The sequence below is a fragment of the Thiogranum sp. genome (genome assembly GCF_058323355.1).
The window spans coordinates 1-57,671 of the sequence record NZ_JBTTIO010000051.1 but is presented as its reverse complement, the minus strand read 5'-3'; the positions used below and the strand labels follow the sequence as shown (position 1 = coordinate 57,671).

The 57,671-nt window shown below is 57.5% G+C and carries 49 protein-coding genes; 21 read left to right on the top strand and 28 right to left on the bottom strand.

Annotated features, from left to right (window positions below):
- Positions 1-232 precede the first annotated feature (232 nt).
- The 10 genes from ACW81B_RS07260 (at position 233) to ACW81B_RS07215 (ending at position 15,707) form a co-directional block, all read left to right on the top strand.
- Positions 233-2,251: a methyl-accepting chemotaxis protein gene (locus ACW81B_RS07260; protein WP_491579550.1), complete on the top strand. Its 2,019-nt coding sequence runs from the start codon at positions 233-235 to the stop codon at positions 2,249-2,251.
- A 10-nt stretch (positions 2,252-2,261) separates the two neighbouring features.
- A complete protein-coding gene (locus ACW81B_RS07255) occupies positions 2,262-2,720 on the top strand; it encodes a chemotaxis protein CheW (RefSeq protein WP_491579549.1) in 459 nt (152 codons plus the stop codon).
- Position 2,721: 1 nt separating this feature from the next.
- The gene (locus ACW81B_RS07250; protein ID WP_491579548.1) at positions 2,722-3,996 is read left to right on the top strand and encodes a CheR family methyltransferase; all 1,275 of its coding nucleotides are present in this window, start codon (positions 2,722-2,724) and stop codon (positions 3,994-3,996) included.
- Complete coding sequence (locus ACW81B_RS07245) at positions 3,993-4,682, top strand: chemotaxis protein CheW (RefSeq protein ID WP_491579547.1); 690 nt, start codon at positions 3,993-3,995, stop codon at positions 4,680-4,682. Before ACW81B_RS07250 ends, ACW81B_RS07245 begins: the two co-directional genes overlap by 4 nt.
- Positions 4,679-6,967, top strand: coding sequence for a hybrid sensor histidine kinase/response regulator (locus ACW81B_RS07240; RefSeq protein ID WP_491579546.1), 2,289 nt, complete (start codon positions 4,679-4,681; stop codon positions 6,965-6,967). Before ACW81B_RS07245 ends, ACW81B_RS07240 begins: the two co-directional genes overlap by 4 nt.
- Positions 6,968-6,976: 9 nt before the next feature.
- Positions 6,977-8,035: a chemotaxis-specific protein-glutamate methyltransferase CheB gene (gene cheB, locus ACW81B_RS07235; RefSeq protein WP_491579545.1), complete on the top strand. Its 1,059-nt coding sequence runs from the start codon at positions 6,977-6,979 to the stop codon at positions 8,033-8,035.
- A complete protein-coding gene (locus tag ACW81B_RS07230) occupies positions 8,032-9,108 on the top strand; it encodes a GGDEF domain-containing response regulator (protein WP_491579544.1) in 1,077 nt (358 codons plus the stop codon). The genes cheB and ACW81B_RS07230 overlap by 4 nt, the downstream gene beginning before the upstream one ends.
- 62 nt (positions 9,109-9,170) lie before the next feature.
- Positions 9,171-9,494 carry a ferredoxin FdxA gene (fdxA, locus tag ACW81B_RS07225; RefSeq protein WP_491579543.1) on the top strand — a complete coding sequence of 108 codons (324 nt, stop codon included), beginning with the start codon at positions 9,171-9,173 and terminating at the stop codon, positions 9,492-9,494.
- Positions 9,491-12,385: a PD-(D/E)XK nuclease family protein gene (locus ACW81B_RS07220; protein WP_491579542.1), complete on the top strand. Its 2,895-nt coding sequence runs from the start codon at positions 9,491-9,493 to the stop codon at positions 12,383-12,385. Before fdxA ends, ACW81B_RS07220 begins: the two co-directional genes overlap by 4 nt.
- Entirely contained in the window at positions 12,378-15,707 is a 3,330-nt protein-coding gene (locus ACW81B_RS07215; protein WP_491579541.1) for a UvrD-helicase domain-containing protein, read from the top strand. The genes ACW81B_RS07220 and ACW81B_RS07215 overlap by 8 nt, the downstream gene beginning before the upstream one ends.
- A gap of 6 nt (positions 15,708-15,713) precedes the next feature.
- Here the strand turns inward: ACW81B_RS07215 and ACW81B_RS07210 are convergent, their stop codons facing one another.
- The 6 genes from ACW81B_RS07210 to xerD form a co-directional block, all read right to left on the bottom strand.
- On the bottom strand, positions 15,714-17,186 hold the full coding sequence (locus ACW81B_RS07210; protein ID WP_491579540.1) for a sensor histidine kinase: 1,473 nt from the start codon (positions 17,184-17,186) through the stop codon (positions 15,714-15,716).
- A complete protein-coding gene (locus ACW81B_RS07205; protein WP_491579539.1) occupies positions 17,186-17,890 on the bottom strand; it encodes a response regulator transcription factor in 705 nt (234 codons plus the stop codon). Before ACW81B_RS07205 ends, ACW81B_RS07210 begins: the two co-directional genes overlap by 1 nt.
- A gap of 115 nt (positions 17,891-18,005) precedes the next feature.
- Positions 18,006-18,704, bottom strand: coding sequence for a spondin domain-containing protein (locus tag ACW81B_RS07200; protein ID WP_491579538.1), 699 nt, complete (start codon positions 18,702-18,704; stop codon positions 18,006-18,008).
- A gap of 130 nt (positions 18,705-18,834) precedes the next feature.
- A complete protein-coding gene (locus ACW81B_RS07195; RefSeq protein ID WP_491579537.1) occupies positions 18,835-20,232 on the bottom strand; it encodes a hypothetical protein in 1,398 nt (465 codons plus the stop codon).
- A 31-nt stretch (positions 20,233-20,263) separates the two neighbouring features.
- Entirely contained in the window at positions 20,264-20,989 is a 726-nt protein-coding gene (locus tag ACW81B_RS07190; RefSeq protein WP_491579536.1) for a DsbC family protein, read from the bottom strand.
- Positions 20,990-21,071: 82 nt separating this feature from the next.
- Positions 21,072-22,007 carry a site-specific tyrosine recombinase XerD gene (gene xerD / locus ACW81B_RS07185; protein WP_491579535.1) on the bottom strand — a complete coding sequence of 312 codons (936 nt, stop codon included), beginning with the start codon at positions 22,005-22,007 and terminating at the stop codon, positions 21,072-21,074.
- Positions 22,008-22,104: 97 nt separating this feature from the next.
- Between xerD and mobA the strand changes: the two genes are divergently transcribed.
- The 3 genes from mobA to moeA are packed head-to-tail and all read left to right on the top strand — an operon-like array spanning position 22,105 to position 24,145.
- Positions 22,105-22,716, top strand: coding sequence for a molybdenum cofactor guanylyltransferase MobA (mobA, locus tag ACW81B_RS07180; RefSeq protein ID WP_491579534.1), 612 nt, complete (start codon positions 22,105-22,107; stop codon positions 22,714-22,716).
- A 14-nt stretch (positions 22,717-22,730) separates the two neighbouring features.
- Entirely contained in the window at positions 22,731-22,886 is a 156-nt protein-coding gene (locus ACW81B_RS07175; RefSeq protein ID WP_491579533.1) for a hypothetical protein, read from the top strand.
- The gene (gene moeA / locus ACW81B_RS07170) at positions 22,883-24,145 is read left to right on the top strand and encodes a molybdopterin molybdotransferase MoeA (protein ID WP_491579532.1); all 1,263 of its coding nucleotides are present in this window, start codon (positions 22,883-22,885) and stop codon (positions 24,143-24,145) included. Before ACW81B_RS07175 ends, moeA begins: the two co-directional genes overlap by 4 nt.
- A gap of 28 nt (positions 24,146-24,173) precedes the next feature.
- On the opposite strand, the gene trxA is transcribed toward moeA, so the two are convergent.
- The 5 genes from trxA to ACW81B_RS07145 form a co-directional block, all read right to left on the bottom strand.
- A complete protein-coding gene (gene trxA, locus ACW81B_RS07165; protein WP_491579531.1) occupies positions 24,174-24,554 on the bottom strand; it encodes a thioredoxin in 381 nt (126 codons plus the stop codon).
- Between the two features lie 101 nt (positions 24,555-24,655).
- A complete protein-coding gene (locus ACW81B_RS07160) occupies positions 24,656-26,293 on the bottom strand; it encodes a GGDEF domain-containing protein (RefSeq protein ID WP_491579530.1) in 1,638 nt (545 codons plus the stop codon).
- 492 nt (positions 26,294-26,785) lie between these two features.
- Positions 26,786-27,439 carry an adenylate kinase gene (gene adk, locus ACW81B_RS07155; protein WP_491579529.1) on the bottom strand — a complete coding sequence of 218 codons (654 nt, stop codon included), beginning with the start codon at positions 27,437-27,439 and terminating at the stop codon, positions 26,786-26,788.
- Between the two features lie 160 nt (positions 27,440-27,599).
- On the bottom strand, positions 27,600-28,808 hold the full coding sequence (locus ACW81B_RS07150; protein WP_491579528.1) for a vWA domain-containing protein: 1,209 nt from the start codon (positions 28,806-28,808) through the stop codon (positions 27,600-27,602).
- A 1-nt stretch (position 28,809) separates the two neighbouring features.
- Entirely contained in the window at positions 28,810-29,856 is a 1,047-nt protein-coding gene (locus ACW81B_RS07145) for an AAA family ATPase (RefSeq protein WP_491579527.1), read from the bottom strand.
- 220 nt (positions 29,857-30,076) lie between these two features.
- Between ACW81B_RS07145 and ACW81B_RS07140 the strand changes: the two genes are divergently transcribed.
- The gene (locus tag ACW81B_RS07140) at positions 30,077-30,757 is read left to right on the top strand and encodes a response regulator (RefSeq protein ID WP_491579526.1); all 681 of its coding nucleotides are present in this window, start codon (positions 30,077-30,079) and stop codon (positions 30,755-30,757) included.
- A gap of 24 nt (positions 30,758-30,781) precedes the next feature.
- Here ACW81B_RS07140 and ACW81B_RS07135 read toward each other — a convergent pair whose 3' ends face one another.
- From ACW81B_RS07135 to ACW81B_RS07085, 11 genes are all read right to left on the bottom strand, one after another.
- Positions 30,782-31,159, bottom strand: coding sequence for an RNA-binding S4 domain-containing protein (locus ACW81B_RS07135; RefSeq protein WP_491579525.1), 378 nt, complete (start codon positions 31,157-31,159; stop codon positions 30,782-30,784).
- Complete coding sequence (locus ACW81B_RS07130) at positions 31,156-31,809, bottom strand: DsbA family oxidoreductase (RefSeq protein WP_491579524.1); 654 nt, start codon at positions 31,807-31,809, stop codon at positions 31,156-31,158. Before ACW81B_RS07130 ends, ACW81B_RS07135 begins: the two co-directional genes overlap by 4 nt.
- A 2-nt stretch (positions 31,810-31,811) precedes the next feature.
- On the bottom strand, positions 31,812-33,698 hold the full coding sequence (gene htpG, locus ACW81B_RS07125; RefSeq protein WP_491579523.1) for a molecular chaperone HtpG: 1,887 nt from the start codon (positions 33,696-33,698) through the stop codon (positions 31,812-31,814).
- A gap of 107 nt (positions 33,699-33,805) precedes the next feature.
- Positions 33,806-34,291: a methylated-DNA--[protein]-cysteine S-methyltransferase gene (locus ACW81B_RS07120; RefSeq protein WP_491579522.1), complete on the bottom strand. Its 486-nt coding sequence runs from the start codon at positions 34,289-34,291 to the stop codon at positions 33,806-33,808.
- Entirely contained in the window at positions 34,288-36,027 is a 1,740-nt protein-coding gene (locus ACW81B_RS07115; RefSeq protein ID WP_491579521.1) for a hypothetical protein, read from the bottom strand. Before ACW81B_RS07115 ends, ACW81B_RS07120 begins: the two co-directional genes overlap by 4 nt.
- Positions 36,028-36,160: 133 nt before the next feature.
- On the bottom strand, positions 36,161-36,505 hold the full coding sequence (gene rplS / locus ACW81B_RS07110) for a 50S ribosomal protein L19 (protein WP_491579520.1): 345 nt from the start codon (positions 36,503-36,505) through the stop codon (positions 36,161-36,163).
- Positions 36,506-36,510: 5 nt separating this feature from the next.
- Positions 36,511-37,281 carry a tRNA (guanosine(37)-N1)-methyltransferase TrmD gene (gene trmD, locus ACW81B_RS07105; RefSeq protein ID WP_491579519.1) on the bottom strand — a complete coding sequence of 257 codons (771 nt, stop codon included), beginning with the start codon at positions 37,279-37,281 and terminating at the stop codon, positions 36,511-36,513.
- Position 37,282: 1 nt separating this feature from the next.
- Positions 37,283-37,843: a ribosome maturation factor RimM gene (rimM, locus tag ACW81B_RS07100; RefSeq protein ID WP_491579559.1), complete on the bottom strand. Its 561-nt coding sequence runs from the start codon at positions 37,841-37,843 to the stop codon at positions 37,283-37,285.
- Positions 37,801-38,043, bottom strand: coding sequence for a 30S ribosomal protein S16 (rpsP, locus tag ACW81B_RS07095; protein ID WP_491579518.1), 243 nt, complete (start codon positions 38,041-38,043; stop codon positions 37,801-37,803). Before rpsP ends, rimM begins: the two co-directional genes overlap by 43 nt.
- 630 nt (positions 38,044-38,673) lie before the next feature.
- Positions 38,674-40,035 carry a signal recognition particle protein gene (ffh, locus tag ACW81B_RS07090; protein WP_491579517.1) on the bottom strand — a complete coding sequence of 454 codons (1,362 nt, stop codon included), beginning with the start codon at positions 40,033-40,035 and terminating at the stop codon, positions 38,674-38,676.
- 30 nt (positions 40,036-40,065) lie between these two features.
- The gene (locus ACW81B_RS07085; RefSeq protein WP_491579516.1) at positions 40,066-40,830 is read right to left on the bottom strand and encodes an MBL fold metallo-hydrolase; all 765 of its coding nucleotides are present in this window, start codon (positions 40,828-40,830) and stop codon (positions 40,066-40,068) included.
- Positions 40,831-41,070: 240 nt separating this feature from the next.
- Here ACW81B_RS07085 and ACW81B_RS07080 point away from each other — a divergent pair, with 240 nt between their 5' ends.
- From ACW81B_RS07080 to ACW81B_RS07070, 3 genes are all read left to right on the top strand, one after another.
- Complete coding sequence (locus ACW81B_RS07080) at positions 41,071-41,883, top strand: cytochrome C assembly family protein (RefSeq protein WP_491579515.1); 813 nt, start codon at positions 41,071-41,073, stop codon at positions 41,881-41,883.
- 57 nt (positions 41,884-41,940) lie between these two features.
- A complete protein-coding gene (locus tag ACW81B_RS07075) occupies positions 41,941-43,221 on the top strand; it encodes an HlyC/CorC family transporter (protein WP_491579514.1) in 1,281 nt (426 codons plus the stop codon).
- A gap of 70 nt (positions 43,222-43,291) precedes the next feature.
- On the top strand, positions 43,292-44,308 hold the full coding sequence (locus tag ACW81B_RS07070; RefSeq protein WP_491579513.1) for a PilZ domain-containing protein: 1,017 nt from the start codon (positions 43,292-43,294) through the stop codon (positions 44,306-44,308).
- Positions 44,309-44,311: 3 nt separating this feature from the next.
- Here the strand turns inward: ACW81B_RS07070 and radA are convergent, their stop codons facing one another.
- Entirely contained in the window at positions 44,312-45,685 is a 1,374-nt protein-coding gene (radA, locus tag ACW81B_RS07065) for a DNA repair protein RadA (RefSeq protein WP_491579512.1), read from the bottom strand.
- A gap of 160 nt (positions 45,686-45,845) precedes the next feature.
- On the opposite strand from radA, the gene ACW81B_RS07060 reads away from it, so the two are divergent.
- Positions 45,846-46,751 carry a crotonase/enoyl-CoA hydratase family protein gene (locus ACW81B_RS07060; RefSeq protein WP_491579511.1) on the top strand — a complete coding sequence of 302 codons (906 nt, stop codon included), beginning with the start codon at positions 45,846-45,848 and terminating at the stop codon, positions 46,749-46,751.
- Between the two features lie 4 nt (positions 46,752-46,755).
- On the opposite strand, the gene ACW81B_RS07055 is transcribed toward ACW81B_RS07060, so the two are convergent.
- Complete coding sequence (locus ACW81B_RS07055; protein ID WP_491579510.1) at positions 46,756-48,855, bottom strand: ATP-binding protein; 2,100 nt, start codon at positions 48,853-48,855, stop codon at positions 46,756-46,758.
- A gap of 567 nt (positions 48,856-49,422) precedes the next feature.
- Here ACW81B_RS07055 and ACW81B_RS07050 point away from each other — a divergent pair.
- Positions 49,423-49,665 (top strand): acyl carrier protein, encoded by a 243-nt coding sequence (locus tag ACW81B_RS07050; RefSeq protein ID WP_491579509.1) that lies wholly within the window; start codon positions 49,423-49,425, stop codon positions 49,663-49,665.
- A 2-nt stretch (positions 49,666-49,667) separates the two neighbouring features.
- Complete coding sequence (locus tag ACW81B_RS07045; protein WP_491579508.1) at positions 49,668-50,882, top strand: beta-ketoacyl-[acyl-carrier-protein] synthase family protein; 1,215 nt, start codon at positions 49,668-49,670, stop codon at positions 50,880-50,882.
- Between the two features lie 3 nt (positions 50,883-50,885).
- Here ACW81B_RS07045 and ACW81B_RS07040 read toward each other — a convergent pair whose 3' ends face one another.
- Positions 50,886-51,956: an SAM-dependent methyltransferase gene (locus ACW81B_RS07040; RefSeq protein ID WP_491579507.1), complete on the bottom strand. Its 1,071-nt coding sequence runs from the start codon at positions 51,954-51,956 to the stop codon at positions 50,886-50,888.
- 249 nt (positions 51,957-52,205) lie between these two features.
- Here ACW81B_RS07040 and ACW81B_RS07035 point away from each other — a divergent pair, with 249 nt between their 5' ends.
- On the top strand, positions 52,206-53,270 hold the full coding sequence (locus ACW81B_RS07035; RefSeq protein ID WP_491579506.1) for an HD-GYP domain-containing protein: 1,065 nt from the start codon (positions 52,206-52,208) through the stop codon (positions 53,268-53,270).
- A gap of 7 nt (positions 53,271-53,277) precedes the next feature.
- Here the strand turns inward: ACW81B_RS07035 and alr are convergent, their stop codons facing one another.
- The 3 genes from alr to rplI all read right to left on the bottom strand — a co-directional run bounded on the left by alr (position 53,278) and on the right by rplI (position 57,669).
- A complete protein-coding gene (gene alr, locus ACW81B_RS07030) occupies positions 53,278-54,366 on the bottom strand; it encodes an alanine racemase (RefSeq protein WP_491579505.1) in 1,089 nt (362 codons plus the stop codon).
- Positions 54,363-57,032 (bottom strand): replicative DNA helicase, encoded by a 2,670-nt coding sequence (locus ACW81B_RS07025; RefSeq protein ID WP_491579504.1) that lies wholly within the window; start codon positions 57,030-57,032, stop codon positions 54,363-54,365. The genes alr and ACW81B_RS07025 overlap by 4 nt, the downstream gene beginning before the upstream one ends.
- 199 nt (positions 57,033-57,231) lie before the next feature.
- A complete protein-coding gene (gene rplI, locus ACW81B_RS07020) occupies positions 57,232-57,669 on the bottom strand; it encodes a 50S ribosomal protein L9 (RefSeq protein WP_491579503.1) in 438 nt (145 codons plus the stop codon).
- Positions 57,670-57,671 lie beyond the last annotated feature (2 nt).

Genomic DNA, 57,671 nt, shown 5'->3' with positions numbered 1-57,671 from the left:
CAACCCCGGGGAATTTATTTTTATTCAATTATTACAGTCTGTTAGGGTATTTTACCGGAGGAACGAATCGCCCTGGCTGGCAGATAACCCGGAAAACCGGGGCTGCTGGCGCAGTCACACACACAAGCTTCATCTGCGTCCCCCACGTCCCTTGACGTTTCTCAGGCGCTGGCAAGCAAATTGCAGTCCCCATGACATCCAGGGGACGGAATGACACAACGAGAAACACGCTATGCGAATCGAGAATTTTTCAATCAAGGCTCTGACCATCGGCGCCCTGCTGCTCATCGGGGCGATCGGCGTCAGCACTTCATTCATCGCCGAGAGCGAATACCGGAAAGCAGCAACCGATGTCCACCTCAGCACCGTGGCGCGCATGCTCAGTGCGACCAGCAACGCCGCACTGTCCGAAATGGAAACCCATGCGGCTCACCTGGCCAATGCCGCTGTCAAAACCTTTTCGCGTCAACCCGGACTCGCCAGCTACCTCGCCGAGGCCCCGGCTGGCACGGCAAACCCCGTGCTTGCGAAATTGCTGCACGCACCGCTCGACACCGACCTGCCCCGGTTAAGGCCTGTTTCCGTACACCTCTACAACAGCAACAAACAACGCCTCATGTCCAGCGGGGAAAACAGCGAACTCGACAGCCCGCTACTGCAACAGAGTGAAGCTGGCGAAACAGCACAGGGCTTCTGGCTGGACGGCGATCTGCCGCGTTATTCGGTGCTGCACCCTGTCGGGGAAAACGCCGGCAAGGGCTACCTGGAATTACGCTTTGACCCGGTCTATGCACTGCAATTCGTGGAGAACGTGACCGGCCTGCCTGTGCGTATCAACAGCCTGAATAACACGGCGCTTTACGAAAGCCGGAACTGGACATCACCAACCGGGATTATCCCTGAAGTCACTTACCTGGTTACGCCGGAAGACGGCCCGCCACTGGCAAAACTGGCCACGCTGGATGATCTCTCCGCGTTGTATCAGGCTACCCACAAAACGCGCAACGCCACTACCGGCACCTTTATCGCACTGCTCGCCATCGCATTGCTCGTTGTCATTCTGTTGCTCGAACGGCTCCTGTTCCGCCCGCTCGGCGCCATGCTCAGTGACATGCACCGTGTCGCCAAAGGCGATACCAGTGTCCAGGTGGACAACCACGCCCTGAAAGAACTGAAACACCTGGCAGACGCATTCAACGCCACCAACCGCAAGGTGGAGAGCATTATTGAACGCGAGCGTCAGGCCTCGGAAGACATCAAGGGCAAGGTGGAATTGATCCAGGAAGTGGTTGCCATGGCCGCTGAGGGCGACCTGACCGGACAGATTATGGTGTACCGGGACCAGGACATCATCTCCGAGCTGGCCGCCGGTATCCAGCAAATGCTCGACAGCCTGAACTCGCTGGTTGCACGTATCCAGCAGTCGGGTGTGCAGGTCACCTCCTCGGCAACCGAAATAGCTGCAACGGCAAAACAGCAGGAGGCCACTGTGACGGAACAGGCGGCCACGACCAATGAGATCAAGACAACGGTGACAGAAATCACCGCAACCTCGAAGGAACTGGTCAACACCATGAGCGAGGTCACGGAGGTAGCATGGAAGACTTCTGAAAGCGCCAATGCCGGACGCTCATCGTTGCAGCGCATGGAGTCAACCATGCACCAGATGATGGACGCCACAGAATCGATTGGCTCCAAACTGGCCGTTCTGAGTGAGAAAGCCGGCAACATCAACACCGTGGTCACCACCATCAACCGTGTTGCGGACCAGACCAACTTGTTGTCGCTGAATGCAGCTATCGAGGCGGAAAAGGCCGGTGAATACGGTGTGGGATTTGCTGTTGTCGCCACTGAAATCCGCCGCCTGGCGGACCAGACCGCAGTTGCCACCTGGGACATCGAGCAGATGGTCAAGGAAATGCAATCCGCGGTTTCCGCCGGCGTCATGGGTATGGAGAAGTTTTCCGAAGAAGTCCGCCGCGGTGTCGACGATGTCCGCCAGGTCGGCTCACAGCTGGCAAGCATTATCGAACAGGTCGAAACCCTGATACCCCGTTTCGAGGAAGTCAACGAAGGCATGATTTCGCAGTCACAGGGTGGCAACCAGATCCGTGACGCCATCGTTCAGCTGAGCGAGTCCGCGCAACAGACCGCCGATTCACTGCGCCAGTCCAATGGCGCCATCATGCAGCTCAACGAGGCCGCCCAGCGTCTCCAGGAAGGCGCCTCCCATTTCCGGGTAAGTTCCTGAGGCCACGTCGATGCTGATGCTGTTATTCCAGCTGGGTAACAGTCGTTACGCGATACCGGCACGCGAGGTGGTGGAAATCGCGTCAATGGTTGAGCTGGAGCCCTTGCCGAAAACACCGGACTACATCGCCGGGCTGTTCAACTACCATGGACAACACGTTCCGGTGCTGGACCTGTGCAGGCTGGCGAACAACCAGTCCTGCAGCAACCTTATTACCACACGCATGATCCTGGTCGAGTTCCCGCTGGCCACAGGCGGCACTCGCACACTGGGCCTGCTGGCTGAACGCGTGACAGAAACCCTGCAACTCGACGAACAGGACTTCAGCGACACCGGTATCGATATCCCCGACGCCCCTTTCATCGGGCGCGCCGCACACACCGAACAGGGACTGGTGCAGCAGTTATCCATCACCGAACTGGTGCCGGCAGACGTGCAGGCACAATTGTACCCGGCCGAGGCAGGCTGACATGCCCCTCGCTGCCATTGAACTGTTACTGAAGAAGCGCATGGGACTGCACAGTTCCACGGTAGGTTCGAGCACGATCCGCCATGCCGTGGAACAGCGCATGCGTGACTGCGGCATTGCAGAAATTGCTGATTACAGACAGGTACTGTCACATTCCGACACCGAGCTGGATGCCCTGATCGATACGGTTATTATTCCGGAAACCTGGTTCTTCCGGGACATCAACCCGTTTGATGCATTTAACCAGTGGCTGCAGGAAGCATGGCTGCCACATCACGCCGGCAGGACCCTGCGCATACTCAGCGTGCCCTGCTCAAGCGGGGAAGAAGCCTACACCCTTGCCATGTGCCTGGCAGATGCCAACATCTCCCCCCGTGATGCGCAGATAGACGCCATTGATATCAGCAGTACCAATATAGAAAAGGCACTGAAGGGTGAATACGGCAGAAACTCGTTTCGCGGCAACCGGCTCGAATACAGGAACCGGCACTTCCAGGCCTGCGATGGACGCTACAGGATCAATGACAGCAACCGCGAATATGTCAGTTTTGAACAGGCTAATCTGCTCGATGACAGCTTCACCTGCAACCGGTCACCCTACCATGTTATTTTTTGCCGGAATCTGCTGATTTATTTTGACCGCACGACGCAGGATACTGCCATTGACCGCCTGCAGACACTGCTGACCGGCGATGGCCTGCTGTTTCTCGGCCACTCGGAAACCGCACTCCTGCTGAAACGTGATTTTAGTCCGCTGCCCAACCCGCGGTGCTTCGGTTTTGTTCGCAGCCGCACACCCTCGCCAAACATCGAATCAGCTCAACCGGCGCCCAAACGTCGACAAACGCCCCGTCGGTGGATCATGCCAGCAGGAACACCGGAACAGCGCCCGTTCTCCAGCTTCACTCCGACAACGACCGATGTACGGGAAAATAAACACGACACACAACACGACGACCTGTTGCGACAGGCGTTCCGGCTCGCTGATGAAGGACATCTTGGTGAAGCGGCAGAACACTGCGAGAGCCTGTTGGCGGAACAGGTACAGCAGGCAGACGCTTATTACCTGCTCGGACTGATTCGTCAATCCACCGGCAATCTGTCAGAAGCAGAACAGTTACTGCGCAAGGCTGTCTACCTGGACCCTGTTCACCATGAGGCCCTGGTTCATCTCGGTGTTGTCTGTGAGCAGCTCGGCGACACCAGCAGCGCAGTGCGCTTCCGCGAACGCGCCATGCGCTGCGCACCGGAACAGGTATCGGGGGCCACCAAATGAACGCGCCGAAGCATCCTGATGAACAGAAACCGGATGACTGCTGGAACCGGATCGGTGTCTGGAGCAAGGGACAGGCGAGCTGCCCGGAACTCGAACAGGTTGTGCACTGCCGTAACTGCAGCCGCTACTCTGCTGCCGGGCGACAGGTGCTGGATCGACCGTCTTCCGATGACTATCGACGTGAGTGGACAGAACGCTTTGCCGAACCTCGCAGCAGGGAAAATAACGAAACACACTCAACACTGCTGTTTCGCCTTGGCGATGAGTGGCTGGCGCTGGAAAGCCGCTGTGTCGATGAAATTACCCGGCTGCGTTCTATCCACAGCCTGCCACACGCCGAAGGGACACTCGTAAAAGGACTGGTCAACATTCGGGGTGAACTGAGGCTGTGCGTCTCCCTTGGTGTTGTGCTGCAACTGGAGAAAGCGCGTGAAGACTATGCCAGTGACCGGGAGATCCACGAGCGCATGATATCCGCCACCTGGAATGAGCAGAGTTTTGTGTTTCCCGCCAGCGAGGTGCATGGGATTTACCATTACAACGATGACGCCATACAGCCACTGCCTGCCACCGTGTCCCGTTCGAAATCCAGCTTTACCACGGGCATCCTGAAATGGCGTGATCGCCATGTCGGCATACTGGATACCGGCCTGCTTTTCTACGCACTGTCAAAAGGTCTGCAATGAGCGAGGATCTCGGCAACTTTTCCATGCTCGAACTGTTCCGTCTGGAGGTCGATAACCAGGCGACAATCCTCAGTGACGGCCTGCTGTCACTGGAGCAACAGAGCGACCCTGCAAAACACCTGGAAGCACTGATGCGTGCCGCCCATTCTGTCAAGGGTGCCGCGCGCATGGTGGACATCAATGCCGGTGTCAAGCTGGCACATGCCATGGAAGACTGTTTCGTGGCCGCCCAGAAAGGCGAACTGACACTACAGCCACACCAGATCGACCTGTTACTGGAAGGTGTCGATCTTCTGGTTGCCCTGTCGAAGGACGAAGCCGGGGAAGACAGACTTTCCGCGGTTACGGAAAGCATCGCAAATATCGGGACACTGGAAGCGCCTGCATCCGGCACGGCTACCGAACCGGTAGCCGGGGCCGAAAAAACGGACTCAGGCGAGAGCGGTGAAACTCCGCCCCCGACAGATACCCGGACAATAGAAGACACCCCCACACCTGACACGCCAGTACAACCCGGAGTGCCCGACAAAACCACGGACAGCAACGCAGACTCCGTACGCGTTTCCGCAGAAAGCCTGAACCGGCTGGTCGGCCTGGCAGGAGAAGTACAGGTGGAATCACGCTGGCTGCACCCCTTTGCTGACGCACTGCAACAGATCAAACACCGTCAGGCAGAACTTATCGACCTGCTGGATCATCTGAATGACAGCCTGCTGGCCAGCAAGGGTGACGAGTACAGCAGGACACTGGCAGGCGAAATACACACCAAGGCCAACCGTTGCCGTCACCTGCTTTCTGACCGCCTGATGGAGCTGGATGAATTCGACCGCCGCCTGCACGGGCTGGGCAACCGTCTGCACAGTGAAGTGATTGCCAGTCGCATGCGTCCCTTCTCTGATGTAACCCGTGGCTACCCGCGACTGGTGCGCGACATGGCCCGCCAACTCGGCAAACAGGTAGAACTGAAGATCGAAGGGCTGAATACCCAGGTTGACCGCGACATCCTTGAATGCATCGATGCACCACTCAATCACCTGATACGTAATGCACTGGATCACGGCATCGAATCTCCCGAACAACGCCGCGCCGCAGGAAAACAGGAACAGGCCACACTGACAGTAACCGCGGCTCACAATGCCGGAATGCTCTCCATCCAGGTACAGGATGACGGCTGCGGTATCGATATTGATGCACTGAGAAAGAAAGTCGTCAACCGCGGCATGGTGACGGAAACCATGGCAAAAGAGCTGTCCGAAACGGAATTGCTGGAATTCCTGTTCCTGCCCGGATTCTCAACGCGTGAAGAAGTCACAGAAATATCCGGTCGCGGCGTTGGTCTCGATGTTGTCCACAGCACGGTACAACGTATGCGCGGTGTGGCCCGTGTAACCACCGAGCCGGGCAAGGGCACGCGCTTCCACCTGCAGCTGCCCATCACACTTTCCATTATTCGCGTGCTGCTGGTGGAAATCTGCGGCGAACCCTATGCCATCCCGCTGGCACGTATTGACCGCACACTCAAACTCGACACCAGCCGGATAGAGTCACTGGAAAACCGGCAGTACTTCACCATCGACAGTCAGCATGTCGGCATCGTGTTCGCCAGCCAGGTATTCGATTGTCATAGCGTGTCCACCGCCGGCGATAAACTTTCAGTCGTGGTACTGGGTGAACGCCTCAACCGCTCGGGCCTGGTCGTGGACAAGTTTATCGGCGAGCGCAGCCTGGTCGTTCACAAGCTGGACCCGAGACTCGGCAAAGTCCAGGACATCAGTGCCGCCAGCGTCCTGGAGAACGGTGACCCCTGCCTTATTATCGATGTGGACGACATGCTCCGCTCTATTGATATCCTCATTGCCGGTGGCCGGCTCGACCGCATCAAGGACAACGAGGCCAGTTCCACGCACGCAGGAAAACGCATACTGGTGGTTGATGATTCAATTACTGTGCGCGAAGTCGAGCGCAATATGCTTGCAACGCGGGGCTACCAGGTCGATGTTGCTGTTGATGGCATGGACGGCTGGAATGCAGTACGCATGAGTGATTACGACCTGGTCATCAGTGACGTTGACATGCCGCGCATGAACGGGTTCGAGTTTGTCCGGCTTATCAAGCAGGACGACAGGTTGCACGGCACACCGGTGATGATAGTGTCCTACAAGGATCGCGAGGAAGACCGGCAACGTGGACTGGAAGCCGGCGCCGACTATTACCTCACCAAGGGGAGTTTCCACGATGAAACCCTGATTGATGCTGTCGTAGACCTTATCGGCACAGCGGAGTAAACCGGACACATGATCAGTATTGCCATTGTCAATGACTCCATGCTGGCTGTAGAAAGCCTGCGGCGCGTCATCAGTCGCGTACCGGAATACCAGTTACTCTGGACGGCCCGGGACGGTGAAGAAGCCGTTAAACGCTGCGACCAGCATTGCCCGGACATCATTCTCATGGACCTGGTTATGCCCGGCATGGATGGCATTGAGGCCACAAAAATCATCAGCGCCCGCCACGACTGCGCCATTCTTATTGTCACCGCTATTGTGGATGGTTATGCCGGGCGTGTTTTCGAGGCCATGGGTGCAGGCGCCCTTGATGCGGTCAATACTCCCATACTCGGGGCATCCGGTGATGCCGAGGGTGCCGGCTCACTGGTTCGCAAAATCAGAACCATTGCCATGCTGATTGCAGACAAGCCGGTACGAAGCGGAACAGCCGGAAACGGCGGATCAGAGAACTGCGGCAGCACATCCCGGGTACCCCTGATCGCCATCGGTGCATCGACCGGCGGGCCGGCCGCGCTGCGTGAGGTCCTCCAGGCGCTGCCGGCAAACACGGGGGTTGCCGTCGCGATTGTTCAGCATGTGGATGAACAGTTTTCCGCCAGTTTCATTAACTGGCTCAACGACTATTCACCGCTACCGGTACGCGCCGCCCGCCCTGGTGACTGTTTCAATGGCAACGAAGTGCTGGTGTGTGGCCGTGAAGACCACCTGGTTATGACGCGCGCCGGAAGCCTTGATTACACACCACACCCGGTTGAACAGGTCTACCGGCCATCCGTTGACGTGTTTTTTGAAAGCCTCGCAAAAAACTATACAGTTCAATCAGTTGCGGTACTCCTTACCGGCATGGGCAGGGACGGGGCCATGGGCCTGAAACGTCTTCGCGAGCAGGGCTGGCACACGATTGCTCAAGATCAGGCCAGCAGTGCCGTTTACGGTATGCCTAAAGCTGCAAAAGCGCTTGATGCGGCGGCAGAAATTCTAACGCTGGGGGACATTGGGCCGAGTCTGGCCCGGTGGGCGGAGAAGGCCTCTTCCGGAGGCCTGGGGAAAGGGAAACCGGAATGAAAACGGATAGCGAACCAACAACATCTGGAAACAGCAGCAGCAACAGCAGCCGGTGGGCTGTGGTACTGCTTGTCGACGACCAGCCGATGGTCGCCGAGGGTATCCGGCGCATGATTGCCGACGAGCCGGATATTGATTTTCACTATTGCTCTGATCCCAGGAAGGCCCTGCAACAAGCGACTGAAATAGAGGCAACGGTCATATTGCAGGACCTGGTCATGCCTGATGTGGACGGCATGACGCTGGTGCGTTTCTACCGCAATAATCCTGCTACGCGGGATATTCCTGTCATCGTACTGTCCAGCAAGGACGACCCCAACATCAAGAGTGATGCCTTCAATCAGGGCGCCACTGACTACCTGGTCAAGCTGCCGGAAAAAGTCGAACTGCTGGCACGCATCCGCGCCCACGCCAAAAGCTACCTTGCGCAGAAAGAACGCGACCAGGCGTTCAGGTCCATGAGTAAAATGCAGGAACAGCTGGAGACCATGAACAAGGAACTGGCGCGCAGTAACCAGGAACTGCAACGCCTGTCATCACTCGACGGGCTGACCGGCGTAGCCAACCGCCGCCAGTTCGATGAAACACTGGAACAGGAATGGCAGCGCGCCGTTCGCACCAACATGCCGTTGTCACTGATCTTTGCCGATATCGACTTCTTCAAGCGCTATAACGACCACTACGGACACCAGGCCGGTGACGATACACTAAGAAAGGTTGCCAACGCACTGGCGAAAACCGTACACCGGCCCGCCGACCTGGTCAGCCGCTACGGCGGGGAAGAATTTGTCATGGTATTACCCGACACCACACTGGAGGGGGCAATTGCCGTGGCGGACAAGGTGCTGAACAGTGTCCGCGATCTCAATATCCCCCACGAAAATGCCGAGGACAACGGCAGGGTTACCCTCAGTATCGGTGTTGCCACACTAAACCCCGGAGACAAGGACAAGCCCGAAAAGCTGGTCGAAGCCGCCGACAAGGCGCTGTACCACGCCAAGGAAACGGGCCGTAACCGCGTGGAATCCTCAAACCCCGCGCAAGACAAGGAAAAAGAGCTCGCGTCTGTCTGACGGGTTAGAAACACCCCCCGCAATCCGTGTATCATGTGCGACTGTTGAATCAGGAGCCCGTCATGACGTTTGTAGTAGGCGAAAACTGTATCAAATGCAAATACACCGACTGCGTGGAAGTCTGCCCGGTAGACTGTTTCCACGAAGGCCCGAATTTCCTGGTTATCGACCCGGAAGAGTGCATCGACTGCACCCTGTGTGAACCGGAATGCCCGGCCGAGGCCATCTTCCCGGAGGACGACCTGCCGGAAGGTCAGGAAATTTTCCTGGAACTTAACGAAGAACTTGCCCAGCAGTGGCCGGTTATCACCCAGCAGAAAGATCCACCACCTGATGCCGACGAGTGGCTGGGCAAGGAAGGCAAACTCGAACTGCTGGAACGTTGACCGCCTGCCACCTTGTTGCGTTTTCCGAAGACCCGCTCGCTGTCACGGCGCGCCAGGTACTCGAACACTACCGGGAAACCCTGCCCGACCTGAGTTGCTGCCAGATTCTGCTGCCGGATACACAGGCTGCGCCGGCGCTGCGCGCCGCGCTACTGAAACAGGCCCGGGAGCTGGGTTACTCCGCACTGCTCGGGCCACATATCGACACACTGGAAAGCTGGCTGGCACGGATCGTTGCACCCTCCAGGACAGTACTCGACCGGCCCTCCCGTGAGCTGATACTCGCCGAGGCACTGCGTAACAGCCAATCCCTCTACGCCGATACCGACCCCTGGCTGCTGGCCGACGAACTGCTCACCCTGTTCGATGAAATGACCCGCGCCGAACAGACGCCGGATGACTATGCCGCTTTCGAAACCCGGCTGCAGCAGGCCTATGGTCTGCGTCAACCCAACCCCACGCTGCAACAGGAAGCCTGGATGCTGCACACCCTGTGGCGCGCCTGGCGGGAACAACTGGACGCCGACCGACTGACCGACCCGGCCAGCGCACACCGCCAGCAACTGGAAGACACAACCACCAGCCTCGATGAGCGGATGCTCTGGCTGGTCGGCTTTACCCGCTTCAGTGTGGCGGAAAACCGCTGGCTGCGTGAACGCCTGCAACAAGGCAGCGCTCGCCTGGTCCTGCACGGTAATACACAAGGCCAGGGCTATCACCCGCATGCCCCCCTGAACACCCTGCTCGCACAACTGGAACAGGATAGCGAACCTGAACCACCGACACTCAATACCGCTGATGCCTTCATCGAGGCACTGTTCGGCGATACCACCCAACACCTCGTGGAGCGCGCCCGACAGTTTTCAGCTGGCGGCTGCAGCGATCCCTTTGCCGATCGCCTGCATACCTTCTGCGCCGACAGCCCGGAGCAGGAGGCCCAGGCCGTGGCCCTGCAGGTTCGTTGCTGGTTGCTGGACAAACCGGATGGCCCCATTGCCATTATCACCGGGGACCGGCGACTGGCGCGACGGGTGCGCGCCCTGCTGGAAAATTCCCGGATCCCGCTGGATGATGCCGGCGGCTGGGCCCTGTCTACCACCAGCGCCGCGGCACTACTGGAACGCTGGCTGGAAACGGTCGAGGAAGACTTCGCCTGCGCACCACTGCTGGATGTACTGAAATCCCCCTTTCTGTATGCCGACGAACGCGACGAACACCTGCGACAGGTAAGGCGCCTGGAACAGGACATTATCCTGCACGAAAATATTGCCCGTGGCCTGGACCGCTACCGCCACCACCTCGACCGCCGCAGCGCGCGCCTGCCCGCCTGGGGTGAGGTTTCAAAACAGGCGCTGCACACACTGCTGAACCGGCTCGACCACGCCGCCAGTCCATTACTGGCCATCCTGGAAGACAGCTGCGCCGCCAGTGATTTTATCGACGCCCTGAAAACCAGCCTCGACGAACTGGGCGCGACCGTAACGCTGCAATCCGATGCCGCCGGTCAACAACTCCTGGCGTTGCTCGATGAATTGTCTTCCGCCAGTCGATACAGCCCGGTAACACTCAGCTGGTGTGAGTTCCGCGACTGGCTGGGCCGCAACCTGGAACGCGCCAACTTTCATCCCCCGGACAATGGCAGCCCGGTGCAATTGCTGACCCTGGAACAAAGTCGACTGCAGCGCTTCGCCGCTGTGGTGTTCGCCGGTTGCAGCCGCGACCAGTTGCCCGGCAAACCTGGCGCCCAGGCGTTCTTCAACCAGCGCGTACGTGGCGAACTGGGGCTGTCCACCTGGTCGCAAACGCTCGCAGAGCGGCTGCACCACTTCTGCCGCGCCCTGCTCAGTGCCGACCAGGTACTGCTGACCCGCCACCGCGAACAGGACGGCGACCCGGTCGCGCCCAGCCCCTGGCTGGAATTGCTGGAAGTGTTCTATCGACATGCCTTTGGCAGGTCACTGGACGACACAACGCTGGGAAGCCTGTTAAAACAGCCACAGGCACGCCCGGCCACACCGGATGACATGCCGCTGCCAACGACAACGGCCCGCCCCGCCCCTGTGACCAACCCTGCACTGATACCCGTGCAATGGTCGGCCTCCACCCACCAGCGCCTGATCGATTGCCCCTACCGCTTCTTCGCCGCCGACACACTGCGCCTCAAACCGCCGGACGAGATCACCGAAGCCCTCAGCAAGGCCGACTACGGTTCACTGGTGCACCGCATCATCCAGGCATTCAACAGCGACGTGAGCGGTCTTCCCGGCCCCTGGCAGGGCATACTGGACGGCAAGCGGCGCGATGCTGCACAGGAGCTGCTCAGGCACATCAGCCTGAATGTGTTCAGCGACGCCATGACGGAAAACTTCGAGGCCCGCAGCTGGTACAAACAATGGAGCGCCGTGCTACCTGACTATCTCGACTGGGAAATTACCCGGCGTGAGAGCTGGCCCGAACGGGAGGCGGAAGTCGTGGTCGGCCAGGCCTTGACCGACAGCTTGCATATTGGCGGCCGCATCGACCGGCTCGACCGCAACGACGCAGGTGCGGCGTTGCTGGATTACAAAACCGGCAAACCGCCTTCCGCGCAACAGGTCCGGCAAGGTGAAGCGGTGCAACTACCCAGCTACGCGCTGGCACTGGTGGATGTCATACAGCTCGACTACCTGAAAATCGAAAAGGACACGGTAAGGCTGGCCACCTGTGCGGACAGTGAAACACTCGACACCCTGCTGCCGGCCCTTCACGAGCGACTGCTGACACTCGATGCCCGCCTGCAGCAACAGGCTGCCCTGCCCGCCTGGGGTGACGACAGCATCTGCAACTGGTGTGAGTTTGACGGTGTGTGCCGTCGCGATATGTGGAAACAACAGGAACCTGGCAGTGACTGACGCGCCGCTCGCCACTGACCCCGGGCAAAGTTTCAGCGTACTGGCGTCCGCCGGTACCGGCAAGACCTGGCAACTGGTTGCACGACTGACACGACTGCTGCTGGCCGACGCCACCCCCGACAGCATTCTTGCCATTACCTTTACCCGCAAGGCCGCGGGCGAAATGCAGCAACGGCTCGGCGAGCGTCTTGAAGCCCTGCTGGAAGCCGATGACGTCACCCTGGCGAACATGCTTGAAGAAATCGGCGAACCTCCCACCCCGCCCACCTGCCGGCGCGCACGCACCCTGCTGGAAAACTGGCTGCGTAGTGAGCACACACTGCACACCACGACGTTCCACAGCTTTTGCCAGGAGCTGCTGCAACGTTTCCCGCTGGAAGCCGGCCTGCCGCCGGCCTTTGAACTCACCGAAGTCACGGGCCTGCTGGTGGACGAAAGCTGGGATGCGCTGTTTGCCGAAGCAACCCGCCGCCCCGATACGCTGCTGGCGCGGGCCATTGAACAACTGTTCGAAGAGCTGGGCAGTCTGTTCAACGCCCGCAGCACACTGCGACAGTTTATCGACCACCGCAGTGACTGGTGGGCGTGGACGCATAATGAAGGTGACCCGGTCGAATTCGCGACCCGGCAGCTTGAAAAGAAACTGCAACTCGAGGCGAGCCGTAACCTGTCGGAGGAGTTCTGGAGTGAAGCCACCCGTGAACGACTGGCTGAATTCTCACAATTGCTCGGGCGCCATGAGACCCCCACCAACCTTGGACTTATTGCCCGGCTTGAGCCCTGCCTGACACAGACGATCGATGCACAAACTGCGGTTTCTCATATTACCCCGGTATTTCTGAAAAAAGATTTACAGCCCCGGAAATGCACTGTGACCGCCACCCTGAAAAAGAAAATGGGTGAAGCCGGTGCGCAGCGTTTTGTTGAACTGCACACATTCTTCTGTGAGCACTTGCAGGCCATTCGCGAAGTCGAAAACCGCCAGCGCACCCTGCGTCTCAACGCTGCCTGGTATGTTGCCGGCCAGCGGATGCTGGAACACTTCCAGCGCATCAAGCGCGAACGCCGGTTGCTGGACTTTTCCGACCTGGAATGGAAGACCTTCCTGTTGCTGAACGACCCGCAACATGCACACTGGATCCAGTTCAAGCTCGACCAGCGCATCGACCACCTGCTGATCGATGAATTCCAGGACACCAACCCGACCCAGTGGCAGATGATCCTGCCACTGCTGGAAGAAATGGCGGCGGGTGGCGAGCGCCAGCGCAGCCTGTTCGTTGTCGGCGACCGCAAACAGTCGATTTACCGCTTCCGGCGTGGCAACCCGGCACTACTGGATCGTGCTGCCGAATGGATGAATGAAAAGCTTGCTGCACAACGCATTCACCTCGATGACTCGCGGCGTTCGTCACCGGTTATTATCGATACAGTCAATACCATTTTCACTTCGCCGGGCATGCAGCCCCTGATGCCCGGCTTTCAGCCGCACAGCACACACCTGAAGGACGCCTGGGGCCAGGTCGAGGTGTGGCCGCTGGTCGAAGCGGAAGCATTCGGGGAACAAGACAGCCCCGGCACATTACGCAACCCGCTCGAACAACCTCGCCTGGACAGCCGTGATCTACGCTACTACCGCGAGGGAAAACAGATTGCCGAACGCATCCGGCAACTGGTGCAGCAACAGCTCGTCGGCTACGGCGACATCCTGGTCCTGATGCGCTCCCGCACCCACCTGGCGGACTATGAGACAGCCCTGCGCGAGTGCGGCATCCCTTACCTCAGTCGCGACCGGGGCACACTGCTGGAAAGCCTGGAAATACGCGACATGGAAGCCCTGCTGACCGTGTTGATGACCCCGCAGGACAACCTCGCACTGGCACAGGTACTGTGCTCACCGCTGTTCTCGCTGGATGAAAATATCCTCTGTGAACTTTCGCGACCGCTCGGCGGCATATGGCTGGACCGCCTCACGGAACTGGCCGGGCAGAACAGCCACAACGCAGCCGTGCAACGTGCTGCACGGTTACTGACACACTGGCGTACACTGGCCGGTCGTATCCCCATCCACGACCTGCTGGAGCAGATCTTTCACCAGGCCAACCTGCTGCAACGTTACCGCTCGGCTGTACCGGCCAGCCAGGCTGCACAGGTCGAGGCCAACCTGACACGCTTTGTCGAACTGGCGCTGGAAGTTGACAGCGGTCGCTACCCGACGCTGCCGCGTTTCCTGGAACGTGTAAAGCACCTGCGCGGGCTGGACAAGGAAGGCCTGAGCAAGGCAACACCCGGGGCCGCACAACAGCAGCGTGTCAACCTGCTCACCATTCACGCGGCCAAGGGGCTGGAAGCGCCAGTCGTGTTCCTGTGCGACACCACCAGCCAGGGCAACCCATCGGGAATTTCCCCGCTGGTATGCTGGCCGGCTGACTCGAACCGTCCAACGGATTTCCTGCTGCCAGGCAACAGGACACAGCGTGACAGCATCAGTGAAGCGCTTCACCAGCAGGAAAAAACCGAACAGGCGCGTGAGTCCGCCAATCTGCTGTACGTTGCACTGACACGGGCACGCAACATGCTGATCATTTCCGGCTGTCGCCCCAGCCGTGGTGACGCGCTGGGCTGGTACGGCCAGATTACCGAACCGCTTTGTGGCACGGCACAACTGGAAGCGCCGTGGCAGCGGCAGTTCAGCACACCACCGACACACACCACGGCAGCTGAAGACCAGCCGGAAGACAGCATTAGCCCCGATATACGCCTGCAACACCCGATACCTGTGGAACATCTGTGGCGGGAGATTGCGCCCAGCCGCCGTACGGATGAAAGGGAACTTCCGGCCGGCAATACGCAGGGGAAACAACGCGGCATTATTATCCACCGCATACTGCAGCTGGCCGTGGAACACGGCGGTATCGGCCAGGATATGATGCAACGTATTGCCAGGGAGCAGGGGCTGGCTGCCGACAACGGGCTGCTGGTGGACTGCTATAACGAAGTACGAATACTGCTCGACAAACCGGAATTAAACTGGATTTTCGCGAAGGGCCCGCAACAATGGACGGAAGTCCCGATACACTACGCCAGGGACGGACGCACGGTATACGGTGTCGTTGACCGCCTGCTGATCAAGCGGGATGCCGTACACCTGATCGACTATAAATCACACCGTGTCAGCACGACGGAGCAGATCCAGACACTGACCGAACACTACCGGCCACAACTGGCACTGTACCGTGAGGCGATAACCCGCCTGTGGCCGGAACACACTGTCCACTGTTATCTGCTGTTCACGCACAGTGCCCGCTTGCAGGCCATTGACTGAACCCCGTCAGGACAATGAGGCCGCGTGTAGAGAAAATGCGAAGCGGGTTCCCTTGCCCGGCTCACTGCTGACGTGGATAATCCCGCCGTGCAGGCGAATAATATGCTGGGCAATCGCCAGCCCCAGTCCGGCGTGCTGGCCGCTGCGCGCACCGTTATCACCGCGATAAAAACGCTCAAAAATCTTCGCCAGCTCCTCCCCGGACATTCCGCTGCCGGTATCCTCTACCTGTATCTGCACCCCGGCACCATCTGCGCGCAGCGACACGGTAATACACCCACCCTCCGGTGTATGCTGGAGGGCATTGGCAACAAGATTCACCAGCACCCGTTCGATCATGGCAATATCACCTTCAACAAACGGAAGACTCCCGATGCTGTCCAGCCTGAGCTGCACGCCCTTCTGCTCCGCCTGTAACTGGAATTTCTGGATAATATCCTGTGCCAGATCAGCGGCTGCGAAAGGCTCTGTCTGCACCGGCGCATCACTGGCGTCGAGTTTCGCCAGCTCAAATAATTCATCGACCAGTCTTGTCAGGCGTGTACTGTGTTGCAGGGCGATTTGCAGGTAGTTTGAGCGGGTCTCCGCATCGAAAGCATCCGCCTTGAGTTGCAGGGTTTCGATATAACCGTGCAGTGCAGCCAGTGGCGTACGCAAATCGTGCGACACGTTGGCCACCAGCTCGCGCCGCAGGTTGTCCTGTTTTTTCAGTGCATCGATCTGTTCCTGAATGCGCCCGGCCATACGATTGAAACTCTCACCCAGCGACTCGATTTCATCATGGCGGGAGGAACCTTCCGTCCAGCGGACAGATTCAGTGAAATCACTTTCGCTGAACCGCCGCATCAATCCCGCCAGGCGATTCAGCCGACGTGTAAGCAAGCGGAACACCAGCAAACCAAACAACAGGCCCACCACAAGACTGGCAAGCAGTGCTGCAGCAGACAACTGCAACAGGAAGTTATTCTGGAACAGCTGTTCCATGCGCTCGTATTCCTGGCCACGCAGAACCACATAAAGATAGGCCGGTGAACCATCACCCAGCGCCAGACGGGTAGCAGAGAACACCTTGCGCCGTTCATAACTGCGTGGGTCGTCGCCAAGCAGCGGGAACTCCCCACCGGCAAAGAACTGTTGCACGGGCGCGAGATTGACGCGCTCCCGTTTCACCTGCCCCGGGTCGGCGGAATAGGAAAGAATGCGGCCACGGCTATCGAGCAGGTAAATCTCGATGTCCGGGTTAACCATCATGTAGTGGTTAAAGGTTTCCTTAAGTGCCTGCTGGTCCAGTACGCCGTCTTTTAACAGATTGCGGCCTATTACCAGCTTGCTGGCAAGATCACGGTTCAGACTCTGCACAAACGCCTGCTGGTAGTGTCGGGTTATGCTGGTACTGAGCAGAACATACAGCAAACCGATACCTGCCAGCAGCAACATGAGCGACAGGGCCAGTTTGGCAAACAGCGTACGTGGCAGCATCAATTCACCGAATCGCTGAAACGATAACCCACACCCCACACTGTGAGGATATAGCGTGGCTCTGCCGGATTTTCCTCGATCTTGGCGCGCAGCCGGTTGATATGTGAATTGACAGTATGCTCATACCCTTCGTAGTGATAACCCCAGACCTTTTCCAGCAGCTGCATGCGTGTAAAGACCTGCCCGGGATGACTGACAAAATGCAGCAACAGGTCAAACTCCCGCGCAGTCAGTACAACCTCTTTGCCACTGACCGTTACCTTACGGCTCACGGTATCAATAAAAACACCACCCGCCTGAACGGGCTGCGCAAGTGAATTATCCTGCTGCCCGTGCGCCTCGATACGACGAAACTGCGCCTTGATGCGCGCCATGAGTTCGGGAAAGCTGAAAGGTTTTGTGATGTAGTCATCTGCACCCGTTTCCAGGCCGGCCACACGATCCTGCTCAGCAGTCCGCGACGTCAGCATAAGAATCGGTATGCGCGAACAACGTGTGCGTAGTTGACGGCAAACCTCAAGCCCGTCGATACCCGGCAACATAAGATCCAGCACCACCAGCTGGTAGCTGTTCCCGGCAAACAGGTCCAGTGCAGCGCTACCGTCGCTTGCGATATCGGCCTCACACCCCAGGTCACGGACATGGAAACGGATCAGTTGCGCAATGTCCGCATTGTCTTCCACGATAAGCAACCTGTAGCTCATGTTTTATTGTTCTCGCAAATCAGCGGCTGCGGCCATTATAGCCACAGTTCAGAAACACAGGCTCCCGGAATACCCGGGAGCCTGGCCCGGTACCGCTCATCTCCCGCCAGGCGTCTCAGCGTACTGTGACAACAACTTTCGCTACCGGGTTCAACCAGTGGTGAACAGCCGCATTCAGATCACTGATTCCACCATCAGGGGTCATATCGCCCAGTACACCCCGGTGAACGTGCACCAGCGTATTCTGCTCACTGTCAGTCACACCGGTAGCACCGGACCCACTGTTGGCGCCAGGATCGGCAGGAATGCCAGGGACACCAGATGCACCACCGCCATTGATAATTTCGCTATTGGCCTCGGTGCCGGCATCGTAGCCATTCACATAGTAGGTATAGGTTCCACGCTTTTTGGGAATACGCTGTCCATCCAGCCCCACAAAACCATCATTGGTCGGCAGCAGCATGGCCACAACTGACAGGTAACGGTTCCGCTTCCTTGTGCTCAGGTGCGCTGTTGCCGTCTCACCCGGACCCAGCAAACCTTCGGCAGGGTCGGCTGCAATGTTGGCACCCGCCGCCTGAAGATCCGCGACCAGCCCCGAAATATCACCCCCTTCCGCCATCGCCTGCAAGCTGGCTGAAGCCGGCTCGCCGGGTTCGAACAGATCAATATGACGGTTATGCGCCGAGATCAGCAGCGGCGTGTAATAGATGCCGTTGGTGAGATTGGTCACTTCAATGGTCAGTTCCCGGGCCTGTACCACGGCATTCAGTCCCCCGGCCAGTACCAGACCTGCGATCAGTTTCTTCATCATGACGTGCTCCTGTGAATGTTCCTGTTTCGGAATGATTTCCGTGATACGTTGTAACGTGCGGAGTTCACACAGCTATCACGCAAATCTCACAATTCTGTCACAATGTCCTGTAGTGGCTGGCAGACCTGCGCTAGCCTTCATAATGAAACAGGCGTTTCTCACGAATAATTTCCGCCACGGCATCCGGCACCATGTCGACCCAGCCTGCATCGCCCTGGCGAATCTTCTCCAGCACGGCATGTGAAAATATGGACAGGTATTCACGGCGAATATCGGTTAATTCACGGATATAACCGTTTTCCAGCAAATGCAGGTAGAGATGTTTCAGCTGTGCCGGGATCTCCAGATTGTGTACCGTCACCAGCCCATCGCCTTCCTCCCCGAGCGCCGGCCCGACATACAACCTGAGATCATTCCTGAACATGCGGCCGAAGGATTCCAGGATACCGCCTTCCAGACCTTCATAGTACGTCTCGTCAAATACCTGCTGCAGTGTTGGCACACCGAGCACCACGCCAACCGCTTGCCGGGTGTAGCGGAACAGGTACTCTGCCAGCCGGTAAAAAGCGCCACAATCCGAAATCATCACGTGTTTACCCAGCGCACAAAGTATTTCCGCGCGGTGCAGGTAGTCCTCAACATCGATCTCTTCGCCATCGACCAGGTTGTGTAATGTCATTTCGCTCAGCACGATAACATCGTCAGGGCTGACATCGGATTCCTTGCAGAACTCGGTATATGCGCTATCGAGGAGGTTCATGTTCAGGTGGGTCGGCGGGCGAAAGCGGCTGCGTTCAACCAGCACGGATTTTCTGTACAGCGCATCGGCTGGCTGCACCACTTTTCCATCGGCCTGAAACATTGCTGCGCTGGACAGTCCGTACTGCACCAGGCGCAACGCCATCAGGCGGTTATCAATTCCTGCAAAGGCCGGCCCGCCGAAATCGATCATGTCGATTTCCATCAGCTCGGTAGAAAGCTGGTCGAGCAAGGACTTGATCAGCGCTTCAGGATTTTCATTCAGGTACAGCGCACCGTAAATGAGGTTTACGCCGAGAATACCCAGCGTCTCCTGGTCCTGAAGACTGTCCTGCCCGCGCAGACACACGTGCACATCGATCTGTGACGCTTGCTCGCCAGGCTGTGTCTGGAAACGAATACCCAGCCAGCCGTGCCCCGCCTGCTTGCGGACATAACTGTGTGTAGCAACCGTATTGGCAAAGGCAAAGAACGCACTGGATTCGCCACGCTTTTCCTGCAGCCGCTCATTGACCAGTCGGTACTCGTGTTGCAGCATGGCCTGCAGGCGCTCGCGGCTGACGTAGCGTTTGCAATTGCCATAGATGGCGTCACTGAAGGTCATGTCATAGGCCGACATGGCCTTGGCGATGGTGCCGGCTGCTCCCCCGACCTGGAAGAACCAGCGCGCAGTTTCCTGTCCCGCACCGATCTCCGCGATGGTGCCGTACTTGCCGTCATCCAGATTAATGGACCGCGCCTTGCGGTGGGTATCCAGCGTGGATTCCATCTTCACTCCCTGATTGAAAAGCCGGTGTTGCCTAGTTGCTGCTGACCTCGGTCTTGTCGAGCATTTCAGCCATGCGTGCCGGTGGTATATAACCCGGCGTTGACTGGCCGTTTTCATACAAAATATAAGGTGTTCCGCGCAACCCCAGTTGTTCGGCCAGGCGCATATGCGCATCAACAGGGTTGTCACAGGTTTTCTTCGGCACCGGCCGGTTGTTCTTTGAGTCGGTCAGCGCCTTCTTTCTGTCATCCGCACACCATACGGAGACAGCCTTGTCATAAGACGGCGTGTGCGCACCGGCGCGCGGGAAAAACAGGTAGCGTATCTCGATGCCTTTTGCCATGTACTGGTCAATCTGGCTGTGCAGTTTACGGCAGTAACCGCAGTCGATATCAGTAAACACTGTCACCACGTGTTTCACTTTTTCCGGCCTGAAGACAATCATTTTGCTTTCATCGATTGTATCGATGAGTGCTTTCCTGATGCTGGCACGCTTTGCCTCGGTCAGGCTTGTATGCGTGGTAAAATCTATCAATTCACCCTGCAGCAGATAACGACCATCGCGGCTGATATAGACCACCTGGCTTCCGACAACCACCTCATAAAGTCCGGGAACCGGCGTCGCCTCGATTGAATTGACACTGACACCGCCCAGCGCACTGCGGATTTTTGCCTTGTCGGCGGCCTCGTCAGCGCTGACCAGCGGTGCGAGACACACGAGCAGCAGTGTAATAAGGGTATTTTTAACTGTATTCACAACGAATAACCTGTCAGCTGGAGAATCGGTTCCGGGATTGGACAGTGATTCTGTATCTGGGTTCAGCATTCTACTGCAGTCTTCAACCTCGCGGGTGGTGGCGCTCGTGCAACTGCCGGAGTCGCTCACGGGCGACATGGGTATAGATTTGCGTGGTAGACAGGTCGCTATGCCCGAGCAACATCTGTACGACGCGCAGATCCGCACCGTGGTTCACCAGGTGTGTGGCAAACGCATGTCGTAAGGTATGCGGCGACAAATGCGTGGAAATCTTTACTTTTACAGCATATTGGCGAATCCGGTACCAGAATGCCTGACGGGTGATGGGGGTGGACTTTCGTGATACAAACAACGGGCCAACCGAGGCACCGCGCAACAATACCGGCCGTGCCTCCTTCAGGTAACGCGCCACCCAGTGCAGTGCCTCTTCACCGGCCGGCACCAGGCGTTCCTTATTGCCCTTTCCGAGTACCTTGATGACCCCCTGGTTGAGATTTACCCGGTCAGCGGTCAGCGATATCAGCTCGGATACACGCAAGCCGCTGGCGTACAACACTTCCAGCATGGCGCGGTCGCGTATGCCGATGGGATGGCGGGTATCCGGCGCCGTGAGTAACGCCTCGATTTGCCGCTCACTCAGCGTATGCGGAAGCGGACGGTCAAGTTTCGGGGAAGCGATGTTGGCGGCAGGATCGTCCTTGCGTCGGCCTTCACGCACCAGGTAGCGGTAGAAGCGCCGCAAGGTCGACAATAACCGTGCATTACTGCGCATCTTGTTGCCGGCACGATAGCGGACAGACAGATAGGCATTCAGTTCAGGCTCACCCGCCTCCGCCAATGCTGTATTGCGTCCCTTCAGCCAGACGGCGAAACCGCAGAGATCCCTGCGATAGGCCGCCAGTGTATTCTCACTGAGACCATTCTCCACCCACAGGGCATCTACGAAACGCTCGATGACGGCGAGATCGGCATCGCTGCACGCATCGGTCCGGGCTGTTGCTGAACGACTGGCTGACATGACTCTCATCTATTCAAACACGCTGTAGCACCCTACCACAATCGCAGACCCGCCGGTGCTGCCGTGCTAGACTCCGGCTTCCGGAACGGTACACACCATGACAGCACGAACCCTTATCCCTGCTACGGAAATCAGTCTGCTTATTCTTGCCGGCGGCAAGGGCAGCCGCATGGGTGGCCAGGACAAGGGGCTGATGAATATTGCCGGAAAACCCGCCCTCGAACACCTGCTGGAGCGTATGGCAGCACATGCCGGACCGGTATTGATCAGCGCCAACCGCAACCTGCAACGTTACGCCAGTTATGGCCACCCGGTCATTGAAGACGCCTCAGGGGATTTTCCCGGGCCACTTGCCGGCATACTCGCAGGCCTTCTGGCCGCTCGCACCCGTCACCTGCTGACGCTTCCTGTCGATGCCCCGCTGGTCAGTGAACAGTATCCCGCCAGGATGGCTTCGGCGCTTGCCGGAACTGGCAGCAAGGCCTGTGTTGCCAGCCTGAACCAGCGGATTGAACCGGTATTTTGTCTGCTGGACAAAACACTGGCACCGGCACTGCAAGACTATCTCAATCGTGGTCAGCGTGCCGTCAACGGCTGGCTCGATGAAGTCGGCGCCGTCCCCGTGGATTTTTCTGACACGCCGCAACAGTTCATCAACCTGAATGTTGAGCAGGATCAGGAAATGTTACGTGAATACCTGTCACCATGACAAACAATTCGATCATGACCCAACTGACTGCATCCTTCCCGGTTATCGGCTTCGCCGCCTGCAGCGGCACCGGGAAGCCGCTGCTGTACCCGTACCTCAACCGGCCAGACGCGATTGCCGGATTTATTCTTGAAACCTTTGTATCCAGATGGACAGGAACCCAGCCATGAACGACGCCACTATAGATTGCTGCGCCGACCCTTCACAGAAACTGCTCAGCGTGGAGCAGGGCCGACAACGCATACTCGATGCGGTACCCGTTGTCAGTGACCAGGAACAACTGCACCTTCGTGCTGCGCTGCACCATGTTCTTGCTGAAAAGGTGGTGTCCGGCATCGATGTCCCGCCCTTTGCAAACTCGGCCATGGACGGTTATGCCATCCGCCACCGGGACTGTAACGATGAAACACCCTGCACATTGACCCTGGCAGGCGAGTCTTTCGCGGGCAGACCGTTCAATGGCAAGGTCGAAGCCGGTCAGTGTGTGCGTATCATGACCGGCGCCGTGATACCGGAAGGCGCCGACACGGTATTGATGCAGGAACATGTCGAACGCGACGGTGAACAGATCCGCTTTGATCCCACCCGTGTAAAAGCCGGCCAGCACGTTCGACATGCCGGCGAGGATACCCGTGCCGGCCAGCAGGTGCTCGAACCGGGCAAGGTACTGGGGCCAGCCGAACTTGGCCTGCTGGCATCTGTCGGCGTGGGCGAAGTGCGGGTATGGCGCAGGTTGCGCGTGGCGTTCTTCTCCACGGGAGACGAACTCACCAGCATCGGCACACCGCTGCAACCCGGGCAAATCTACGACAGCAACCGCTATGCGCTGTACGGGCTATTGCGTAATGCCGGCGTTGATTTCCATGACCTCGGTGTTATCCCCGACCGGCGTGATGCCGTGCGTGACGCCTTTCGGCAGGCCGGCGCCATCGCCGACCTGGTGCTGACCTCGGGTGGCGTATCTGTCGGTGAGGCTGACTTTGTGACCGAGACACTGGGAGAAATGGGTGAAATCAATTTCTGGCGCATGGCCATGAAACCCGGCAAGCCACTGGCCTTTGGCAAACTGGGTAACGCGGTGTTTTTTGGCCTGCCCGGCAACCCGGTGTCGGCCATGGTGACCTTTTACCAGTTTGTCTTGCCGGCCCTGCGTAAAATGCGCGGCGAGCAGCCGCGCGACCCGCTGATTTTTGAAGCGCGTTGCGCCAACCCCCTGAAAAAGGCCGCCGGGCGCATGGAGTTCCAGCGTGGAATTCTTCGACGGGAAACCGATGGAAGCTGGAGCGTGTCGACAACCGGACTGCAGGGCTCGCACGTGCTGAGCTCCATGAGCCATGCCAACTGCTTTATCCTGCTCAGCGCAGAAAACAGCGGCGTCAACGAAGGTGCAAATGTTTTCGTACAACCTTTCACCGATTTCGAAAGGTGACAGCCAGGGAACAGCCACCTGACAGAATTTATTGTTTGACTTGCTGCCCGGCCTGCTGCTCGGCAATGTCAGCGCGCACCTTCTCCATATCCAGTGCCCTGACCTGCTCGATCAGCTGGTCCAGCGCAGATGCCGGCAAGGCTCCGGCCTGGGAAAAGACCATGATCCCTTCGCGGAAAATCGCCAGCATCGGAATCGAGCGCACCTGGAAACTGGCCGCCAGTTCTGACTCGGCTTCCGTATCAACCTTGCCAAAGGCAATATCGGGGTTGGCCTCGGATGCCGCCTCAAACACCGGGGCAAAGTTCTGGCAGGGACCGCACCATGACGCCCAGAAATCGAGCAATACAATAGCGTTATTCTCGATGGTTTCCTTGAAATTATCTTTTGTCAGCTCAATCGTCGCCATGTGCAATCCTGTTACATCGGTCTATGAAGTATGACCAGTGTAACAAGCACGCCGGGCAGGAAAAACCTTGAAAATAAACACTAGGAGGCGTAGGGGGGGGATCAGCTGTCGCCGCGCTGGCGATGTTCTTCTGACGGACTGGCGGACTTTTCTTCATCATGCCCGGCTCCAGCATCACTGCCATAAGTGGCATCAAGCTCAACACGATTACGGCCCAGTCGCTTGGCGCGATACAGGGCCTTGTCTGCACGTTCGATAAACGCACTTGCCGTTTCACCGGGCTTGTACAGGGACACGCCGGAAGAGAAGGTGGGGATCGAAATCATCTCGCCATTGGCCTGCCAGCGCGTTTCCTGTGCCCGGTTTCTCACCTTGGTCAGTGCGCGCATTGAACCTTCCGCATCAGTATTGGGCAGCAAAACCGCGAATTCCTCGCCGCCATAACGCGCCACCAGGTCATGATGACGGAAGATAGAAAGGATACTCTTGGCATACAGCTGCAGCACTTCATCACCACCGGCATGCCCGTATTTATCGTTGATCTGCTTGAAATGATCGAGGTCGATCAACGCCAGCGACAAGGGGAAACCGTAGCGTTGTACACGCGCCACCTCGTCCTCGATACGCCGCAGGAAAGCACGGCGATTGGGCAGGCCGGTCAGTTCATCGGTAAGACTGAGCAACCTGACACGCGTCAACTCATCACTGAGCTGGCGACTATCGGATTCAATCAGCTGCAGATAGTGATGGGTATTATCGAGTTTCTCGGCAAGGTCGTGGTGCCCCCGGGTCAACTTCTCGATTTCACGGACCAGCGTCCAGCGCAGGTCTTCCAGCTCCTTGCCTTCACCGGCATGGCGCAGTTCGCCAAGCACGACCTCCAGCAGCACACCGAACTCCTCGTTCTGGGCAATCGTATCCTTGACCTGCTTGTTCAGTGTCGACTGCAGTTTCTGTATATCGCGGCGCTTGGAATCGAGGTGACTGCGGTAGGCATTATCGACCCTGGTTTCATCCGCGCGTGAACCGCTGTCCTGATCACAGGAAGTCGCTTCTTCCTCCTGCTCGACCTGAACCGTGTCTTCACCGGCTTGCAGCGCCTGCTGCTGTGTGGCCCGCTGTGCTTCCGCCTGCTCGTCGGCATTGCTGAACGGCCATTCCCGTTCAGCAGAGCTCTGTGAGCGATCTAGCTGACTTGTTTCCTGTTTGACAGACTGTCTTGCCTCGGCATAAGACTGCCTGCCCGGCGATGGTACAGACACTTCAGGTTCCGCGACAGCGGTCGCTTGCTCTGTGCGCTTCGGCGAGGGAATTTTCTTTTCCGGCGCGGCCTCAATGATGCCAAACGACTCCAGCAACGGATTGACCGCATTCTGGAACAGGCCGGAATCGAGATTCCGGGTCGCCTCAATCTGGCTGGCATACAGTTCAACGTAATCACGCAGTGTGTCCAGGTCGCCGGCCGTCAGCGGAGGCTGGAGACGCGCCTGCAACAGGCGGATCTGGACCTGCAACGGGGAACCATCGCGGAGATGGTTGAGATAGGCATCCAGCAACTGATTGATCAGGGTAACGTAGGCACGTTCAATCACTTGCTGGTTGTCGACAACATCGTCGAGCATGCGCTCGACCTGGCGGTAGATAACACTACCGGTCTGCGAATGGCGCAGCGCATCCAGCATGCTTAATATCTTTTGCACGCCAGCCGCTTCAATCCCACTGAGAGTTGTTGCGCCCATACTCCGACTTAAAGCTCCCACGACACCGCACCATCAGGTGCCATCGTATTTTATTGTTATAAACCCTGTTTCTCGTTATCCCGCCCTGACCACCGGGTATTCTTTTTACTCAGTCCAGAAAGTTACTCTGGTTGCGGCAAAAGGACAAACGACGCATGGGCGGATATCTGCGCCTTCGCATAAAGCATTTGAAATTATTGAACAAACACGACTTTTGTGCGCCACACCACAAAAGTCAAGCGCGGCAATTTTTTGACAGTTATATCAGTGAAATAGCGCAGATTCGTCATCAAACCTTACAGGTGGGTGGTCACTGACCAGACGGCTATAGAGACATTTTCTTACGCGATATCCACCTATTTCTTCATGATTATACGGATGTTTTCGACCCTGTTTCCGCGCACTGATGCCGATCCAGCCGACATTTTCTTGACAAAAAACGGCCAGTGATCGCCCCGGGCGCCATCAGACCAATACTTCACCGGCTTCAGTTCAACCCAGTGCCGAGAAAATGGCATCACGAATTTCCTCGACCTTGCCAACCCCCGAAACCCGGATATAACGTGGCGCACCCACACCGCCTTCCTGCGCCCATTTCGAGTAATAACCGATCAGGGGTTCCGTCTGCTCGTGATACACCTGCAAGCGCTTGCGTACCGTTTCTTCCTTGTCGTCATCACGCTGCACCAGCGGCTCACCGGTGACGTCATCCTTCCCTTCCACTTTCGGCGGATTAAAGACTACGTGGTAAGTACGGCCTGAACCCGGGTGCACGCGGCGCCCGCTCATGCGTTTGATGATTTCCTCATCATCAACATCGATCTCCACCACCGCGTCTATATCAACACCCTGTTCACGCAAGGCTTCAGCCTGCGCGAGCGTACGCGGGAAGCCATCGAACAGGAAACCGTTTTTGCAGTCATCCTCGGTAATACGTTCCCTGACCAGGCCGAGGATAATCTCGTCGGACACCAGTCCACCTGCATCCATGACTTTTTTGGCCTCGATACCCAGCGGTGTTCCTGCCTTGACGGCCGCTCTCAACATATCGCCGGTGGAAATCTGCGGGATACCGTAACGCTCCCTGATGTAGTTGGCCTGCGTACCTTTACCGGCACCGGGGCCGCCCAGTAATATAATTCTCATGGTGGTTCCTCCTTCCACACGCTCCCGGCAACAACCCTTGCTCAGCGACCGCCGGGACGATAACAGGGACACCAATTATCCTCAGGCGGACGCATGAACAACACACAATAGAATATATACGGGGATGCGGGGGATTTATGAAGCGGCGGGAAAAGTCTGCTCAGTTCAACTGGACACGCTGACCCCAGGGCACTTTGGCACGCCCCTTGACCAGCCACAACACCGGGCAGGCCGGTTCTGTTTCGGGAAACTCGCCCTGGGCATCCGTGAAGTACACCAGCAGATCAGGCTGTTGATTGACCTGCTCCAGCCACTCGAAAACCGGCGTAAAACGTGTCCCGCCGCGACCATAAATCCCTTCAGGCAAGGTGAACGCTTCCCAGGGTTCGTAGACCCACGGGCCGTTTTTGCATAACACGGCATCGCAGGCATGCAGTACCAGGCGCGCACGCACCTGGCCCTTGATGGCATCGATTTCACTGATGAATTCCTGCATCTCCGTATCGTTGATGGAGCCACTGGTATCCAGTACGACGGTAATATTGACCTGGGTGCTCCTGAGCGTTGGCAGGATTGCATCCCCCTCACGCCGCGATGGACGCTGGTAACTGTAATCATCCCGCGCCACGGCCATCATGTAGCGCGCCAGCAACATGCGCCAGGGCAATTGCGGCTGCAGCAGGTGATCGACCAGCCGCATCATGGCGGCACCCAGCTTGCCAGCCTGCTTGGCCTGTTGCGCGGCACCCGCAAGTCGCTGTCGCCACTGTACCGCCAGTTGCTCCTGCTCGGATTCACTCAAGGGTGCCGGCTGGCCGCCCTGCTGCGGATCGGAATCCTCATCCTGCGTGTTGCCCGTGCCGCTGTCCGTGTCCTGTTCCTGCGACTGGCCGCCGGACGATGACCCCCTGGACGCGGTTTCCTGGTCGTAGAAGTGGTCGTCGTGCGTTTCGTCTTCGGTATCTTCGTCGATGAAGGGATAGATTTCCTCGGCCATCATGCCTTCAAAACCGCTTTTCAGCAGTACGCCCGGCGGTGGCTTCAGTCCATCCTGGATCAGCAGCGGGTTAATGGCGAGGTCACAGGCGACATCCCAGCGCTGCTTGACGCGATGCTGACGACGCGCAAAGTGTGACAGGGCACAGTGCAGGGCCTCGTGCGCCAGCACGAACTGGGTCTGGTCCAGTGACAGCTGGCTGATATATTCAGGGTTGTAATACAGCGCGCGGACATCCGTACCAATCGTCTTGCAGCGTTCCGGCTTGCTCGCCTTCATCGGCAGACGCAGCACCAGCGCACCGAGAAACGGCCGGTCAAGAATCAGCCGGGTGCGCGCCGCACTGAGTTTGGTTTCGATATCGTCTGACATGCTACATATCGAACAACATCACATCGGCAACGGCCTTGGCCCATTTCGAGAACTGTGGCACCTGGAACAGTTCCTGGCCAATCGCGCGGTGCATGTCGGAAATCAGCATGACACCCATCTCACGCTGGGGAAAGGCACCGGCGTAATCGATAATATGTCCGAATATCGTTTCTGCATCATCTTCATCACGAACCCGAATTGCACGGCCCACCAGCGCCGAGGCAACCGCGTACTGGAGGTCGGTTTCTTTTGGCACACCGACCTTCTCCCCGCGAGTAATGGCATCGATATCAGGCAGCTTGTCGAGGTTGTCGACAAAAGCATGCAACTCGATCCCGGCAGCGGGTCCTACACACGCCTGCAGGGCTTCCACCAGCACGGCAGAATTGTTGCCAAATTTCTGCAGGGCACGATGGGCAAATTCCCAGGAACGCGGGGACGGGAAAGCCACCGGGTTATGCGCCGGATCGAATTCAAACAACAACTCCGGACGAAAACGCAGGAAGGCAATCAGGCGTTCATCGATACCGTTGGCATAGGCCCAGGCGACCCAGTCATCGAGGTTGACGTCCAGCTCGTAGTGCGAGAAGCGGTTAGCCAGCGGTGCCGGCATGCTGTAGGTGACACCACGGTCGCCCTGGCGGTTGCCCGCGGCAAAGATCGCCCAGCCATCCGGTACCTCGTAGGCGCCGAGCCTGCGATCCAGGATCAGCTGGTAGGCCGCCGCCGACACACTGGGCGGCACCGAGGTGATTTCATCGAGAAACAGGATGCCTTTTTCACCATGGCGCTGCGTGTCCGGCAGCATGGCCGGCACGGCCCATTCAACACTGTCCCCGGTGCGGAACGGGATACCGCGCAGATCGGTTGGCTCCATCTGCGACAGGCGGATATCGATGACCGGCACGCCATGGTGCGCGGCAATCCGGGCAACAATCTGTGATTTACCCACACCCGGCGGCCCCCACAGCATCACCGGGGTATGCTGGCCGTGCTGGACGCTTTCGAACTCGGTTTCAAGGATGGTCAATAGCTGTAATGGGCGCATGTCTGCTCCGGTTATCCGGTGGCGCTGGCCACCTCCTGCAAAGGCGCCACATGTTACTGAAAGCCGCGGCGAAATGCATGATCACTGTAAAAATACAACAAAACACAAGGGGTTAAACATTCACACCGCCAGGGCTTCTGCACACCGGGAAATCCACTCAATATTTCCCCCGCGCAGCCGTTACGGGTGATTATCAAACAGACAACCCAACAGACGCTACATGCCTTCACAAGACAGTCGTTTTACGCGCCTTTTACTTTGCTCTTCAGACAAGGGGAAACTGGAACCACTTCGCAAACGCTTCAATGCCGTTGGCATTCAGGTGGACTGCGTGACGCGCGCCGATGATGCGCGCCAACGGTTGTGGGACCACCACTATGACGGAATAGCCATAGACCTGTTACTGGCCGACCGTGACGGTATTTCCTTTGCCATGGAACTGCGCCAGGAACACCCCCGAACCTCCGTGCTGGTCATTTCCACAACGCGTGAGACAGAACGGGGTGACAGCGGGCCTGACTGGCTGTCGCGTTCTGCCGATTATGCGCGGCTGATTTTCGCCCTCAAGCAGGCCGGTCAACGCGCCGCCGGGCGGCCACCGAAAATTCTCCATGTCGAAGACGACGACAGTCTGGCCGAGCTGGTTCAGAACACCATCGGCAACCAGACCCGGCTGTTCCGTGCCCGTTCCGCACAGGAAGCGCAAATCGCCATGGCGTTGCGTGAGTATGACCTGGCACTGATCCGTACCGATGTGCCACAAACCAACGTCAGCTGGCAGAACACGTTGTTGGGGCATCAACCGCTCGAAATCAGCACAGACCCGCACAACGACCCGGTGCTGAATATCCTCAATAATCTGCGTCGTCCCTCATTCGTTCACGAGCCGGCTTACTGCTAGTTCCCGGCCGGTTCATGCCGCCCCCTACCCTTTCAGGCTGCGCAACTGGCGACGGGATTTCTTGTCCGGCTTGCCCTGTGGACGCGGTGTCGTAGCCGATGCCAGCCGAAACTGTTCCGTGACAGCCTCTCGCTTGAGAATGCTTTGTTCCGACTCCCGGTACAGGGTTTGCGCCACGCTGGCCGGGCCACGGCGCGCAGACAGGATCAAAACTTCAATCTGCCAGGTCAATCCGTTCCGATGAATTTCCAGGCTGTCACCCGTCTTCACGGTTCTCGAGGGTTTCACACGGACGCCGTTAAGCTGCACCTTGCCTCCCGAAACAGCCTGTGCAGCAATACTTCGTGTCTTGTAGAAGCGTGCTGCCCACAACCATTTATCGATACGGACCGGCTCACTCATGCGACGGCAACACGTGCGGCATCAAGCAACTGCAGGTAGGGCACGGCACCGTCCAGGCGTTGCTCGCCGATAAAGAACGTGGGGGTTGCGCGTACCCCCAGGTCAAGTGCTGCCTGGCGGTACTGTGCCAGTTTTTCACTGGCCTCCTTACCATCCCAGGCAGCCGCAACCTGGCTGTCGCTCATACCCGCTTGCCTCGCCAAAGCTTCGAGGACCGCCCGATCCCCGATGTTGCGCCCTTCGACAAAAAAAGCCTCGAACAGGGATCTGTGCAATGGGTAAAAAACATCCCTGCCCAGCCCCTTGGCCACCTCGGCCAGCCGCAGTGCCGAGCGCGAATTGGTGGTGAAGTCGTGCTCCTTCAGGGTCACACCTTCCTCTGCCGCCATTTCCTCGAGCGAAGCCATCATGGACTGCCAGCGTTCGCTGTCATAACCCAGCGATTCGATCGGCCGACCTTCCGCGGAGGTGTCAGGATGAATTTCAATGGCGCACCAGTTCACCCGCAGGTCAAACTGCTCGCGCAGGCGATTGAGGCGGAGTTCGCCGATGTAACAGAATGGGCAGATGTAGTCGCTGAACACCGTTACCTTCAGCAACGGTCTCCCGGCACCACCCGTTACCCCGCGACTCGCCTCGTCGCCCGTCACGATCAGTCAGCAATCTCGACAAGGATACCGTTCAGGCGTTTCACGAAGGCAGCGGGATCGTCCAGCTGTCCACCCTGACTCAGCATCGCCTGCTCGAACAGCAGGCGCGACCAGTCAGAGAAACGTTCCTCATCGGTTTCCTCTCGCAGGCGCTTGACCAGCGGGTGGTCCATATTGATTTCCAGCACCGGCTTGCTCACCGGCACATCGTGGCCGGCCTGTTTGAGCAGCTTCTGCATGTGCATGGCCATTTCCTGCTCACCGAGCACCAGGCAGGAGGGTGATTCCGTCAGCCGCTGGCTGCTGCGCACTTCGCTGACCTCATCGGCCAGCACATCTTTCAGCTTGTCGAGAAAGTCCTTGTACTCTTCTTCTGACTTCTCGTCTTTCTTTTCAGCTTCATCACCACCGAGTTTGCCAAGATCCAGGTCTCCTTTGGCAACCGATACCAGCGGCTTGCCGTCGAATTCGGTCAGGTGCGAGACCAGCCATTCATCGACACGGTCGCTCAACAACAGTACCTCGATACCTTTCTTGCGGAACACCTCCAGGTGCGGACTGTTCTTTGCCGCGGAGAAACTATCAGCGGTTATGTAGTAGATCTTGTCCTGCCCTTCCGGCATGCGACTGACATAGTCCTCCAGCGACACGGTCTGTTCCTCGCTGTCGGTATGGGTTGAAGAGAAGCGCAGGAGTTTGGCGATCCTTTCCCGGTTGGCGAAGTCCTCGGCCGGCCCTTCTTTCATGACCTGGCCAAACTGCTTCCAGAACTCGGCATATTTCTCCGGCTCGTTTTTTGCCATGTTTTCCAGCAGGCCAAGGATTTTCTTCACCGAAGCAGCGCGAATGCCGTCGATAAACTTGTTCTGCTGGAGGATTTCCCGTGACACGTTGAGTGGAAGATCGTCGGAATCCACCAGGCCACGGACAAAACGCAGGTACTGCGGCATCAGGTGTTCGGCATCGTCCATGATAAACACACGCCGGACATACAGCTTGATGCCATGACGACGGTCACGATCCCACAGATCAAATGGTGCAGTCTTTGGAATATATAACAGGCTGGTATAGGACTGGTTACCTTCTACCTGGTTGTGCGTCCACGCCAGTGGTTCACCAAAGTCGTGCGCAACGTGCTTGTAGAACTCCCGGTATTCCTCGTCACTGATTTCCTTCTTCGGACGCTTCCACAGGGCAGAAGCATTGTTGACAGCCTCGTATTCGCCTTCCTTGTCTTTCTCCTGGGACGGCATCTCGATGGGGATGGCGATATGGTCGGAGTAGCGGGTGATAATCGAACGCAACCGCCAGGCATCGAGAAACTCGTCTTCACCTTCGCGCAGGTGTAGCACGATTTCCGTACCACGGCTGTCCTTCGTTACGTTGGTAAGGGTGTAACTGCCTTCACCGTCAGATTCCCACTGCACGGCCTGGTCAGCGGGTGTACCGGCACGGCGTGTGCTCAGTGTTACCTTGTCGGCAACAATAAAGCAGGAATAAAAGCCGACGCCGAACTGCCCGATCAGTTCAAGGTCATGCGTCTGGTCACCGGTCAGTGACTCGAAGAACTGCTGCGTACCTGACTTGGCAATGGTGCCGATATTGTCCACGACTTCCTCGCGCGACATGCCGATACCATTGTCGCTGACAGTTATGGTGCGTGCTTCCTTGTCGAAGTCGACACGGATTTTCAGGTCGCTGTCGCCGTCGTACAGCGATTCGTTGGACAAGGCCTCGAAACGCAGCTTGTCGCAGGCGTCGGAGGCGTTGGAGATCAGTTCACGCAGGAAAATTTCCTTGTTGGAATACAGCGAATGGATCATCAGCTTCATCAACTGACGAACTTCGGCCTGAAATTCCATGGTTTCTTTACGGGTTTCTACGCTCATGTTACAGGGCCCTTTACTTGATCAGGAAAAACTTGAATTCTGTTGCCGGGCCGGCACGCGCGACATCGGCCACGCGCATCGACACCCTACCCCACATGGGGACAGGGTCAGTGAATTTCAACACCTTCATTTACCAGCAACTGACGCTTTATCGACACCAGTCGCCCTGACATCCGGCCTGCGAATCCGCCAATACCCCGGCTCGGGACAACCCGGTGACAGGGGATCACCAGTGGCACCGGATTGTGTCGGCAGGCATTTCCCACCGCCCGCGCACCACTTCGCAGCTGCGCGGCCAGCTCACCGTAAGTCATCACCTGTCCTGCCGGAATGGCCCGCAGGGCCGCCCACACGCGTTGCTGGAAGGGTGTTCCCTCGACAGCAAGCGGCACGGATGGCAGCGCAGCCGGTGTATCGAGGTAATGCAGTACTGCCCGCTGTATCTGTAATGCTGCACGCCCCGCCGGCATAATGGCGGTACGGCCATCAACAAACCGTAACGCACGCAGCCTGTCACCCTCAAGCACTATTCCGAGACGACCAAGCCAGCTGTCGAAAACGGCATCAAAGTGCACGGGTACGGATCGTGTCATTGCCGATCCTCCGCCCTGACTGCACCGAGTAACCGCAGACGCTGTATTTCACTGTTCAACACTGCTTTACGGCTGGCATCGCGCGTTGCTCGCATGAGGCTGGCGTAGATGCGTCGAGCATCATCCAGCAAACCGGCCTCAACCAGGGCTTTGGCCGCCCGGTAGCGCGCAGTCTGCGCCCAGGGGTCCATTGCCTGCAAATCGGTAAGGGTTGCTGATTTGATATACAGGTACGCCGCCTGATCGAATTGTTCCAGCGCCTGCAACGACTCGGCCATCCAGAACAGTAATTCGCGTCGCTGCTGTGCTTCCAGCGGTTTTTCCAGCAACGTGTTGAACAGGTCAAGTGCCTCGCGGTGATGTTGCACCGTCTGCAGATCGAACAGAATCTGCAACAGACGATCGGCGCGCTTGCTGTTCCAGTCAGCAGATTCTTCCGCACCCAGCAAGTGCTGCAGCAAGGCAACACCGGCCGGCACATCACCGGCGTAAACAGCCACCCTGGCACGGCGCAGGGTCCACTCGAAATGGCCCTGCCCACGAGGTGGTTCGGCCAGCCCGTCCATCAGACGCGAAGCCGTATCAAGATCACCCGTCTCCAGTGCTTCATCGATCAGGCGGTAGCGCACCACGGCGGGTAAATGGTCTGCCTGCGCATAACGCGAGGCATTGAGATAAAGCGTACGCACCAGTTGTTTTCCGTCCGGAAGTTCATCCAGTAAACCTGCCAGGTACTCGTGCGCCAGCGAGCGGCGTTGCGCGTTACCTGCATATTCTGCGAGTACGGCGAAAAAAATCCGTGCACGCAAAGGATCTTTTTCCATCGCTTCGGTTGCCGGGAAATACCAGTCGTCATCGTTACCGAGCAGACGCTGTTCCTCGTTACCGATTTGCTGCCCCAGTGCAAGATAACCTTGCCAGAGGTTGTCGGCGTTGGCCTCCGGAAACAGTAACGCCAGCTCGGGGTCCGGTGACAGGGACAGTGCGTGCTCCAGATAACGCAATTGATCGTAGCGCCTGTTCGCCCGTGCAGCAGCACGCGCTGCCAGCGACCACCAGGCGCGCTGCAGCCCGGCTGATGTTGCAGAGGCCGCCTGTTTCTCGGCCTCATCTGCTACAGCCGCCGGCTCACTCTTGCCCGCTGCCAGCGCCGCCAGCCGGTACAGGAGAAGATCCCCTGGCTGACGGGCTCCTGCAAGCCGTTTTAGAGCGGAATCGGGGTGCCCGGACTGCAGGGAAACACGTGCGCTCAGCCAGCGCCATTCACGATTATCTGTCCCGTAGTCCTGCCGGTAGCGCAGCAGCGCAAGGCGCGCGTCCTCGATACGGTTTTCACGTACATAGGCACGCACCACAAGGCGCCGCCATTGCTCCAGCTGCTCTGGCTCGGCGTGTGCCCCATGCTGCCAGATCAATGCACGCACACTGGCCAGCGCGGCGGGAACATCACCGAGCTGCAACAGCGATTCCGCGCCGAGTGTTCTGGCAAAATGTACAAAGCGTTCATCGATATCGGTCGGCAGGGCTTCCACGCGCCTGGCCAGCGCCGCGTCCATATTCTGGTTACGCAGAATCTGCAAACGCTCGCGCTCCCATGTCATCCAGTCAACCGGGTTGTCTGAAAAAGCGGGTTGTTCCACATCCATACGACGCAACGCAAGCTGCGGCGCACCGCTGTGTGCAAGCCGGGAAATCTCCTGCAGTGCCGACACGTCGACCGCGTGGGTCAGCGGCATGAACAGCAGCAGATACAGCCCTGTCAACAGGCCGGGAATACATTTTACCGAACCACAAACGAAAACGGGCAACCTGCGGTCAGGTTGCCCGTTGTGCTGCTTCGGGGCGGTAGCCAGAGGCTGCCGCATGCCGTCAGAGCTTCTCTTTGATACGCGCAGACTTGCCGGAACGTTCGCGGAGGTAGTACAGCTTTGCGCGACGCACGTCACCACGACGTTTCACGGTGATGCTGTCGATGCTCTGGCTGTAGGTCTGGAACACGCGCTCCACGCCCTCGCCGTGTGAGATCTTGCGCACCGTGAAGGCCGCGTTCAGGCCACGGTTACGTTTGGCAATGACCACACCCTCGAACGCCTGCAGGCGTTCGCGGTTGCCTTCCTTTACCTTGACCTGTACGACCACGGTATCGCCGGGTGAAAATTCCGGTATGTCCCGGGTCATCTGTTCCTTTTCGAGTTCTTCAATGATGTTGCTCATTTTCTCTATCCCCTGCCAGGGTCCTGTTCTGAATCTGTCGTTTGCTGTTCGCGGATGTATTCCTCGAGCAGCGCCTGCTGTTCATCGCTGAGCTGAAGCTGTTGCAACAGGTCGGGCCTGCGTCTCCAGGTTCGCCCCAGCGATTGTTTCTTTCGCCAGCGTTCTATGTCGGCGTGATTACCGCCTGTCAGAACGTCCGGCACGGCCTTTCCGTTTACCACTTCCGGCCGCGTGTAATGCGGGTAGTCCAGCAGGCCATCCATAAAGGAATCCTGCCCGGCCGAGTCCTCGTCACCCAGCGCGCCCGGTAACAGGCGCGTTACGGTATCGATCCAGACCAGCGCTGCCACTTCGCCGCCGCTCAGTACATAGTCGCCGATGGACCACTCTTCATCGACATTCTGCTCAATGAGCCGTTCGTCGATGCCTTCGTAACGCCCTGCCAGCAATATCATATGCGGCAGTTCGGCGAACCGTCCCGCTGCCGCCTGATCGAAACGCCGACCCTGCGGACTGAGGTAGATCACCGGCCCGTTGCCGCCACTACGTGCCGCATCAATCGCATCACCTGCCGGCTGCACCTGCATCACCATGCCGGGACCGCCACCGTACGGTCGATCATCGACCCGACGGTTGCGATTGTCCGCGTAGTCACGCGGGTTCCACAACCCCAGTTCCAGCAACTGTTTCTCCTGCGCAATACGCGGTATGCCCCAGCTGCATGCATCCCGAATCATGTCGGGAAACAGGGTCACCACATCGATACGTGTGGGCACCCTAGAAGTCCTTGTCCCAGTCAACGCGAATCCGGCCCTGCTCAAGATCCACTTCGACAATTACCTGCTTCATCACGAAGGGGATCAGCCGTTCACGATCCCCTTTCACGACCAGTACGTCGTTGGCACCGGTTTCCAGCAGGTGATCCACCGTGCCGAAATCCTCACCTTGCGTATTCACGACCTGCAGGCCAATCAGGTCTTTCCAGTAGTACTCGCCCGCTGGCAAAACCGGCAACTGGTCACGGTGAATACCGATCTCGTAACCGATGAGCTGTTGTGCCTGGTCACGGTCCGTGCAATCGGCCAGTCTCGCCACAACGCCCTTGCCGTGTACGCGACCTTCTTCCAGCCTTGTTTCCCGCCACTCGCCATTATCGCGCCGCAGGTACCAGGGCTTGTATGTAACGATGTTTTCGCGCGGTTGCGTACAGGAATAAACCCGAACCCAGCCACGCACTCCGTAGACCCCTGATATACGGCCTAACGGAATAATTTGCGAATCTGTTTCGCGTTGGCTTACTGCTGCTGATCCTTGAGCAGTTTGGCGACGCGGTCCGATGTACGAGCACCCTGGCTGACCCAGTGTTGCACCCGTTCCGCATCAATCTTCAGACGCGTTTCACCACCCGTGGCAACCGGGTTGAAGTAACCCACGCGCTCAATGTAGCGTCCATCACGACGATTGCGGGAATCGGTGACCACCACATGGTAGAAGGGCCGTTTTTTCGCACCACCGCGCGACAGTCGAATTGTTACCATCGTGACTAAACCTCTAAATACAACAAAATGAATATTACGCGCGGAATATTGGCCTGCGCGGAAAAGCGGGCATTTTACGCGATTCCGGCAGAAAGTGAAGCACTTGCGAACAAATATCGCGGCATGCTGGAACTGGCCGGGATCCGGGACCATTTAGCGGCGTGCGTATGATCGGGAATCGGTAGACTTTCCAGAATATGTCGGCTTTCTTTACGCAGGCAATTCGACAGGGAACAGGCCTACATAAAACAATTAATACATAAATATCAACCCTGTATCTCAACAGTCAGGCACGCCGACTCAACCGTCGATTGTCGAATAAATTTACATAGAAAAAAGTCGCCTAACCCCCCCCACCCCTACAACCGTACATAACAGACTGTTTTTGCTGGGATTGCAGTTTCTGGCATAGAGATTGCTCCTCTTGCAACCGAGGGAACGATGCAAGTAATAATGTTGGGCTCTCTGTAGTACCAGGGGCGATTGAACGCCAGCTATCTTAAAGAATGGCCCGCGGCAATTGAAAAGTCCTTCCGTCAGAAATAACTGAGAATCAGCACTGACGGCAGGGGGGAAAGATTATAAAAGTCCTACCGCTACGGCGAGTCTGTACGACTCGCCGTTTTTTATTCAGGGGAAAGGAAATCCCTGCGGCATTTTACCCTTCAAACCCCGCATCATATTCTTCATGCCGCCTTTGGACATTTTTTTCATCATTTTCTGCATCTGGGTAAACTGCTTGAGCAAGCGGTTGACGTCCTGAACCCGGGTACCGGAACCTGCCGCAATGCGCCGGCGTCGCGAACCCTTGATGATATCCGGGAAAGCACGCTCCTTGAGCGTCATGGAACGAATTATGGCAAGCATACGATCCATATCCTTGTCGTTGACCTGGTCACGGACGTTTTTCGGTAACTGGCCGATGCCCGGCAGCTTGTCCATCAAGCCCCCCAGACCGCCCATGCTCGCCATCTGCTCCAGCTGGTCGTGAAAGTCGGCCAGGTCGAAGCGCTTGCCCTTGTGCAGCTTTTTCGCCAGCCGCGTGGCCTTTTCCTTGTCGACCTTGCGCTCGACTTCCTCAACCAGGCTGAGGACATCGCCCATACCCAGGATGCGTGACGCCACGCGATCCGGGTGAAAAGGCTCCAGGGCCCCGGTTTTTTCACCCATACCGAGAAATTTGATCGGCTTGCCGGTGATGGAACGGATCGACAACGCGGCACCACCACGGGCATCACCGTCCGTCTTGGTCAGGATGACACCGCTCAGGGGCAATGCCTCGTTAAAGGCACGTGCGGTATTGGCCGCATCCTGGCCCGTCATGCTGTCGACGACAAACAGGGTTTCCACAGGCTGCACAGCCGTGTGGATGCGCTGGATTTCATCCATCATTTGTTCGTCGATATGTAACCGGCCGGCCGTATCGATAATCAGCACATCGACATGCTGTTTTCGCGCCTGATCGAGTGCCGCGGTTGCAATGGCGACAGGATCCTGGTTCGCGCTACTCGGGAAAAATTCCGCGCCGACTTCAGCGGCCAGTGTTTTCAGCTGCTCTATGGCCGCAGGACGGTAAATATCGCAACTCGCGACCATCACGGATTTGTGCTTACGTTCTTTCAACAAGCGCGCAAGTTTGGCTGTGGATGTGGTTTTACCGGAACCCTGCAGGCCCGCCATCAACACCACGGCTGGCGGCTGCACATTGAGCTGGAGCTCGTCGCAGGCCTCGCCCATCAGGGCGACCAGTTCGTCATTGACGATCTTCACCAGTGCCTGGCCCGGCGTCAGGCTTTGCAGGACTTCCTGACCAACGGCGCGTTCACGCACCTTGTCGATGAACGCCTTGACGACCGGTAATGCCACATCGGCCTCAAGCAGCGCCATGCGCACTTCGCGCAACGCCTCCCTGATATTGTCATCACTGAGGCGCCCCTGCCCACGCAGGCGCTTGATCGTGCCGGTCAGGCGATCTGTCAGATTCTGGAACATGAAAAAACTTCCCGCTTGAAGAAGCCGGGATTATAACGTGAAGCGATCCCCGCCGCACAGGCGCTGCACGTCCAGCGTCTCGATCTGGTCGCGACACTGGTCGAGAATCCGCTCCTCGCTGCCGGGCTTGAGGTGGGTCAGGAACAGGCGCGGGGTATGGCGCAGTTTCTTCAGGTCGGCCGCCAGCAGACCGGGGCAATAGTGGCGCGCCTTGCTGCTGAGTTCACGCTCTTCGTCCGGGAAAGCACTCTCGACAATCAGCAGATCCAGTTTCTCGTGACGGTTGAGCGCCGCCCAGAAACCTTCATTGCTGGTGGTATCACCACTGAAGGCAAAACTGCCAACACCGTTCTGCACCCGGTAGCCGGCCGCCGGCACTGCATGGTTCACAGCGATCATTTCAATGCTGCGGTTGCCGACACGAACCCGCTCGCCCGGCTGCATTTCCTCAAAACGCAGCACCGGCGCCTCGGCACTCGGCAGACAGGAAAAATCCGGCCAGATCTGCCAGTTAAAGATATGCTCCTTCAATGCCCGCAGCGTCTCCGCCCGGGCGTGCAGGACGACAGGCTCATCGATATAGTCAAACACCGAATCGAGCAGCATGGGGATACCGGCGATATGATCCAGGTGCGAATGCGTCACAAAGATATGCCGGATCGTTTTCATCTCATCGAGTTCGAGCTCGGTCAGACCCGTTCCGCCATCGATAAGGATATCGTCGTCTACCAGCAGCGAGGTCGTCGTCATTTCTGTCCCGATACCACCACTGCATCCAAGTATTCTCAGTTCCATCGTCTTGTTTCCGGCTATCACCTGATACCGGTAATGCGAGTACCGTGCCACGACAATTCACACACAAAATGAGAACGGGTTCACAGTTTCCGGTGTTTTCCGGGAGTTTTTACGTGACCCATGCAACATAACAAACAGCACTGACGCTGCACGTCAGCCCGGGGTGACACTGGCGGGCGATTTCCCCGCACTGACAAGGCAAGGCTTTAAGCACCCCGTGGCTTATGCCATCATTGCCGGATGAATACGACAGCACTCGCGCTGGCCGCCGTACTATTTTACCTGCTGACCACAATCGGGCTGGCCATGCGTCTTGGCGGCTGCGGATCCTCGCTGTGTGCGAGCCGTAAAATCATTTTCCTGCCCGGCATCGTGGCGGTGATACTGCATGCGCTGCTGCTTTACCCTGAAATGGTCACCGGACAGGGCATCAATATGGGCTTCTTCAATGCCGCCTCACTGACCGCCCTGTTGACGGTGGCGCTGCTACTGCTGACTGCCGCCTGGCAACCGGTCGAATCCATCGGCATTCCACTGCTGCCCATCACGGCAGCCACCCTCGGCCTGGCAACGCTCTATCCCAGCCAGCACGCCATCACCGCAACAAGCTGGCAGCTGGATACCCATATTCTGTTTTCCGTACTTGCCTACAGCCTGTTCGTACTGGGTGCTTTTCAGGCTGTGCTGCTGGCCATTCAGGAACGTCACCTGCGCAATCGCCGGCCTGGCGGTTTCATCCGTGCCCTGCCGCCGCTGCAAGTGATGGAAAAGTTACTGTTCCAGATGATTGGCGCGGGCTTTATCCTGTTGAGTATCGCGCTATTGACCGGTTTCTTCTTCCTGGAGGATATCTTTGCCCAGCACCTGGTGCACAAGACCATCCTGTCAATCGCCGGCTGGATTATTTTCGGTATATTGCTGTGGGGACGCTGGCGTTTCGGCTGGCGCGGCCGTACCGCGATCCGCTGGTCGCTGAGCGGCTTTGCACTGCTGGCGCTCGCCTATTTCGGCAGCAAGCTGGTCCTCGAACTCATTCTGCCCGGCAGCGCCTGACAAACCGCGCCGACCGGCATACAATCCTGTTATCTCCGGTAACGAGGTCAGACCTCCTTGGATGACATACCGCTTAGCGTGCTGTTCGGCGCACTGGTGTTCCTGATCATACTGTCAGCGTTCTTTTCCGGTTCGGAAACCGGGCTGATGACACTCAACCGTTACCGGCTGCGTCACCTGGTGCGCGCACGCCATCGCGGTGCAGTACGTGCGCACAAGCTTCTGGAGCGGCCTGACCGGCTGATCGGTCTGATTCTGCTCGGCAACAACTTCGTTAACATCCTGGCTTCCACACTGACGGCCGTCATCGCCGTCCGCCTTATGGGTGAGACCGGACTGGTGATCGGCGCGGCGCTGCTCACCCTGGTGATTTTGATCTTTGCAGAAGTGACACCGAAAACACTCGCCGCCCTGCACCCCGAGCGCGTGGCTTTTCCGGCTGCCTTCGTCTATGGCCCACTGTTATGGTTGCTTTACCCTTTCGTCTGGGTCGTTAATATCATCGCCAACTCCATATTACGCGCTATAGGCGTTCGTCCTGAACAGGGCACAACAAACGCACTAAGCCAGGAGGAATTGCGTACAGTCGTACTTGAAGCAGGCGCCATGATCCCCAAGCGTCACCAGGATATGTTGCTCAATATCATCGATCTGGAAAAAGTCACGGTTGAAGACATCATGGTACCGCGCAAGGAAATCAGCGGCATCGACCTGGATGATGACTGGAACACTATCATCCGCCATATCATGTCCAGCCAGTATACACGTCTGCCGGTGTATCGTGGCAGCATCGATAACGTCATGGGTTTTATTCACCTGCGTAAAATCCTGCCATTGCTGAAACTCGACAAACTCGACAAGGACGCACTGGAAAAATCCATTCGCGAACCCCTGTTTATTCCCGAGAACACCCCGCTGAACCGTGCACTGCTGAATTTTCAGCGCGAGCGGCGACGCGTCGGGCTGGTCGTCGATGAATACGGAGACATCCAGGGACTCGCCACACTCGAAGATATCCTTGAAGAAGTGGTTGGCGAATTCACGACCGATCCCTCGACCAGCAGTAAAGACATCATGCCGCAGGAAGATGGCAGCTACCTGGTCAACGGCACCGTCACGCTTCGCGAACTGAACCGGAGACTGAATACAGAACTACCCACTGATGGACCGAAAACACTGAACGGGCTTGTCCTCGAATACCTGGAAGACATTCCACAACCAGGCACCAGCCTGCTGCTTTCCGGCTACCCGATCGACATCGTGCAAACCCAGGGCAACCTGGTGAAAACATTGCGTATTCACACCACCAGGCGGCAGCCGGTACAGGAAGAAAATTAACCTCAGATTCAGCCTCGTTGGCCGATGTCTATACTGGGAAACATCTTGTAAAACCGCCGGGGGTATACACATGGCCAGACTGACATTGTCATTCAAAGGTCAGAAGCTGAAGATTTTTGCACTGGAGGGGGCTGAAACCATCATTGGCCGCGACAACAGCTGTACCATTTTCATCGACAGCCTTGCGATCGAACCGCAGCACGCCATCATCAGGCAACAGGCTGAAGTCTTCACCATTGAGCCGGTTAACCGGGAAAGCCGTGTGCTCGTCAATGAAGCGCAGATTGAGTCCGTACATGAACTCGCCGACAAGGACAGCATACAGGTCGGGAAACACACACTGACATTTTTCCTGGAACAGGAACTTCCCGTACAGGAAGCGCCGGCTGTAACACCGCCCCGTGCACAGCGGGATGAACACAGCTGGCTGCAAATCCTGAGCGGCTCACACCTGGGGCGTACCATCCGCCTCGACAAGGCCTTCACCCGTATTGGCAGTACCGACAGCAACCTCGCTGTTATCGCACGGCGTAATGATGGTTACTACCTGTCACATTTAAATGGAGAAACTTCCCCGCTGGTCAATGACGAGGCAATTAACGAGTCAACCCGGAAACTCGGCAATGAAGACTACATCAACGTTGGTGAACTGAAAGTGCAGTTTTTCTCGGATACCGCACAGGCATCGATGGAGAACAGTGACATGAATGAAACCGGTAATCCTTCCGAGCAGCGCAAGTTCAGCCGCATCCCCTTCGATGTCGGCATCAGCCTGCACCTCGATGACAACCACTGGGAGAGCACGCTGGCGGATATTTCCCTGCACGGCGCACTGATCCACACGCCGCAAGACTTCAAGCCGGTCACAAATGCGCAATACCGGCTCGATATTCACCTGGAGGGTGGACCGGACATCGCCATGGATGTCCATATTGCACATCAGGAAGCCGGGGTGACCGGGCTGCGTTGTGATGATATTGACGTGGACAGCATCACTCACCTGCGCCGGCTGGTGGAACTCAACCTGGGGGATCCGGACCTGCTGGAGCGTGAGTTATCCGCGCTGGCGCCGACTGAACCGGCCTGACCCCTACTGACCGGAGAACCACTCCATCACTTCCGAATAACGCGACACTGCGCAGATATCCAGACCCTCGATCGCCGATTTCGGCGCGTTGGCTGCCGGTACCAGCGCACGCCGGAAGCCCAGTTTGGCCGCCTCGTGTAAACGCTGCTGGCCGTTTGGCACAGGACGGATCTCACCGGCCAGCCCCACCTCGCCGAAAACCACAAGATCATTCGGCAGGGTGCGGTCCCGGAAGCTCGACAACACAGCCAGCAGCACGGACAGGTCTGCCGCCGTTTCGGTGACTCGCACACCGCCCACCACGTTGACATAGACATCCTGATCACCCATCACCACACCACCGTGACGGTGCTGAACGGCCAGCAACATGGCCAGCCGGTTCTGTTCCAGACCGAGCGTCACGCGCCGTGGGTTGGATAACTGACTGTCATCCACCAGCGCCTGTACCTCGACCAGCATCGGCCGCGTGCCTTCCATGGTAACCAGAATGACACTACCCGCCACCGGCTGATCATGGCGCGACAGGAAAATTGACGAGGGATTACGGACCTCCTTGAGCCCCTTGTCGGTCATGGCAAAAACACCCAGCTCATTCACGGCGCCGAAACGGTTCTTGATGGCGCGGATGACACGATAACGTCCACCGGGATCACCCTCGAAGTACAGTACCGTATCGACCAAGTGCTCCAGTACCCGCGGGCCGGCCCGGGTGCCCTCCTTGGTGACATGTCCGACCAGAAACAGTGCGGTGCCGGTCTGCTTGGCAAAGCGCACCAGCAGCGCGGCACTCTCACGCACCTGCCCGACGGAACCCGGCGCCGATTGCAATGCCTCGGTGTACAGGGTCTGGATCGAGTCGATCACCATGACCTTCGGCGTTTCAAGGCGTGCATGCTCGATAATCCGCTCAACAGAGGTTTCTGCCAGCAGCAGCATGTCGTCCGCCTTGGCATTGAGACGGCGCGCGCGCAGCGAGACCTGCTCGGGCGATTCCTCACCGGTGACGTAGAGTGATTTCAGGTCGCCGGAAAATGATGCCAGCGCCTGCAACAACAGCGTGGACTTGCCTATACCCGGGTCGCCACCGATTAGCACCACGGAACCGGCAACCAGGCCACCGCCAAGGACACGATCCAGCTCCTGAACACCGACAGAAACCCGCATCTCCTGCCCCGGCCGGATTGCGCCCAGATTCTGGATTGTTGTGCCAGCCTGCCCCGCGTAACTGGCAAACCGTGGCCTGGCGGCATTTCCGGCCACCACGGCGAGCGCCTCACTCATACAGTTCCAGGCACCGCAATCCGTACACTGCCCCGACCATTTAGGCGCCAGGGCACCACATTCACTGCACTGGTACTGGAGTTTTGATTTTGCCATAAGGCAGGAGTGTACCTTCAGGCCCCCTCATATGACCAGCGCGTGCCGCTGCAAACTCACAGCGGGATTAGCGTTGTACAACATCCGCTATTTCTGGCAACCTTGAGCAGCCAGAAAAGTGAAAGACGTTGTAAACGGGTGTACATGGGAGTATCTGAACGTGGAACAAAGCGATGACGTTATTCTTCAACGCAGACTGCAACACCTCAAGGTAACCCATGACCCGGCCCGAAATGCGGTCTGGGTAGAATTCAGGTTCAGTGGCCGCCCCTGTTTCACAACGGCCCTGCTGGATGAGCTGGCGGTTGCCCAACACTCGATCCGCCAGACTGCACAACAACAATACCAGTCAGAAACCCCCAACCGCCTCCAGTTCCAGGTACTGGCCTCGTCTGACACACGCGCCTTCAACCTTGGCGGCGACCTGACCCACTTCATCAACCTCATCGAAACGCGTAATCGTGATGCACTGCTGGACTATGCCAGGGCCTGCATCGATATCCAGTTTGCCTCGGTGACACACTACGACATCCCTTTTACCACCATTGCACTGGTACAGGGCGAGGCCCTGGGTGGAGGCTTCGAAGCAGCACTTTCCAACAACGTCATCATCGCAGAAGAATCAGCCCGCTTCGGGTTCCCCGAGCTGAGCTTCGGCATGTTCCCCGGCATGGGCGCCATTTCACTGCTGACACGAAAGATCACCCCCGCCATGGCACGCCGGCTCATCATGGATCGACGCGCGCACACTGCAGAAGAACTTTACGACATGGGGGTTATCGACGTGCTGGCCGCCGATGGCGAGGGCCGTGAGGCCGTTGCCAACTACATGCAACGGCATAACGATATCGCGCCCGGACTGCACGGTTTCCAGGCGGCTATCGACCGGTCCATGCCTGTCAGCTATGACGAGCTGTACGACATCGTGGAACACTGGGTTGATACGGCACTGCAACTCAGCGAGAAAAACCGCCGATTAATGGCCTACTTCGCCCGCGCCCAAAGCCGGCAACAGCGCACTCAACACCCACCACTGGTCATCGACCGAAGGCAACCCTCGCCCTGAGAAGTCACCCCGTCTTGCGAGGGCTGTTGACCCGCTTGCGCAGGGTTTCCAGTGCAACATCTGTTGCCTTCCGCAAAACCCTCAGTTGCTCGACGCCGTTATCCAGAAACTCCTGTTGTTGCATATCCTGTATCCGTGTACTCAATTCCGCCAGCTGCTGCAAACCAAGATACATCGCTGCACCCTTCAACGCATGCGCACTATCACGGAACGTGATCCAGTCACGATCAGCCACGGCAGACTCAAGCGCACGCAGATCACGATTGGCATCACCCTCAAAATTGGTAATGATGTCGCGCATAAACTGATCATCACCACCACCGAGCAACTCCAGCTTCTCGAATTCTTCCTCCTCGATAACCGGTAATTTATCAATTTCCCGGTTACTCCCGGTTTCTGCCACAGCTTTGGTGACAGCCGGAGCCCCACTCTGCGTAGCACTGATCAAGACCTCCTGGAGTCTCGACAGGGAAACAGGTTTGGTCAGAAAATGCCGGATGCCGGCCGTACGACAGGCATCACGTGATTCCTGTGTAGCGTCTGCTGTCAAAATGACGAACGGAAGTGCAGAAGATGCACCGTGCGCCAGGGAGTAGGCAGAAAAGACTTCCAGCCCTCCCATATCCGGCATATTCTTGTCGACAATCACTACGTCATAATCGGCCTCTTCCAGCGACAGCAGCACGGCTTCGCCACCCTCAACAACCGCACACCGGTGCCCTAACTGCTCCAGCATGCGTTGCAGTACAACACGGTTTGTAGCGTTGTCATCACCGATCAATACGCTCAACCGGACACCGGCATCATCTCTCGCATGTTGCCTCGACGCGATATGAATCACATCATCTTCCGTACTGTGACGTGAGTAGCAGGCATGCAGTACGTTGAATAATGCCCGTCTGTCCAGCGGGCGCGTCAATACAAAGAATTGATCGTGTGACGAACGCGATATTTCCGGGGGATAATGGTCATCTCCAAGTAACACCACCGGCAGACACTCTGATACCGCATCTCCCGAGCAATTCCTGAACAACGCATCCAGCTCCAGGCTATAGGGAATCCCGTCAAGCAGCAAGGCATCGAATGCCTGCCCTGAATCCTGTGCTTCGGCTATTCTCTGCCTGCAGGCCTGAATGCTGTAGACAACCGTGGATGGCATATTCCAGTCATTCAGGTTTTCCAGCAGCTCACTGCCACTGCCATCGTCCTGGCACAGGCAAATAACGTTACAGTCACGGGTCCAGTTACTGCTATCACTCATTGCAGGGGCATCAACGACCCGGAAGGGAAGATCAAACCAGAAGGTTGTACCAACGCCTTGCGTGCTTTGCACACCGATGTCACCGCCCATGAGACTGACCAGACGTTTGCAAATTGTCGTGCCCAGACCTGTACCACCGTGCTTGCGGGAAACACTGCTGTCAGCCTGCGCAAAGGGCTCAAAAATCTGCTCCAGACAGTCTTCCGCAATACCAACGCCGGTATCCGCCACCTCAAAACGCAGGACAACATTACCGCCCTTGTCTTCACGCGGGTGGACACGCAGTGACACGAATCCCTTGTCGGTAAATTTCATGGCGTTACCGACAAGATTAATGATCACCTGTCGCAACTTGTGCGGGTCGCCAAACAGCAGGAACGGGGTATTCGGGTTAATCGTTTCCTGCAGACTGATATGCTTTTCAGCTGCCTGAACCTCGAATATGCGTAATGTTGTACTGATGAGGGCAAACAGATCGAACTCGACTTCTTCCAGATGAAATTTCCCGGATTCTATCCTGGATAAATCCAGGATATCGTCAATCTGGTGTGCAAGCGTTTTACCGGACGCATAAATCGTCTCGACATATTCGCGATCTTCAGAGGCAAGCGGCCGGGTTCGCAACAACTCGGTCATCCCCAGGATGCCATTCAGAGGCGTACGGATCTCGTGCGACATGCGGGAAAGGAATTCGCTTTTGGCTTGACTGGCCTTGTCTGCATTCTGTTTTGCTTCGTTGAGCCGACGAATCAGCAATGCTGAATAGGCGGGAATAACGAGTAATGTCGCGGCAAGCCCAAGAGCAAGCTCAATGTGGCCATCCCAGTATGATGACGCAAGCATTACCGCTCCAAATCCCACCAACGATGCGGCAGCCGACAAATAAATGTACTTCTCTCCGTATCTAAATCCATTTCCCAGCGTGACCCACAAGTACACCCCGTACCAGGGCGCCCCTGTTGGCCCGGTCAAATAGAGTCCATAGCTCAACACAGTAATATCTATGAGAATACTTACGATGCGCCTACTAGCCCAGGGAGTGGGCCATATCAACGTCGAGACAAAAAACAACACAGCAAATATCAGAAAACTACTGATAAAGATTACGCTGGTATGTAACAGGTTCTGTGCTGCTTCAGTATCCGGCCAGTCGAACGCCAGATAGATCAGAAACGTAAGCGAAATAGCGATGCGAAGCAGGCCCTGCTCCTGGTCAGACGTGCCTTTCCACCCGATGACAGATAACAATGCGGGCATCCCCGTCACGGGTTCCACCCTGTCCCTGTCTGACCGGTCTCCGACAAACACGTAGATACTCACTCCATCGAGAAAAAGATTACCGTCGCCCGGTGTAGCGGCAGCAGGACAAAAATGCTTTAATCAGTGAAACTGTATGAGGTACTAGTCGTTATGATCGAAGCAGCGGTGGTAGAGGTAATTACCCGGGAGCGGAAATGCGCCCCGGAAGACGTGAGCCTGGAAACGCGCCTGAGCGAGCTGGGTATCGACTCTCTGCAAGCCATCACCATCCTGTATGAACTTGAAGAACGCTTTGAGATAGAGATTCCAAATGAGCTGATGGAAAACCTTGTGACGGTCAGGGATATTGTTTCCAGCATCGATAAAATCCGCCAACCGGACACAAACAGCTAGGTATGCAGCAACGTGTTGTCATTACCGGCCTCGGTGCAATATGTGCAGCGGGACACACAGCGAAACAATTCTGGCAAGCGCTGGTCAGTGGTTCCTCGGCTATTGCCCCCCTTGGTTCGCCCGGAGAAGGTTCAAGAATACGGATCGGTGCCATCGTCAGCGACTACAGCCCGGAGACGTATTTCCAGCCAGACAAGCTTCCCCTTCTCGATCGCTTCTCGCAGTTTGCCGTAATCGCTGCCACTGAAGCACTGGCAGACGCCGGGCTGGAGCAACACAGTAACGCGACGCGACACGCCGCGGCCATCATAGGCACGGGATGTGGAGGAAAGCAGACTGATGAGGAAACCTATGCCCATCTCTACAAAAACGGGCAGTCCAGGGCCCATCCACTGACGATACCAAAAGGCATGCCCAGCGCCGCCGCCTGCCAGGTCAGCCTGAATCTCGGCATCGGTGGCCCTGTCTTTTCGGTAGCCAGCGCCTGCGCATCGGGCGCGCATGCCATTATACAGGCTTCCCTGATGATTCAGTCCGGGCTGGTGGACGTCGCACTTGCCGGGGGAACGGATACGCCGTTTACTTACGGCCTGCTGAAATCGTGGGAGGCGCTAAGGGTTGTTTCGAACGACACCTGCAGGCCTTTCTCTGCGAATCGTTCCGGCATGGTGCTGGGAGAAGGCGCCGGCATGCTGGTACTTGAATCGGAAAGTCACGCACGCAACCGGAACGCGCGCATCTATGCCGGGCTTGCCGGCTTCGGCATGACATCCGATGCAGCACATATAACGCGGCCTGATGTAAATGGCATCATATCGGCCATTCAGGAAGCTTTGCGGCACGCAGATACCCCTGCCGAATCAGTCTCCTACATCAATGCCCACGGCACTGGCACAAGCGCTAACGATAAAACAGAGACCGAGGCCCTGCACAAGGTGTTTGGCTCGCACGCCCACACACTCGCCATTTCCTCCACCAAGTCAATTCACGGTCATGCACTGGGCGCCTCCAGCGCCCTTGAACTGATTGCCACGACACTTGCCATTCATCACCGGATAGCACCACCGACGGCCAACTTCACCGAAGCCGATAAAGACTGTAACCTGGATTACATTCCAAATCAGGCCCGCCATATGCCAATCGATGTGGCAATATCGAATGCATTCGCATTCGGCGGGCTTAACGCGGTAACAGTGCTGAAAAAACCGGATCTTTAAGGCTCAGTCTTTCAGCCTGAACAAATAATGACTGTTCCCGTAGAAACGCCCGTCCATGGGGGCAAACATCGCCTTGCACAATGAAAAATAGTTATTCCAGTGCGCGATCTGTTCGTGATCAAACGTGGTCTGGTACAACGATGGCAAACTGTCCCAGTAGCGGCGATGCCACTCATCCAGCGTCCGCCAGTAATTGAGACCATTCACAAACCAGGTGTTACACACTTCAAAGTGATCGGTGTACCCGGCAAATTCCGCGTGCGGCCAGACGCGACCACCCGGGAAGTAAAGCCCTATGCGCGTTTTGTCGGGATTCAGAAACTGCGGTATGGCAGTCTGTGACGTTATAAAATGATGGAAGGTTCTCCCCCCGGGCAATAACAGTGACGCAATTTTTTCCAGCACTGCCCGCATGTTGATCACTTGCTCAAAAACAGCTACGGAAATCACAAGGTCGTATTGGCGGCCACCCAGTGCATTCACGTCAAGCTGATCAAATGCCCCCTCGATCAGCGTCAGCCGATCGGAACCAAGCGGATCCGAGGGATCCTGCATGCGCGCCCTGATATGTGCAAGCTGAACCTGGCTCGGAGTAATACTGACAATCTCGAGCGCCGGGAAGTGCTTTAACAGATAGGTTTCCAGTGATCCGAAGCCGCAACCAATATTAAAGATTTTCTCATTCCCCTGGATTCCGGCACGCTCCGCAATCAGTGCGAACTTGGCTTCCTGGGCCTGCTCAAGCGTGGCTTTCGAAGCCCGGATATCCTCGGGCGAGTCACCATAATAGGCCATGGAGTAAGCACGAAACTGTGTATCGAGAAACCCGGAAAAGAACGCCTGTTGTTCATCATAATGCTGCTCCATCAGCGCCTCTGTCTCTTCCACCATAGGGCCTTCGTCCGTCGGAATACCAAAATCACGCGGGGTGCGAGAAGAATCCCGGTAACGTGCGTATTCTCGCTCAAAGAAACGCGTCAGCCTGCTTTCATAGAGCCGCATTTCCTCGCTGGCCGGCCCGAAAATACCCGCCTGACGAAGGCGTGCCTCGATATCTGTTTCCACTCCGATCATGACCACTCCATAAGCCTGTTGAACCCCGGGAACTGCATCCGTACAGATGATAGCATTATCGAAAACCCGTTTAACCCGTGTGAAATTGCCGCCCTGACTGATAACCGTGATGCAACTCACATACAGGCTTACTATGATCTTCTATACCTTAACCCTGACGGACACGTGCCGATAGCTTCACCACAACAAATGCGTCAATAAGCAGTCACTATAAACCGTCAGATTCACAGAGAGAAAGACAACCGGATAATGGCCACTGTACTCGTTCTCGATGATCAGGCAACCAGCCGCCAGATCCTTGCCCAGATCGTCAGGTCCATCGACGAACTTCTGGAAATAAAGGCTTTCGACAGTGCCCGGCCTGCTCTGGACTGGCTACGTGACAAACCCGCCGACCTGATTCTTACGGACTACAAGATGCCCGGCATGAATGGCATTGAATTCCTTGAACAGGCACGTGCCATTGCCCAGGTGCATAACGTCCCTGTCGTTATGATCACCTCTCACGAACAAACAGATATCCGTTACCGCGCACTGGAACTGGGCGCGACGGATTTCATCAACAAACCGATCGACCATGCCGAGTGCCGCGCCCGATTCCGTAACCTGCTGCAACTCCAGCGCCAGCGCCTGATTATCGAAGACCGTGCCAACTGGCTGGAGGAACAGGTCAGGGCCGCCACCCATGCGATTCGTGTCCGCGAGCATGAAACCCTGCTGCGGCTCGCCAAGGCCGGTGAGTACCGCGATGAAGAAACCGGCAACCACGTTATCCGCATGGCGCGTTTCGCCCGGGTGATTGCTGAAACACTGGGTGTGGATGAAACCGAATGCGAAAGCATCGAACTCTCGGCTCCGATGCACGATATTGGCAAAATCGGTATTCCTGACCAGATCCTGCTCAAACCCGGCAAGCTCACCGTCGAGGAATTCGAGGTCATCAAGCAGCACACTGTAATCGGCTATGAAATCCTTCGTGACAGCCCGTCCAGGTACCTGAAGATGGGCGCGGAAATCGCCCTCGGGCACCATGAAAAATACGACGGCAGCGGTTATCCCCGGGGCCTGAAAGGTGAAGCCATCCCCCTGCCCGCCCGTATTGTCGCTGTCGCCGATGTGTTTGACGCGCTGACAACGCGTCGCTGTTACAAGCCGGCCTGGCGCGACCAGGATGTCATGAGCCTGATCGTCAGTGAAAGCGGCAAACACTTTGACCCGCAATGTGTCGACGCCTTCCTCAGCCAGATCGACAAGATAAAGCGGATACGCGCCTCGTTATCAGACGACAGCAACAGCACACAGGAAGCGACCTGACACCCACTCAGCCTGCACCTGCAGGGGCACTGGTCCGCAACACCCTCGATGTCACACCGCACAACAGTTCGTAACTGATGGTGCCCGCGGCTTGCGCCACGCTTTCAACCGGAAGCCCCCGCCCCCACAACACCACCGGGTCGCCAACACCCGCCTGCGGCTGTGTGCGTAAATCCACACACAGCATATCCATGGATACCCGCCCGATCAGCGGCACCGACGTATTGTTGACCCGCACGGGCGTACCGGTTGGCGCGTGACGCGGGTAACCATCACCGTAACCGGCCGCCACGACACCGACCGGCATAGCTTCCGGGCAGACCCAGTCCTGGCCGTAGCCCACGGCATCACCCTTGCGACACGTGTGTACGGCAATCAACTCGGAGCTGAGTGTCATGACGGGGCGCAATTCAACCGGCAGCACCTGCCCGGGCGCCATCGGTGACGCGCCGTACAACATGATACCGGGGCGCACCCACTCAAGCTGACTGGATGGCCGGCTGAGCAATGCGGCGGAATTCGCCAGCGAGCGCGGTGCCTCGCGCTGTGCGCACAGTTCATGGAAAAGGCTTTCCTGGGTGTCGTTGGCAGGATGTCCTGGCTCATCTGCACAGGCAAAGTGCGACATCCATTGCAGAGAGGCCACCTGTGGCATGGTCGACAGGCGATCCCAGGCAACAAGCGCTTCATCCGCTGCAAATCCCAGCCGGTTCATACCGGTATCGACCTTGAGCCAGACCGCCAGTTTCGTGGGAGCATCCAGTGATTCCAGCCAGTCCAGTTGTAACGGCTGGTGCACGACCAGTTCAAACCGGTGCTGCACGACAGCAGACAATTCATCGGCCTGAAAGACACCTTCCAGCAACAGTATCGGCTTCCCGACACCCGCTTCACGCAGCCGCAAGCCTTCTTCAAGGCTGGCCACCGCAAAGGCGTCGGCTTCCTGCAGGGCATCCGCCACTTCCAGCATGCCGTGACCATAACCATCGGCCTTGATCACCGCCATGACACGGCTGTCCGGCGCCGCGCGGCGTACCTGGGAAAGGTTAAACGTCAGGGCGGAAAGATCGATGAGCGCCCGGACGGGACGCGTCATCCGGCGTAGCCCTCGTCGGAACAGGATTGAATAGCGGTAAAGTTCTCGAAACGGGTGTGCTGACCGAGGAATGTCAGGCGACGCATGCCAATGGGGCCGTTACGCTGTTTGCCGATGATAATTTCGGCCGTACCCTTGTCGGGGCTGTCCTCGTCGTAAACCTCATCGCGATAGATGAACATGATTACGTCGGCGTCCTGTTCGATGGCGCCCGAGTTATGACTGACGATGCCGTCGGCCAACCATGAAGCTGGCCCCGGCACAGTAAGATCGTATACGTCTTCCTCGCCTTTTGGCGTGATCGCCACAATACGGTCCCAGAACACATCGCTGTCGGCCTGCAGACGCAGATACTCATCATCCAGCATGTCTGCGTAGGAGCGAACGACTTCACGTGAGGGTGAAAAGTTGAAGTGTGCCATTCCACCATAAGCTGTACCGCGCCACTGTGCGGCCTTGCGATGTGTCATCCCCCTGACAGCCATCTGCTCACGGACATGCGTGAATATCTCCTGTGGCAACGTATCGACATTGGTCACCGTTTTTATGTCCTGCAAGACAGCCTCAAGCATCTCCGCCTGCGGACGGCGTGGGCCGAAAGCACCGACATCGTTCAGGAAACGCTGTTGCATCACAGCGCCACTGATATGCACCATATAGCCGGGGCGGTGATTACCTTTCTGTGTTTTCTGGGTACGGGCGACAATGCCCAGGCGCAGTAGCAGTGCGGCGACATCCTGTGCGAGCAACGGACTATTGGTGGCGTAATGGATGGTATGGCTGCCTTTCTGGTGGGGCTTGCGCGTATAAATGGTGCCGTCGGTCGCCCACATATGACGCAACAGCAGGCCTATCTGCGCATTGCTCAATCCAAACACTGCACCCGGAATACGTTTTTCATGGGAACGCTGGTTAAAAATGCCCAACTCGCGCAGCCATGCGTTGATACCCGCGGGTTGCCAGCGATTTCCATTGCCACTGAAAACCAGCTGATGCCAGCTGTCATCACTTTCATGGCGGTTGACCGTCACGCCGAATTCGTCCTCGGCCGCTCGCCTGACCATCTCACTGTTCTCGTCTGAATTGGTGGTGTAACGCAACGGCTGACCTTTCAGATAGCTGCCACCGCCAATCAACTGCCCCAGCAACGCCACCCGCATCTCGGGCCAGCATTCCGTCTTGTCGGGTTCCGGCAACTGTCTGGCTAGCGCCAGGCGATCACCGGTTTTCAGATCTCCGACTTCGCGCCAACCGCTGAACGCATACAAGCGGTGTCCCGCTGTGGTACGAATCGAACGTCCACTGGCCAGGCTGATTTCAAATACCGGCCTGCGACCGACTTTCCAGACCTTGTCGCTACGACTCCTGACCAGCTTCTGATTCGCGGACAGTGCAATCACTTCTGGCGACTCTCCAACCAGTTCTCTGATCGGCACGCGCCGACCATCGGCGCACACCACACGGGTCTCACCGGTAACGCATTCTCGCAGGTCTGACATCACCGGACGCTTGTTCGGACGTTGTTCAAGACTGCGGTTAAGCTGCGACAGAGCGATTACCGGCACTTCCAGCTCCTTGGCCAGCGCTTTCAGCGAACGGGAGATCTCGGAGATTTCCCCGGTGCGGTTTTCATTGCTGCCGGGCACCTGCATCAACTGGAGGTAATCGATCACGATCAGCCCGAGATCATGCTCGCGCTTCAGTCGGCGTGCCCGTGCGCGCAACTCGGTGGGCGACAGGGCCGGCGTATCATCGATAAACAGTGGCGCTTTGGAGAGAATACTGACGGCCGAGGTCAGGCGCGGCCAGTCGTCGTCATCGAGCTTGCCGGTACGCACCTTGGTCTGGTCGATACGGCCAAGCGAAGACATCAGGCGCATGGCCAGTTGTTCGCCAGGCATTTCCATACTGAACACCGCGACCGGCACGTTGTCCTTGATAGCCGCGTGCTCGGCAATATTCATGGCAAACGTTGTCTTGCCCATGGACGGTCGCCCGGCAACGATGACCAGGTCGGAAGCCTGCAGGCCGGCCGTCATCTCGTCCACCTCGGTGAACCCGGTCGACACGCCGGTCAGCGGGTTGTCCTGGTGGAACAGGGTATCGATACGGTCGACCGCGCGCGTCAGCAGTTCCTTGATGTCGTGGAAACCGGACCCCCGGGTAGCGCTCTGATCGGTAATACGGAATACCAGCTTCTCGGCATGATCGAGCAGGGAAGGCGTGTCGCGTCCTTCCGTGTAGTAGGCACTGTTGGCAATCTCGGTACCCACCTCGGCCAGCTGGCGCAGCACCGAGTTGTCGCGCACGATGTTCGCATAAGCACGGATATTGGCCGCGCTCGGTGTGTCTTTCGCCAGGGTTCCAAGGTAGGACAAGCCACCGACATCATCGAGCTGGCTATTGGCGTCCAGCCACTCGGACAGTGTAATCACATCGCAGGGGTCACCGCGTTCGATCAGCGTGCCGATAGCAGAGAAAATCAGCCGGTGTTCGCGGCGATAGAAATCCGTACCGCTCAGAAGGTCTGCAATCTGGTCCCAGGCGCGGTTATCCAGTAACAGACCACCCAGCAGTGACTGCTCGGCCTGCACGGAATGCGGGGGCACCTTCGCGCGGTCGGCGTTAAACTCGACGGTCGTTGCGGTTGAAACCGGTTCCGGCATCTGCCCTCCGGGGCGCATTACATCAGGACTCGTTCAGGGATGAATTCAGGATAACACGCGCAGTCTAAAGCGAGACACAGACTCGCTCAAGCACGCAATTTGCGGGCCGTGCGGGCGGGCGTGGAAGATAAAGGCCGGCAGCCCAGACAAAACAACGCCTTGCCACGGAAACGCGGCAAGGCGTTGCAGGAAAGCCTTTTTACTCGGCTTCGATGATCAGCGTAATTTCGGAATCGACATCGCTGTGCAGGTGCAACTGCACCTTGTATTCACCGATGTTACGGAACGCACCTTCCGGCAGTCGCACTTCACTGCGCTCGACTTCAACACCGGCGGCACCGATGGCCTCGGCAATATCGATCGCGCCGACCGAACCGAACAGCTTGCCTTCCTCACCGGCCTTGGCGGCGATGGTGATGGTCATATCCACCAGCTTGTCGCGACGCGCCTCGGCGGTAGCCAGCGCTTCCGCAGCCGCTTTCTCCAGTTCGGCACGGCGTTCCTCGAAGGCCTTGATGTGCTCCTCGGTGGCCGGTGTCGCCTTGCCACTCGGGATCAGGAAATTACGCCCGTAACCCGACTTGACGTTGACCCGGTCGCCCAGGTTGCCCAGATTTTCAACTTTTTCCAGCAGAATGA

Bases quoted from the DNA above. Each gene is read 5' to 3' on its own strand.
- ACW81B_RS07260 (WP_491579550.1), top strand. From the start codon at position 233: ATGCGAATCGAGAATTTTTCAATCAAGGCTCTGACCATCGGCGCCCTG.
- ACW81B_RS07255 (WP_491579549.1), top strand. From the start codon at position 2,262: ATGCTGATGCTGTTATTCCAGCTGGGTAACAGTCGTTACGCGATACCG.
- ACW81B_RS07250 (WP_491579548.1), top strand. From the start codon at position 2,722: ATGCCCCTCGCTGCCATTGAACTGTTACTGAAGAAGCGCATGGGACTG.
- ACW81B_RS07245 (WP_491579547.1), top strand. From the start codon at position 3,993: ATGAACGCGCCGAAGCATCCTGATGAACAGAAACCGGATGACTGCTGG.
- ACW81B_RS07240 (WP_491579546.1), top strand. From the start codon at position 4,679: ATGAGCGAGGATCTCGGCAACTTTTCCATGCTCGAACTGTTCCGTCTG.
- cheB (WP_491579545.1), top strand. From the start codon at position 6,977: ATGATCAGTATTGCCATTGTCAATGACTCCATGCTGGCTGTAGAAAGC.
- ACW81B_RS07230 (WP_491579544.1), top strand. From the start codon at position 8,032: ATGAAAACGGATAGCGAACCAACAACATCTGGAAACAGCAGCAGCAAC.
- fdxA (WP_491579543.1), top strand. From the start codon at position 9,171: ATGACGTTTGTAGTAGGCGAAAACTGTATCAAATGCAAATACACCGAC.
- ACW81B_RS07210 (WP_491579540.1), bottom strand. From the start codon at position 17,186: ATGCTGCCACGTACGCTGTTTGCCAAACTGGCCCTGTCGCTCATGTTG.
- ACW81B_RS07205 (WP_491579539.1), bottom strand. From the start codon at position 17,890: ATGAGCTACAGGTTGCTTATCGTGGAAGACAATGCGGACATTGCGCAA.
- ACW81B_RS07200 (WP_491579538.1), bottom strand. From the start codon at position 18,704: ATGATGAAGAAACTGATCGCAGGTCTGGTACTGGCCGGGGGACTGAAT.
- ACW81B_RS07195 (WP_491579537.1), bottom strand. From the start codon at position 20,232: ATGGAATCCACGCTGGATACCCACCGCAAGGCGCGGTCCATTAATCTG.
- xerD (WP_491579535.1), bottom strand. From the start codon at position 22,007: ATGTCAGCCAGTCGTTCAGCAACAGCCCGGACCGATGCGTGCAGCGAT.
- mobA (WP_491579534.1), top strand. From the start codon at position 22,105: ATGACAGCACGAACCCTTATCCCTGCTACGGAAATCAGTCTGCTTATT.
- ACW81B_RS07175 (WP_491579533.1), top strand. From the start codon at position 22,731: ATGACCCAACTGACTGCATCCTTCCCGGTTATCGGCTTCGCCGCCTGC.
- moeA (WP_491579532.1), top strand. From the start codon at position 22,883: ATGAACGACGCCACTATAGATTGCTGCGCCGACCCTTCACAGAAACTG.
- trxA (WP_491579531.1), bottom strand. From the start codon at position 24,554: ATGGCGACGATTGAGCTGACAAAAGATAATTTCAAGGAAACCATCGAG.
- ACW81B_RS07160 (WP_491579530.1), bottom strand. From the start codon at position 26,293: ATGGGCGCAACAACTCTCAGTGGGATTGAAGCGGCTGGCGTGCAAAAG.
- adk (WP_491579529.1), bottom strand. From the start codon at position 27,439: ATGAGAATTATATTACTGGGCGGCCCCGGTGCCGGTAAAGGTACGCAG.
- ACW81B_RS07150 (WP_491579528.1), bottom strand. From the start codon at position 28,808: ATGTCAGACGATATCGAAACCAAACTCAGTGCGGCGCGCACCCGGCTG.
- ACW81B_RS07145 (WP_491579527.1), bottom strand. From the start codon at position 29,856: ATGCGCCCATTACAGCTATTGACCATCCTTGAAACCGAGTTCGAAAGC.
- ACW81B_RS07140 (WP_491579526.1), top strand. From the start codon at position 30,077: ATGCCTTCACAAGACAGTCGTTTTACGCGCCTTTTACTTTGCTCTTCA.
- ACW81B_RS07135 (WP_491579525.1), bottom strand. From the start codon at position 31,159: ATGAGTGAGCCGGTCCGTATCGATAAATGGTTGTGGGCAGCACGCTTC.
- htpG (WP_491579523.1), bottom strand. From the start codon at position 33,698: ATGAGCGTAGAAACCCGTAAAGAAACCATGGAATTTCAGGCCGAAGTT.
- ACW81B_RS07120 (WP_491579522.1), bottom strand. From the start codon at position 34,291: ATGACACGATCCGTACCCGTGCACTTTGATGCCGTTTTCGACAGCTGG.
- ACW81B_RS07115 (WP_491579521.1), bottom strand. From the start codon at position 36,027: ATGCCGCTGACCCACGCGGTCGACGTGTCGGCACTGCAGGAGATTTCC.
- rplS (WP_491579520.1), bottom strand. From the start codon at position 36,505: ATGAGCAACATCATTGAAGAACTCGAAAAGGAACAGATGACCCGGGAC.
- rpsP (WP_491579518.1), bottom strand. From the start codon at position 38,043: ATGGTAACAATTCGACTGTCGCGCGGTGGTGCGAAAAAACGGCCCTTC.
- ffh (WP_491579517.1), bottom strand. From the start codon at position 40,035: ATGTTCCAGAATCTGACAGATCGCCTGACCGGCACGATCAAGCGCCTG.
- ACW81B_RS07085 (WP_491579516.1), bottom strand. From the start codon at position 40,830: ATGGAACTGAGAATACTTGGATGCAGTGGTGGTATCGGGACAGAAATG.
- ACW81B_RS07080 (WP_491579515.1), top strand. From the start codon at position 41,071: ATGAATACGACAGCACTCGCGCTGGCCGCCGTACTATTTTACCTGCTG.
- ACW81B_RS07070 (WP_491579513.1), top strand. From the start codon at position 43,292: ATGGCCAGACTGACATTGTCATTCAAAGGTCAGAAGCTGAAGATTTTT.
- radA (WP_491579512.1), bottom strand. From the start codon at position 45,685: ATGGCAAAATCAAAACTCCAGTACCAGTGCAGTGAATGTGGTGCCCTG.
- ACW81B_RS07055 (WP_491579510.1), bottom strand. From the start codon at position 48,855: ATGCTTGCGTCATCATACTGGGATGGCCACATTGAGCTTGCTCTTGGG.
- ACW81B_RS07050 (WP_491579509.1), top strand. From the start codon at position 49,423: ATGATCGAAGCAGCGGTGGTAGAGGTAATTACCCGGGAGCGGAAATGC.
- ACW81B_RS07045 (WP_491579508.1), top strand. From the start codon at position 49,668: ATGCAGCAACGTGTTGTCATTACCGGCCTCGGTGCAATATGTGCAGCG.
- ACW81B_RS07040 (WP_491579507.1), bottom strand. From the start codon at position 51,956: ATGATCGGAGTGGAAACAGATATCGAGGCACGCCTTCGTCAGGCGGGT.
- ACW81B_RS07035 (WP_491579506.1), top strand. From the start codon at position 52,206: ATGGCCACTGTACTCGTTCTCGATGATCAGGCAACCAGCCGCCAGATC.
- alr (WP_491579505.1), bottom strand. From the start codon at position 54,366: ATGACGCGTCCCGTCCGGGCGCTCATCGATCTTTCCGCCCTGACGTTT.
- ACW81B_RS07025 (WP_491579504.1), bottom strand. From the start codon at position 57,032: ATGCCGGAACCGGTTTCAACCGCAACGACCGTCGAGTTTAACGCCGAC.